Source organism: Antarctobacter albus (assembly GCF_900101505.1).
GTDB lineage: Bacteria > Pseudomonadota > Alphaproteobacteria > Rhodobacterales > Rhodobacteraceae > Antarctobacter > Antarctobacter albus.
In genome coordinates, this window is the sequence record NZ_FMZI01000006.1 from 222,643 (window position 1) to 279,183 (window position 56,541).

General features: G+C 66.4%; 52 protein-coding genes (2 of these 52 cut by a window edge). 30 read left to right on the top strand and 22 right to left on the bottom strand.

Going from position 1 to position 56,541, the window contains the following annotated elements; genetic code table 11:
* On the bottom strand, positions 1–35 hold the start of the coding sequence (locus tag BLQ71_RS12570) for a DUF5928 domain-containing protein (protein WP_074621961.1). The gene continues 1,540 nt to the left of window position 1, outside the view; 35 of the gene's 1,575 nt are visible here — the first part of the coding sequence; the start codon lies at positions 33–35; its stop codon lies off the left edge, out of view.
* 130 nt (positions 36–165) lie between these two features.
* On the opposite strand from BLQ71_RS12570, the gene BLQ71_RS12575 reads away from it, so the two are divergent.
* Positions 166–984 carry a sulfotransferase family protein gene (locus BLQ71_RS12575; protein ID WP_069210504.1) on the top strand — a complete coding sequence of 273 codons (819 nt, stop codon included), beginning with the start codon at positions 166–168 and terminating at the stop codon, positions 982–984.
* 17 nt (positions 985–1,001) lie between these two features.
* Here the strand turns inward: BLQ71_RS12575 and rpiB are convergent, their stop codons facing one another.
* Both rpiB and BLQ71_RS12585 read right to left on the bottom strand, forming a co-directional pair.
* Positions 1,002–1,451, bottom strand: a complete 450-nt coding sequence (gene rpiB, locus BLQ71_RS12580) for a ribose 5-phosphate isomerase B (protein WP_074621962.1) — start codon at positions 1,449–1,451, stop codon at positions 1,002–1,004.
* Between the two features lie 91 nt (positions 1,452–1,542).
* Entirely contained in the window at positions 1,543–2,121 is a 579-nt protein-coding gene (locus tag BLQ71_RS12585) for a DUF1285 domain-containing protein (RefSeq protein WP_069210502.1), read from the bottom strand.
* A gap of 69 nt (positions 2,122–2,190) precedes the next feature.
* Between BLQ71_RS12585 and BLQ71_RS12590 the strand changes: the two genes are divergently transcribed.
* From BLQ71_RS12590 to BLQ71_RS12605, 4 genes are read left to right on the top strand one after another with little or no spacing between them, the layout of a single operon-like run.
* Positions 2,191–3,210, top strand: a complete 1,020-nt coding sequence (locus BLQ71_RS12590) for an AAA family ATPase (RefSeq protein WP_069210501.1) — start codon at positions 2,191–2,193, stop codon at positions 3,208–3,210.
* Complete coding sequence (locus BLQ71_RS12595; protein ID WP_069210500.1) at positions 3,207–4,085, top strand: DUF58 domain-containing protein; 879 nt, start codon at positions 3,207–3,209, stop codon at positions 4,083–4,085. The genes BLQ71_RS12590 and BLQ71_RS12595 overlap by 4 nt, the downstream gene beginning before the upstream one ends.
* Positions 4,082–6,844, top strand: coding sequence for a DUF4159 domain-containing protein (locus BLQ71_RS12600; RefSeq protein ID WP_074621963.1), 2,763 nt, complete (start codon positions 4,082–4,084; stop codon positions 6,842–6,844). The genes BLQ71_RS12595 and BLQ71_RS12600 overlap by 4 nt, the downstream gene beginning before the upstream one ends.
* A 12-nt stretch (positions 6,845–6,856) precedes the next feature.
* Positions 6,857–8,896 carry a glutamine amidotransferase gene (locus BLQ71_RS12605; RefSeq protein WP_074621964.1) on the top strand — a complete coding sequence of 680 codons (2,040 nt, stop codon included), beginning with the start codon at positions 6,857–6,859 and terminating at the stop codon, positions 8,894–8,896.
* A gap of 33 nt (positions 8,897–8,929) precedes the next feature.
* Here the strand turns inward: BLQ71_RS12605 and BLQ71_RS12610 are convergent, their stop codons facing one another.
* From BLQ71_RS12610 to BLQ71_RS12620, 3 genes are all read right to left on the bottom strand, one after another.
* A complete protein-coding gene (locus BLQ71_RS12610) occupies positions 8,930–9,277 on the bottom strand; it encodes a hypothetical protein (RefSeq protein WP_074621965.1) in 348 nt (115 codons plus the stop codon).
* 79 nt (positions 9,278–9,356) lie between these two features.
* Complete coding sequence (locus BLQ71_RS12615) at positions 9,357–10,064, bottom strand: DUF599 domain-containing protein (protein WP_074621966.1); 708 nt, start codon at positions 10,062–10,064, stop codon at positions 9,357–9,359.
* The gene (locus tag BLQ71_RS12620; protein WP_074621967.1) at positions 10,064–10,474 is read right to left on the bottom strand and encodes a CopD family protein; all 411 of its coding nucleotides are present in this window, start codon (positions 10,472–10,474) and stop codon (positions 10,064–10,066) included. Before BLQ71_RS12620 ends, BLQ71_RS12615 begins: the two co-directional genes overlap by 1 nt.
* Positions 10,475–10,611: 137 nt before the next feature.
* On the opposite strand from BLQ71_RS12620, the gene BLQ71_RS12625 reads away from it, so the two are divergent.
* The 7 genes from BLQ71_RS12625 to BLQ71_RS12655 all read left to right on the top strand — a co-directional run bounded on the left by BLQ71_RS12625 (position 10,612) and on the right by BLQ71_RS12655 (position 17,375).
* Entirely contained in the window at positions 10,612–12,060 is a 1,449-nt protein-coding gene (locus BLQ71_RS12625; protein ID WP_074621968.1) for an FAD-linked oxidase C-terminal domain-containing protein, read from the top strand.
* Between the two features lie 63 nt (positions 12,061–12,123).
* Positions 12,124–13,254 (top strand): FAD-binding protein, encoded by a 1,131-nt coding sequence (locus tag BLQ71_RS12630; RefSeq protein ID WP_074621969.1) that lies wholly within the window; start codon positions 12,124–12,126, stop codon positions 13,252–13,254.
* Positions 13,254–13,592, top strand: coding sequence for a hypothetical protein (locus tag BLQ71_RS12635; RefSeq protein ID WP_074621970.1), 339 nt, complete (start codon positions 13,254–13,256; stop codon positions 13,590–13,592). Before BLQ71_RS12630 ends, BLQ71_RS12635 begins: the two co-directional genes overlap by 1 nt.
* Position 13,593: 1 nt before the next feature.
* The gene (glcF, locus tag BLQ71_RS12640) at positions 13,594–14,877 is read left to right on the top strand and encodes a glycolate oxidase subunit GlcF (protein WP_074621971.1); all 1,284 of its coding nucleotides are present in this window, start codon (positions 13,594–13,596) and stop codon (positions 14,875–14,877) included.
* An 86-nt stretch (positions 14,878–14,963) separates the two neighbouring features.
* Positions 14,964–15,752, top strand: a complete 789-nt coding sequence (locus tag BLQ71_RS12645) for a trypsin-like serine peptidase (protein WP_379862583.1) — start codon at positions 14,964–14,966, stop codon at positions 15,750–15,752.
* 135 nt (positions 15,753–15,887) lie between these two features.
* Positions 15,888–16,361, top strand: coding sequence for an Hsp20 family protein (locus BLQ71_RS12650; protein ID WP_043140388.1), 474 nt, complete (start codon positions 15,888–15,890; stop codon positions 16,359–16,361).
* Positions 16,362–16,376: 15 nt separating this feature from the next.
* Positions 16,377–17,375, top strand: coding sequence for a LysR family transcriptional regulator (locus BLQ71_RS12655; protein ID WP_367888666.1), 999 nt, complete (start codon positions 16,377–16,379; stop codon positions 17,373–17,375).
* Between the two features lie 87 nt (positions 17,376–17,462).
* Here the strand turns inward: BLQ71_RS12655 and BLQ71_RS12660 are convergent, their stop codons facing one another.
* From BLQ71_RS12660 to BLQ71_RS12680, 5 genes are all read right to left on the bottom strand, one after another.
* On the bottom strand, positions 17,463–18,620 hold the full coding sequence (locus BLQ71_RS12660) for a GMC family oxidoreductase (protein WP_198548540.1): 1,158 nt from the start codon (positions 18,618–18,620) through the stop codon (positions 17,463–17,465).
* 272 nt (positions 18,621–18,892) lie between these two features.
* Positions 18,893–21,061, bottom strand: a complete 2,169-nt coding sequence (locus BLQ71_RS12665; RefSeq protein WP_074621973.1) for an esterase-like activity of phytase family protein — start codon at positions 21,059–21,061, stop codon at positions 18,893–18,895.
* A 156-nt stretch (positions 21,062–21,217) separates the two neighbouring features.
* Positions 21,218–23,284, bottom strand: a complete 2,067-nt coding sequence (locus tag BLQ71_RS12670) for a vWA domain-containing protein (protein ID WP_074621974.1) — start codon at positions 23,282–23,284, stop codon at positions 21,218–21,220.
* Positions 23,281–23,811, bottom strand: coding sequence for an RNA polymerase sigma factor (locus BLQ71_RS12675; RefSeq protein WP_074622028.1), 531 nt, complete (start codon positions 23,809–23,811; stop codon positions 23,281–23,283). The genes BLQ71_RS12670 and BLQ71_RS12675 overlap by 4 nt, the downstream gene beginning before the upstream one ends.
* A gap of 217 nt (positions 23,812–24,028) precedes the next feature.
* Positions 24,029–24,814 carry a hormone-sensitive lipase gene (locus BLQ71_RS12680; protein ID WP_074622029.1) on the bottom strand — a complete coding sequence of 262 codons (786 nt, stop codon included), beginning with the start codon at positions 24,812–24,814 and terminating at the stop codon, positions 24,029–24,031.
* Between the two features lie 79 nt (positions 24,815–24,893).
* Between BLQ71_RS12680 and BLQ71_RS12685 the strand changes: the two genes are divergently transcribed.
* The 5 genes from BLQ71_RS12685 to BLQ71_RS12705 all read left to right on the top strand — a co-directional run bounded on the left by BLQ71_RS12685 (position 24,894) and on the right by BLQ71_RS12705 (position 30,530).
* Complete coding sequence (locus tag BLQ71_RS12685; RefSeq protein WP_074621975.1) at positions 24,894–26,360, top strand: NAD-dependent succinate-semialdehyde dehydrogenase; 1,467 nt, start codon at positions 24,894–24,896, stop codon at positions 26,358–26,360.
* Complete coding sequence (locus BLQ71_RS12690; protein WP_229754853.1) at positions 26,357–27,475, top strand: serine hydrolase domain-containing protein; 1,119 nt, start codon at positions 26,357–26,359, stop codon at positions 27,473–27,475. The genes BLQ71_RS12685 and BLQ71_RS12690 overlap by 4 nt, the downstream gene beginning before the upstream one ends.
* Positions 27,472–27,864 carry a hypothetical protein gene (locus BLQ71_RS12695; protein WP_069210484.1) on the top strand — a complete coding sequence of 131 codons (393 nt, stop codon included), beginning with the start codon at positions 27,472–27,474 and terminating at the stop codon, positions 27,862–27,864. Before BLQ71_RS12690 ends, BLQ71_RS12695 begins: the two co-directional genes overlap by 4 nt.
* A 72-nt stretch (positions 27,865–27,936) precedes the next feature.
* The gene (locus BLQ71_RS12700) at positions 27,937–29,040 is read left to right on the top strand and encodes a 5-methyltetrahydropteroyltriglutamate--homocysteine S-methyltransferase (RefSeq protein WP_074621977.1); all 1,104 of its coding nucleotides are present in this window, start codon (positions 27,937–27,939) and stop codon (positions 29,038–29,040) included.
* Positions 29,041–29,327: 287 nt separating this feature from the next.
* Positions 29,328–30,530 carry an aminopeptidase P family protein gene (locus BLQ71_RS12705; protein WP_043140369.1) on the top strand — a complete coding sequence of 401 codons (1,203 nt, stop codon included), beginning with the start codon at positions 29,328–29,330 and terminating at the stop codon, positions 30,528–30,530.
* Between the two features lie 124 nt (positions 30,531–30,654).
* Here BLQ71_RS12705 and BLQ71_RS12710 read toward each other — a convergent pair whose 3' ends face one another.
* The gene (locus tag BLQ71_RS12710) at positions 30,655–31,206 is read right to left on the bottom strand and encodes a hypothetical protein (protein WP_043140367.1); all 552 of its coding nucleotides are present in this window, start codon (positions 31,204–31,206) and stop codon (positions 30,655–30,657) included.
* A gap of 114 nt (positions 31,207–31,320) precedes the next feature.
* Between BLQ71_RS12710 and BLQ71_RS12715 the strand changes: the two genes are divergently transcribed.
* The 3 genes from BLQ71_RS12715 to BLQ71_RS12725 all read left to right on the top strand — a co-directional run bounded on the left by BLQ71_RS12715 (position 31,321) and on the right by BLQ71_RS12725 (position 32,648).
* Positions 31,321–31,653: a hypothetical protein gene (locus BLQ71_RS12715; RefSeq protein ID WP_133065696.1), complete on the top strand. Its 333-nt coding sequence runs from the start codon at positions 31,321–31,323 to the stop codon at positions 31,651–31,653.
* 96 nt (positions 31,654–31,749) lie between these two features.
* Positions 31,750–32,019 (top strand): hypothetical protein, encoded by a 270-nt coding sequence (locus BLQ71_RS12720; protein WP_043140363.1) that lies wholly within the window; start codon positions 31,750–31,752, stop codon positions 32,017–32,019.
* Between the two features lie 14 nt (positions 32,020–32,033).
* Complete coding sequence (locus BLQ71_RS12725) at positions 32,034–32,648, top strand: DUF1523 family protein (RefSeq protein ID WP_043140360.1); 615 nt, start codon at positions 32,034–32,036, stop codon at positions 32,646–32,648.
* A gap of 8 nt (positions 32,649–32,656) precedes the next feature.
* On the opposite strand, the gene BLQ71_RS12730 is transcribed toward BLQ71_RS12725, so the two are convergent.
* The 3 genes from BLQ71_RS12730 to BLQ71_RS12740 all read right to left on the bottom strand — a co-directional run bounded on the left by BLQ71_RS12730 (position 32,657) and on the right by BLQ71_RS12740 (position 37,214).
* Positions 32,657–33,529: a dimethyl sulfoxide reductase anchor subunit family protein gene (locus BLQ71_RS12730; protein WP_074621978.1), complete on the bottom strand. Its 873-nt coding sequence runs from the start codon at positions 33,527–33,529 to the stop codon at positions 32,657–32,659.
* A complete protein-coding gene (locus BLQ71_RS12735) occupies positions 33,530–34,279 on the bottom strand; it encodes a 4Fe-4S dicluster domain-containing protein (protein WP_074621979.1) in 750 nt (249 codons plus the stop codon).
* A 118-nt stretch (positions 34,280–34,397) separates the two neighbouring features.
* Positions 34,398–37,214 carry a molybdopterin oxidoreductase family protein gene (locus tag BLQ71_RS12740; RefSeq protein ID WP_074621980.1) on the bottom strand — a complete coding sequence of 939 codons (2,817 nt, stop codon included), beginning with the start codon at positions 37,212–37,214 and terminating at the stop codon, positions 34,398–34,400.
* Between the two features lie 230 nt (positions 37,215–37,444).
* Between BLQ71_RS12740 and BLQ71_RS12745 the strand changes: the two genes are divergently transcribed.
* A complete protein-coding gene (locus tag BLQ71_RS12745) occupies positions 37,445–38,296 on the top strand; it encodes a phosphate acyltransferase (RefSeq protein ID WP_074621981.1) in 852 nt (283 codons plus the stop codon).
* 4 nt (positions 38,297–38,300) lie between these two features.
* On the opposite strand, the gene BLQ71_RS12750 is transcribed toward BLQ71_RS12745, so the two are convergent.
* From BLQ71_RS12750 to BLQ71_RS12770, 5 genes are all read right to left on the bottom strand, one after another.
* Positions 38,301–39,455 (bottom strand): acetate/propionate family kinase, encoded by a 1,155-nt coding sequence (locus tag BLQ71_RS12750; protein WP_308421235.1) that lies wholly within the window; start codon positions 39,453–39,455, stop codon positions 38,301–38,303.
* On the bottom strand, positions 39,452–41,245 hold the full coding sequence (xsc, locus tag BLQ71_RS12755; RefSeq protein WP_074621982.1) for a sulfoacetaldehyde acetyltransferase: 1,794 nt from the start codon (positions 41,243–41,245) through the stop codon (positions 39,452–39,454). Before xsc ends, BLQ71_RS12750 begins: the two co-directional genes overlap by 4 nt.
* Before the next feature lie 206 nt (positions 41,246–41,451).
* The gene (locus tag BLQ71_RS12760; RefSeq protein WP_074621983.1) at positions 41,452–41,763 is read right to left on the bottom strand and encodes a hypothetical protein; all 312 of its coding nucleotides are present in this window, start codon (positions 41,761–41,763) and stop codon (positions 41,452–41,454) included.
* Between the two features lie 145 nt (positions 41,764–41,908).
* Entirely contained in the window at positions 41,909–42,727 is an 819-nt protein-coding gene (locus tag BLQ71_RS12765) for an SHOCT domain-containing protein (protein ID WP_074621984.1), read from the bottom strand.
* Positions 42,728–42,816: 89 nt separating this feature from the next.
* A complete protein-coding gene (locus tag BLQ71_RS12770; protein ID WP_074621985.1) occupies positions 42,817–44,007 on the bottom strand; it encodes a glycosyltransferase family 4 protein in 1,191 nt (396 codons plus the stop codon).
* Positions 44,008–44,209: 202 nt separating this feature from the next.
* On the opposite strand from BLQ71_RS12770, the gene BLQ71_RS12775 reads away from it, so the two are divergent.
* From BLQ71_RS12775 to BLQ71_RS12785, 3 genes are read left to right on the top strand one after another with little or no spacing between them, the layout of a single operon-like run.
* Entirely contained in the window at positions 44,210–45,613 is a 1,404-nt protein-coding gene (locus tag BLQ71_RS12775) for a hypothetical protein (protein WP_074621986.1), read from the top strand.
* Positions 45,614–45,624: 11 nt separating this feature from the next.
* Positions 45,625–46,911, top strand: coding sequence for a glycosyltransferase (locus BLQ71_RS12780; protein WP_074621987.1), 1,287 nt, complete (start codon positions 45,625–45,627; stop codon positions 46,909–46,911).
* Positions 46,908–47,417, top strand: coding sequence for a GNAT family N-acetyltransferase (locus BLQ71_RS12785; RefSeq protein WP_074621988.1), 510 nt, complete (start codon positions 46,908–46,910; stop codon positions 47,415–47,417). The genes BLQ71_RS12780 and BLQ71_RS12785 overlap by 4 nt, the downstream gene beginning before the upstream one ends.
* Positions 47,418–47,427: 10 nt before the next feature.
* Here BLQ71_RS12785 and BLQ71_RS12790 read toward each other — a convergent pair whose 3' ends face one another.
* Positions 47,428–47,919, bottom strand: a complete 492-nt coding sequence (locus BLQ71_RS12790; RefSeq protein ID WP_074621989.1) for a serine O-acetyltransferase — start codon at positions 47,917–47,919, stop codon at positions 47,428–47,430.
* Between the two features lie 156 nt (positions 47,920–48,075).
* On the opposite strand from BLQ71_RS12790, the gene BLQ71_RS12795 reads away from it, so the two are divergent.
* The 3 genes from BLQ71_RS12795 to BLQ71_RS12805 are packed head-to-tail and all read left to right on the top strand — an operon-like array spanning position 48,076 to position 52,438.
* Positions 48,076–50,127: an acyltransferase family protein gene (locus BLQ71_RS12795; protein ID WP_074621990.1), complete on the top strand. Its 2,052-nt coding sequence runs from the start codon at positions 48,076–48,078 to the stop codon at positions 50,125–50,127.
* The gene (locus tag BLQ71_RS12800; RefSeq protein ID WP_074621991.1) at positions 50,124–51,677 is read left to right on the top strand and encodes a GMC oxidoreductase; all 1,554 of its coding nucleotides are present in this window, start codon (positions 50,124–50,126) and stop codon (positions 51,675–51,677) included. The genes BLQ71_RS12795 and BLQ71_RS12800 overlap by 4 nt, the downstream gene beginning before the upstream one ends.
* Positions 51,674–52,438, top strand: a complete 765-nt coding sequence (locus tag BLQ71_RS12805) for an SDR family oxidoreductase (RefSeq protein ID WP_074621992.1) — start codon at positions 51,674–51,676, stop codon at positions 52,436–52,438. Before BLQ71_RS12800 ends, BLQ71_RS12805 begins: the two co-directional genes overlap by 4 nt.
* A gap of 36 nt (positions 52,439–52,474) precedes the next feature.
* On the opposite strand, the gene BLQ71_RS12810 is transcribed toward BLQ71_RS12805, so the two are convergent.
* Positions 52,475–53,239 carry a WecB/TagA/CpsF family glycosyltransferase gene (locus BLQ71_RS12810; protein WP_043140325.1) on the bottom strand — a complete coding sequence of 255 codons (765 nt, stop codon included), beginning with the start codon at positions 53,237–53,239 and terminating at the stop codon, positions 52,475–52,477.
* A gap of 191 nt (positions 53,240–53,430) precedes the next feature.
* Here BLQ71_RS12810 and BLQ71_RS12815 point away from each other — a divergent pair, with 191 nt between their 5' ends.
* The 3 genes in view from BLQ71_RS12815 to BLQ71_RS12825 are tightly spaced (each overlapping or abutting the next) and all read left to right on the top strand, a layout consistent with a single transcriptional unit that may run on beyond the window.
* The gene (locus BLQ71_RS12815; protein ID WP_083342235.1) at positions 53,431–54,597 is read left to right on the top strand and encodes a Gfo/Idh/MocA family protein; all 1,167 of its coding nucleotides are present in this window, start codon (positions 53,431–53,433) and stop codon (positions 54,595–54,597) included.
* A complete protein-coding gene (locus BLQ71_RS12820; protein WP_074621993.1) occupies positions 54,585–55,565 on the top strand; it encodes an NAD-dependent epimerase/dehydratase family protein in 981 nt (326 codons plus the stop codon). The genes BLQ71_RS12815 and BLQ71_RS12820 overlap by 13 nt, the downstream gene beginning before the upstream one ends.
* Positions 55,562–56,541, top strand: partial view of a glycosyltransferase family 4 protein gene (locus BLQ71_RS12825; protein ID WP_074621994.1) — the 5' portion only. The gene runs 250 nt beyond the window's last position; only the first 980 of its 1,230 coding nucleotides appear in the window; its start codon is at positions 55,562–55,564; the stop codon falls past the right edge of the window. Before BLQ71_RS12820 ends, BLQ71_RS12825 begins: the two co-directional genes overlap by 4 nt.

The window sequence follows — 56,541 nt, forward strand, 5'->3', positions numbered from 1 at the left end:
TTGTGACACAAAAGGATGAAGGCAATTTTCGCCATCCAGAGAACCAATCGCCCCAATTTCGCCCGATTGTTTATGTTGATAGAGGTGAATTTCTGTTGAATAAACCTGCTTTGCGCGGATTTTCCGCAGCCGACCGCCACAGCAGGCGACAAAGGGACAAGACTGATGGGGTTTCCCGGCACCTGGATGACCGAGAGCGAAAGCGTCCTGTACCGCGTCGTGCCCAAGTGCGCCTGCTCGACGATCGGGCAGATCCTCTACTATTCGGACCACGGCACATTCTTCGACGGTGACATCCACGACGCCAAGCAGGGCCTGCACAAATGGGCGCAGGACCACAGCCAGCCGATCATCAGTGCCAACGTGAAGACGCGCAATTCCTACGCTTTCACCTGCGTGCGGAACCCCTATACCCGCGTCCTGTCCAGCTTTTTCGACAAGATCTGCGGCATCCAGCGCAACGGCAAGCGCTATCGCGGCAACATGGTCCCGCTGTTGATGCAGAAATACGGGGTCGAGGTGGGCGACCCGGAAAACGGGTTCGACTTCGACCAGGTGCGCAGTTTCCGCCGTTTCCTGCTGTTCGCGCGCGACACGATCCGCTGGCGCCGCCCGATGGAACCGGACATTCACTGGTCGGCCATGTCAGGCCATGTCGGCACCTTCATCGTGAACGGCGGGCGCTATGACCGCATCATCTGGACGGAAAAGTTCAACGAGGGGATGCAGGACGTGCTGGACCATATCCGGACGCCCCACACGGTCGACCTGACCGCGATCCCCCGATTCAACGAATCCGAGGGCCACGGTCCGAAACGTGCGCATCCGGTCGAGGACTACTTCGACGATCTGTCGATGCACCTGGTCAAGGAGATCTATGGCCGGGACTTCGACCTGTTCAAATACGATTTCGACAACCCGGGCAACAAGATGCCCATCGGCGAAATCGACCTGGACGAGGTGCACGCCAAGCTGGGCGACTGAGCGCCCAGCGCTGCATTTCAGGCCTCGAGCGCCTTGATCATGTCGACGCGGGTGCCGTGGCGGCCGCCCTCGAATTCCGTTTCAAGGAAGGCGTCGACGATCTCCAGCGCCAGCCCTTCACCCACGATGCGGGCGCCCAGCGACAGGATCTGCGCGTCATTGTGGGCACGGATCATGCGGGCGGAAAACGGATCGGCGCAGACGCCGCAGCGGATGCCCGGCACCTTGTTCGCGGCCATCATGATGCCCTGCCCGGTCCCGCACAGGATGATGCCCAGGGCGCAGTCGCCCGAGGCCACCTTGCGCGCCGCGGCGACACCATGTTCGGGATAGTGGGTGCTTTCGGGCGTTGTCGGGCCGATGTCCACCGCCTCCCAGCCCTTCGCCTCGATGTGCCGGGCGATGGCCTGCCGCAGGTCGATGGCGGCGTGGTCGCTGGAAAGGACGATGCGTTTGGTGTCGGTCATGGCGTCTGTGTTCCGTTTCCGGGGAATATCCTAGGTTCGCGGCAGCCTCTAGCATGACCCTCGCCCGCTGTCCCGCCGAAAGACGCCGGTCTCAGCCCAGTTCCTCGGACGGAATGATCGGAAAGAACTGACCCGAGGACCAGACCCCGAACCAGCCGTCGTGATGTGCGCCCAGGTCCACCAGCCGGTAAAAGCTCTTGCGGTCGATCAGCGCCTCGAGGTTGGCCCGGACCAGGACGTAGGGCGATGGCTCGCCCGTCTCGGGATCGCGTTCCACCCGGATCGGGTGATCCGGACCGGCGGCGGCATGATCGCCCACATGGGTTTCGAAGGTCAGGACCTGCGACTCGCCCTCACCCTCCGCCTCGAAATCGACGGCCACGAAAGGCGCGTCATCGACGGTGATCCCCACTTTCTCGACCGGAGTGACCAGAAAATAATCATCCCCATCCTTGCGCAGGATCGAGGAAAACAGGCGCACCAGCTCGAATCTGCCGATGGGCGTGCCAAGGTAGAACCAGGTCCCGTCCCGCGCGATACGCATGTCGAGATCGCCGCAAAAGGGCGGATTCCACTTGTGCACGGGCGGCAGGCCCTTGCCTTTTCGGGCCTCTCTGGCCGAGGCGGCAAGGCCGTCGGCAGACGGGGTCACGAGATTTTGTCCGCTCATAGTTTTTGCCATTCCCTTCCCAGTCGATACATACTTACCCAAAGAGATAGTATGCAATGGAGAGATGACATGTCCGATCACGCAGGCGCGGCCGAGGATCTGGTCGCCGAGATCGAGGCGCTCGAAGACAAGCTGGCCGAGGCCAAGCGGTCGATCACGGCGCGCTTCATCGGGCAGGAACGGGTCGTCGACCTGACCCTGTCGTCGCTCCTGTGCGGGGGGCATGCGCTGCTGATCGGCCTGCCGGGCCTTGGCAAGACCCGGCTGGTGGAAACCCTGTCGACGGTCATGGGGCTCAATGGCAACCGCGTGCAGTTCACGCCCGACCTGATGCCCGCCGACATCCTCGGCTCCGAAGTGCTGGAGACCGGCGCCAACGGCGAGCGGACCTTCAAGTTCATCGAAGGCCCGATCTTCTGCCAGCTGCTGATGGCCGACGAGATCAACCGCGCCTCGCCCCGGACGCAGTCGGCGCTGTTGCAGGCGATGCAGGAAAAGCAGGTGACGGTCGCCGGGCAGACCCGCTCGCTCGAGGCACCGTTCCACGTCCTCGCCACGCAGAACCCGATCGAACAGGAAGGCACCTATCCGCTGCCCGAGGCGCAGCTTGACCGGTTCCTTGTCCAGATCGACGTGGCCTACCCGGATCGCGGCACGGAAAAGGACATCCTGTTGGCGACAACCGGCACCGAAGAGGCACAGTCGCACCAGGTCTTCACCGGCGAGGAGCTGATCGCCGCACAGACACTTCTGCGCCGGATGCCCGTGGGCGATGCGGTGGTCGAGATGATCCTGGACCTCGTGCGCGCCTTCCGCCCCTCTGATCCCTCCTCGCCCGAGCGGGTCAGGGACATCGTCGCCTGGGGCCCCGGCCCGCGTGCCGCGCAGGCGCTGATGCTGACGGTGCGCGCCCGTGCCCTGCTGCAGGGCCGCCTGGCGCCTTCGCCCGAGGATGTGCTGGACATGGCCAAGCCGGTTCTGGTGCACCGCATGGCGCTGACCTTCTCGGCGCGTGCGCGCGGTGAGGACCTTGGCGCGTTGATCGACGAAGTCGCTGCAGGGTTGCGCCGGACCGAGGCCGCGGCGTGACAGCCACCGTTGCCCATCTGCGCACCCGCGCCCAGGAAGAGGCCGGGCGTTTCCCGGCCCTGCTGGCGCGCGCCGAACATCTTGCCGGCACCGTCTTGCTGGGCGACCACGGCCGGCGGCGCGCCGGGCTTGGCGATGATTTCTGGCAATATCGCACGCTGCAACCCGGGGACAGCTATCGGTCCATCGACTGGCGCCGGTCGGCGCGCGGGGACGAGCAATTCGTGCGCGAGCGCGAATGGCAGATCGCGCAAAGCGTGCAGGTCTGGGTCGATCCCGGCGCCTCGATGCGCTTTTCCAGCCACAAGAACCTACCGACCAAGGCGGATCGCGCACGACTGGTGGCACTGGCTGCCTCTATCCTGCTGATCCGGGGCGGTGAACGCGTCGGCCTGACCGGCTGGCGCCTGCCGCCGCGCCGGGGCGACATGCAGACCCTGCGCCTGGCCGAGATGTTTTCCGAGGACGGCGAGGACGACTACGCCGAACCAGAGGCACGCGGCATGCTGCCGAATGCCAAGGCGCTGTTCGTGTCGGATTTCCTGGGCGACGTCGAACCGGTCGAGGCGGCGCTGACCAAGGCCGCGGACCGCGGCGTCCGCGGTGTCCTGTTGCAGGTGCTGGACCCGACGGAAGAGGCCTTTCCCTTTGACGGCCGCACGATCTTTGAAAGCATGAACCAGACCATGCGGCATGAAACGCTCAAGGCCGGCGACCTGCGCGAGACCTATCTGCAGCGGCTGGCCGAGCGCAAGGCGCGGCTGGACGCGATCTGTCGGCTGACCGGCTGGCAGCACTTTACCCATCACACGGACCAGACCGCGCAATCGGCCCTTCTCTGGGTCTATCGCGCGCTGGACGGGAGCCACGGATGACGCTTTTCGGCCTGATCGGTTTCACGACGCCCTGGCTCTTGCTGGGGCTGCTTGCCCTGCCCATCCTCTGGATCATCCTGCGGGCGGTGCCGCCTGCGCCGATCCGGCGGATGTTCCCGGGTGTTGTCCTGCTCCTGGGTCTCAAGGATGAGGAACAGGTGACGGACCGCACCCCCTGGTGGCTGTTGCTGCTGCGGATGCTGGCGGTGGCGGCGGTGATCGTGGGACTGTCCGGGCCGGTGCTGAACCCCGACAACGACACCGAGGCAGCGGGCGACGGGCCCTTGCTGGTGGTGATGGATGCCAGCTGGGCCTCTGCCGCCGACTGGCGCGGGCGGATGATCGCGCTGGATGGCTTGCTGGCCGAGGCGGGGCGCGATGCGCGGCCCGTGGCGGTGATGCGCCTGACCGATCCCGAACAGGTCCAATTCCTCAGCGCCGACGTGCTGCGCACGCGGCTGTCCGGCATCCTGCCCGAACCCTGGCAGCCCAGCGGTGACAACATCGCCCGCGCCATCGAACTGCTGCCCGAGGACGGCTTCGACACTTACTGGATGTCCGATGCCCTGGCCCGCGAAGGCCGCGAGGATCTGCTGGCCACGCTGGAAGCGCGTGGCCGCGTGACCGTCTTCGAGGCACCCCGCACGTTGTATGCGCTGGAACCGGCCCAGATCTCCGAGGGCAACCTGCTGATCACCGCGCGCCGCCTGCGCGAAGGCCCCGAGGCCGAGGTGGTGCTGGCGGGGCATGGCAAGGACCCGGCGGGCAACCCCGCCGTGCTGACCCGCAACACGCTGACCTTCGAGGCCGGGATGATGGAATCGATCACCGAGATCGCCCTGCCCGCCGAGTTGCGCGCCCGCATCGAACGGTTCGAGATCGAGGGCGCCCGCAGCGCCGGGGCCGTCACCCTGCCGGACGACAGCCTGCGCCGCCGCGAGGTCGCCCTGATCGCGGGCGCGACCGACCGCGAGGGGCTGGAGCTGCTGTCGCCGCTGCACTACCTGGAAAAGGCGCTGGAGCCGACCGCCGACCTGCTGGACGGCGCCCTGCTGGACATCCTGCCCGCCAACCCGGACGTCATCATCCTGGCCGACGTGGCCACCCTGTCGCCCGCCGAGGAAGAAGCCGTGCTGGAGTGGCTGGAGAAGGGCGGGATGCTGCTGCGCTTTGCCGGGCCAAAGCTGGCCGCCTCGGACATCAGCCGCGACCTTGAAGATCCCCTGATGCCCGTGCGCCTGCGCGCCGGGGGCCGTACCGTGGGCGGCGCGATGAGCTGGGGGGAACCCAAGGCGCTGGCGCCCTTCACCGAGGAAAGCCCGTTTTTCGGCTTGGAGATCCCCGACGATGTGACCGTGAACAGCCAGGTCATGGCGCAGCCAGATCCGACGCTGGCGGCGCGCGTGGTCGCGCAGCTGTCCGATGGCACGCCGCTGGTGACGCGCAAATCCGTGGGACAGGGCCAGGTGGTGCTGTTCCATGTCACCGCCAATGCCGAATGGTCATCGCTGCCGCTCTCCGGCCTCTTCGTGCAGATGCTGGAACGGCTGGCCGTGTCCTCTGCCGCAGCCCAGCCCGAGATCGAGGACATGGAGGGCACCGTCTGGCAGCCGATCCGCGTTCTGGATGCCTTTGGCCGCCCGCGCGAGGCCAGCACCCTGCCCGGCGTCGATGGCCCGGATCTTGTCGCCGCGCCCCTGGGGCCGGACCTGCGCCCCGGCGTCTACCAGGGCGAGGACCGCAGCCTGGCGCGCAACGTCGTCACCATCGACATGGAGCTGACCCCGATGATCTGGCCCGAACGCATCCCGGTCGAGGGCATCGTTCAACCGCAGGAGAAACCTCTGGCGGGCTGGCTGCTGGCCACCGCCATCGCGCTGCTGCTGGCGGATGTGATCGCCTCTCTGGCGCTTTCGGGGCGGCTGCGGGGCACGGTGTCCGCCGGGATCGTGCTGGGCGCGCTGATGCTGGCTCCGCAGCACGGGCAGGCTCAGACGGCAGAGGATCGCGCGGCCATCGCCGCCGCAACGGAAGTCGTTCTGGCCTATGTCCTGACCGGCGACAGCCGCATCGACGACCTGTCAGAGGCCGGGCTGCGCGGATTGTCCGACACGCTGTACTTTCGCACCTCGGTCGAACCGAACCCGCCGGTGGGCGTCGACCTGGAGTCCGACGAACTGGCCTTTTACCCGATGCTCTACTGGCCGATCACCGCCGATCAGCCGACCCCCTCGCGTGAGGCCTATGCCAAGCTGAACACCTACCTGCGCACCGGTGGCATGATCGTCTTTGACACTCGCGACGCGGATATCGCCGGCTTCGGCGCCGCGACTCCGCAGGGCCGCAAGCTGCAGCAACTGGCCGCGCCGTTGGACATTCCCCCACTGGAACCGGTGCCCGAGGACCACGTCCTGACCCGCACATTCTACCTGCTGCAGGATTTCCCCGGCCGTTACGCCGGCCGCGAGGTCTGGGTCGAGGCCGCTCCGCCGGACGCGGAACTGATCGAGGGCATGCCCTTTCGCGACCTCAACGACAACGTGACCCCGGTGGTCATTGGCGGCAACGACTGGGCCGCCGCCTGGGCGATGGATGGCAACGGCAACCCCCTGGTGCCGATCGGCAGCGGCTTTACCGGGGAACGCCAGCGCGAGATCGCCTATCGGTTCGGCGTGAACCTCGTGATGCACGTCCTGACCGGCAACTACAAATCCGACCAGGTCCATGTCCCCGCCCTGCTGGACCGCCTGGGCCAATAAGCGAGAGCAGAGATGAACGGACAGATTGTATTCGACCCGCTGCTCCCCTGGGCGGCGATTGCCATACTGGCGGCGCTGGCGCTGCTGGGCACGGGCCTGGCGCTGTGGCGCGGTCTGTCGGGCTGGGCGCTGCGTTTCCTTGCCGGTGTGATCCTCGTGGGCGCACTGGCGCAACCCTCCTACCAGGTCGAGGACCGCGCGCCGCTCTCGGACATCGTGCTGATGCTGGTGGACGAAACCGCCTCGCAGCAACTGGCCGAACGCGCGGACATCACCACCGAGGCCGCCGCGCGGCTGGAGGCCCAGCTTGACGCGCGCCCCAACACCGAGGTGCGCCGCATTCCGGTCCCGGATGGCGAAGGCGACGCCGGCACGCTGTTGATGACGGCCCTGTCCAATGCGCTGGCCGAGGAACCGCGCGGGCGCATCGCCGGTATCCTGCTGCTATCGGATGGCCGCCTGCACGACCTTGAACGCGCGCCTGACCTGCCCGCGCCCATGCACCTGCTGATGACCGGCAAGGAAAACGACTGGGACCGGCGCCTGGTCGTGCGCAACGCGCCGTCCTTTGCCATCCTGGGCGAGGAGGTCGAACTGACCTTGCGGATCGAGGACAACGGCGCCGCGCCCGGCGACACCCGCACCGATATCCTGATCTCGGTCGACGGCGACGAGGCGGACCGCTTTACCGTGCCGATCGGCGAGGACCTGACCCTGCCGATCACTCTGCCCCACGGCGGGCTGAACGTGATCGAGTTCACCGTGCCCGAGGCGGATGGAGAGCTGACCGACCGCAACAACAAGGCGCTGATCCAGATCAATGGCGTGCGCGACCGGCTGCGCGTGCTGCTGGTTTCGGGCGAACCGCACGCGGGCGGGCGCACCTGGCGCAACCTGCTGAAATCTGACTCCTCCGTCGACCTGGTGCATTTCACCATCCTGCGGCCGCCGGAAAAGCAGGACGGCGTGCCGGTCAACGAACTGTCGCTGATCGCCTTCCCGACGCGAGAGCTGTTCCTCGACAAGATCGACGATTTCGACCTGATCATCTTCGACCGCTACAAGAGGCGCGGCATCCTGCCCGCCATCTACCTCGACAACGTGCGCAACTACGTCGAAAAGGGCGGCGCCGTGCTGGTCGCCGCGGGGCCGGATTTCGCCTCGGCGGATTCGATCTACCGCTCGCCGCTGGCGGACATCCTGCCGGCGGAACCGACCGCGCGGGTGGTCGACCAGGGCTACAAGCCCGCCGTGACCGACCTGGGCCAGCGTCACCCGGTGACATCGGGCCTGTCCGGCGCGGATGACTGGGGCCGCTGGCTGCGCCAGATCGAGGTGCAGCCGATCAAGGGCGACGTGGTCATGTCCGGCGTGGACGACCGCCCCCTGCTGGTGCTGGACCGCGTGGGCGAGGGGCGCGTGGCGCTGCTGGCCTCGGACCAGGCCTGGCTGTGGAGCCGGGGCTACGAGGGCGGCGGGCCGCAACTGGACCTGCTGCGGCGGCTGGCGCACTGGATGATGAAGGAACCCGAACTGGAGGAAGAGGCGCTCTGGGCCGAACCTGCCGGGCAAAGCATGCGCATCGTGCGCCGCACCCTTAACGAGTTCGTGGGCGACGTGACCGTGACAACGCCCGATGGCGACGAGGTGCAGGTGCCGCTGGAAGAGGTCAGCCCGGGCCGTTACGAGGCGATCTACGACGGGCCTCAGATCGGTCTCTACCGGCTGGAGGAAAACGCGCTGTCGGCGGTGGTGGGGCTTGGCCCCTCGGCGCCACGCGAGTTTGTCCAGACCATCACATCCGGCGCAGCGCTGGCGCCGATCATCGACGAGATGCGCGGCGGCATCATGCGGCTGGAAGAGGGGCTGCCTTCGATCCGCGAGGTGCGTGCCGGGCGGCCTGCCGCCGGACGCGGCTGGATCGGGCTGACCCCGCGCGAGGCCTACGAGACGCTGGATGTCCGCCAGACCCCGCTGGCGCCGGAGTGGCTGGTTCTGCTGCTGGCTGCCGGGCTGATCGTCGGCGCCTGGATGCGCGAAGGGCGGAGTTGAAGCCGCTGGCAGGGCGGCGGGGTGACCCCCGCCCTACGGCAGCGAAAAGGGCACGGCTTCGGCAGACCAGCCGTCCACCGAACATTTCGCCCGGATCATGACTCGGGCCGCACCCTCGGGGAGAACGATGCCGGACTGCGAGCGCGTAAAGGGCTGTTCGTTCACATGCGGATGCAACAACTCCCGAGTCCCCAGGACCGTGCCGTCCGGCAGTTCCACGCGCCAGCCGTCGGCATAGTGATCCCAGCCGGTGTCCGGGTGAGAGAGCGTGACGGAAAACCGCCAGTTGTCGCCGCTGCGCCCTGCTTCGACGCGGTCAATCTGCGGCGGGTCGGCAAGCGCGGGGGCGGCGAAGAAAAGGAAGGCTGCGAGGTGTCTCATGCGTTCAGCCTAGCAGCCCTGCACCGCCCTGTGGATCACGAAGCGCGGAGGGCGGTCCCGGATCGGGGCCGGGATCGGGTCATTCCATGTTGTCGCTGTCTTCCAGCAGGACCTCGCGCGAGCCGGAGGCAAACTCGCGCCGCAGGATGACCGCAAGCGTGATCAGCGTGGCCAGGATCAGGGCCGCCGCCCCGATCAGCCAGGCCGCCGAGGCAATCCCGAAATAGACCGAGCGCAGCCCGCGATTGTAGCTGCGCGCGCCGGTGACATTGATTTCTCCCGCCTTGCGGGCGCGTGGATAGGCCGCCGGATGATCGGCCTCGTTCGGGACCGCCGCCATGAGGATCGAGGCATAGCCGAACAGCCGGTGTGACCAGACGAATTTCAGAAAGGCATTGGCGGCAAAGAACATCATCAGCATCAGCTTGATTTCCAGCACCACCACCGGATCGACCGAAGGCGCCAGGTCCTGCGCCACCCCGCGCAGCCGGTCGGCATTGCCGATCAGGGCGAACCCACCACCGATGGCGATCATGCTGGCCGAGGCGAAAAATGCCGTGCCCTGGCGCAGGCTGCCGACGATCTGCGAATCGAAGATGCGCGGATCGCGGGTGACAAAGACCTCCATCCAGGCCCGGCGATAGCCGGCCATCAGGACAGAGGTGGAGGGCCGCCCCCGTGGCGGATGCTCGATGAACCAGGTCGCGCCAGCCCAGGCCAGGACCAGCAGCGCCAGCGCGCCAGCATCCCAGAGGGTGAACCCGGCGCGCAGCGTCTCCCAGGTCATCAGAAGGGCTGCGCCACGACGACCCAGAGGATCGCGATGGTGCCGATCACGCTGACCTCGTTGAAGATGCGCAGGTACATGTCGCTTTCGGTGAAGATGCCCCGCTGTGCCCTACGCACCAGCCGCCCGGTCCAGAGGTAATGCGCCGCCAGCAGCACGACCAGCGTGGCCTTGAGGTGCAGCCAGGCGGGCCAGCCCAGCCAGGTCCCGTACCAGACGCCGGTGATGATGGCGATCACGCCCAGGCCAAAGGAAAACCGATAGAGCCGGAACGTCAGGTCGCCCAGCGGTCCGTTTTCGCCCAGCCGCGCGTGCTCACGCTTCCAGTAGATGATCGCGCGCGGCACGGCAAAGATGGAGGTCATCCAGCCCATGACGCAAAGAATATGAATGATCTTGACCCAACTCATGCGCGCACCTGACCCTGTGGCAGCGAAAATGGCAAGATGCCGCGCTGCCGACCCGTGATTCCCTGTGGCGCGCAGGGGTTTTTGGTTATATCTTCTTACCAATTGCCCCGATGCCGCTGTGCCCGAGGAGACCCGAAATGCAGATGCCAGAGCCGAACCCCGCCATCCTGGCCAAGAAGGCGCGGATCGTCGAGCGGTTGCGCAGCGTATTGCCCGCCGACGCGGTGATCGAGGACGAGATGGAGACGCGCGCCTATGAATGCGACGCGCTGACCGCCTACCGCTGTCCGCCGCTGGCCGCTGTGCTCCCCTCCTCGACCGAAGAGGTCGCCGCCGTGCTGAAGATCTGCCACGAGGAAGGCGTGCCCGTGGTGCCGCGGGGTTCGGGCACCTCGCTGGCGGGGGGCGCGCTGCCGACGGCGGATTCGGTGATCCTGGGCGTGGCGCGGATGAACGAGGTGCTGGAGGTGGATTACGCCGACCGCATCATCCGGGTGCAGACCGGGCGCACCAACCTGAGCGTGACCAGCGCGGTGGAGGAAGAGGATTTCTTTTACGCCCCCGACCCCTCGTCGCAGTTGGCCTGCGCGATTGCCGGGAATATCGCCATGAACTCGGGCGGGGCGCATTGCCTGAAATACGGCGTGACGACGAACAACCTGCTGGGCGTGACCCTGGTGCAGATGGACGGCACGGTGGTCGAGATCGGCGGGGCGCATCTGGATGCGGGCGGGCTGGACCTGCTGGGGCTGATCTGCGGCAGCGAGGGGCAGCTTGGCGTCGTGACCGAGGCGACTCTGCGCATCCTGCGCAAGCCCGAGGGCGCGCGGCCGGTGCTGATGGGATTCGACTCGAACGAGGTGGCGGGCGAATGCGTCAGTGACATCATCAAGGCGGGCGTCCTGCCGGTGGCGATCGAGTTCATGGACCGCCCCTGCATCCGTGCAACCGAGGATTTCGCCAAGGCGGGCTACCCGGACTGCGAGGCCCTGCTGATCGTCGAGGTCGAGGGCAGCGCGGCCGAGATCGACGAGCAGCTTGGCCTGATCCTGCAAATCGCCCGGCGCCACAACCCGGTGGAATTGCGCGAGGCGCAGAGCGCCGACGAGGCGGCCCGGATCTGGCTGGGCCGGAAATCCGCCTTTGGCGCGATGGGCAACATCAACGACTACATGTGCCTGGACGGCACGATTCCGGTCAATGAACTGCCCTACGTCCTGCGCCGCATCGGCGAGATGTCCAGGGAATTCGGCCTGGACGTCGCCAACGTGTTTCACGCCGGCGACGGCAACATGCACCCGCTGATCCTGTTCAACGCCAATGAACCGGGGCAGCTGGAGACCTGCGAGGCCTTCGGGGCGGAGATCCTGAAACTGTGTGTCGAGGTCGGCGGCTGCCTGACCGGCGAACATGGCGTGGGCATCGAGAAGCGCGACCTGATGGTGGACCAATACGATCCGATCGACCTGGAAGCGCAGATGGCGGTCAAGGACGTCTTTGACCCGGCCTGGCTGTTGAACCCGGCCAAGGTGTTTCCGCTGACCGCGTCGGAAAGACGGCGGAGCGTCGCGCTGGCGGCGGAGTGAGGGAGTGGGGCCAGCCCCACACCCCGGAGTATTTTTACCAAGAAGAAGCCAGGAGCGTGGCGCATGAGACCAGAGAGCGAAGCAGACCTGGCCGAGGTGATCGGAAGCGCCAGCGACCCCTTTCACATTCGCGGCGGCGGGACGCGGGCCGTGGGCGTGACCAGCGCGGCGGCGGTTCTGGAGACGGGTGGCCTGTCGGGTGTCTCGCTTTACGAGCCGGGCGCGCTGACGCTGGTGGCGCGCGCAGGCACGCCGCTGGCCGAGATCGAAGGCGCGCTGGCGGCGGAGGGGCAGCGCCTGGCCTTTGAGCCGATGGATCATCGCGGGCTGCTGGGGACGTCCGGCGAGCCGACGATTGGCGGCGTGGTGGCGGCCAATGTCAGCGGACCGCGCCGGGTGCAGGCGGGTGCGGCGCGGGATTTCCTGCTGGGTGTGCGGTTCGTCGATGGCGCCGGGCAGGTGGTCAAGAACGGCGGCCGCGTTATGAAGAATGTCACCGGCTATGATCTGGTCAAATTGATGTGCGGCAGCTGGGGCACCCTTGGAGTGCTGACCGAGGTCAGCCTCAAGGTGCTGCCGGTGCCGGAAACCGCCGCCTGCCTTATGATCGACGGGCTGGACGAGGCAGGCGCGCAGGAGGTGATGAGCCGGGCACTGACCTCGCCTTACGAGGTGACGGGCGCGGCCCATGCGCCGGGCGGGCCGGGCGAGCAGCCTTTGACCCTGTTGCGGTTGGAGGGATTTGCCGGGTCGGTCGCCTATCGCACCGGGCGGTTGCAGGAGATGCTCACGAACCTTTCCGTCCGGGTCGAGACGGACCCGGAGCGGGTTGCCGCGCTCTGGCGCTGGGTGCGGGACGTGGAGATCATGCAGGGCACCGGCGGCGATGTCTGGAAGTTCTCCGTCCGGCCCAGCGAGGCGCCGGGGCTGGTGGCCCGCTTGCGCGCGTCGCATCCGGTCGAACGCGTGCTGTACGACTGGGGTGGCGGGTTGATCTGGGTGGAAAGCGCACCCGGCACCGACCTGCGGCCCAAGGGGCTTCAAGGGCATGCGACGCTGATCCGCGCCTCGGAACAGACGCGGCTGGAGCTGCCGGTGTTCCAGCCGGAACCGACCGCCGTGGCGGCGCTGAGCGCGGGCATCCGTGCCCGGTTCGATCCGCGCGGCATGCTGAACCCGGGGATCATGGCCTGATGGCCAATCCGGCCCTGGTCCTCTTTGTCATGGGCTTTGTCGCGGCGCCCTTGCTGGGCGCGGTGCTGTTTCAACTGCCCAACACCCTGGGCGCGCTGATCGGGCTGGCGCTGGCGGTCTTCCTGGCCTCGGCACTGGCGCTGTACCTGCGGGAAAGGTCGGCCCTGGCCTCGCTGGCCGCGCTCTGGACCGGCTGGGTGCTGGCGGTGGTCATGGTGGCGCAGGCCCTGAGGCGACGGCTGCCCGGTGCGGCGAACAGCCGATGGACGAAACGCGGCGCGCTGCTGGCCTGCGCGCTCCCCTGGTTTGGCCTTGCCCTGGCCCAGATGATGGACTGACATGCAGACGAATTTCACCGAAGAGCAACTGAAGGACGCGGGCACCGCGCGCGCCAACCAGATCCTGCGCAGCTGCGTGCATTGCGGGTTCTGCACCGCGACTTGTCCCACCTACCAGGTGCTGGGCGACGAGTTGGACAGCCCGCGTGGCCGCATCTACCTGATCAAGGACATGCTGGAAAACGAGCGTGTACCGGACAAGAAGACCGTCAAGCACATCGACCGCTGCCTGTCCTGTCTGGCCTGCATGACGACCTGCCCGTCGGGTGTGCATTACATGCACCTGGTCGACCACGCGCGCGATTATATCGAGAAACACTATGACCGGCCCTGGCACGACAAGGCGCTGCGCTGGCTGCTGGCGCGCATCCTGCCCTACCCGGGCCGGTTCCGGCTGGCGCTGCTGGCGGCGAAGATCGGCAAGCCCCTGCGCGGGATTCTACCTGACGCGCGGCTGCGCGCCATGCTGGACATGGCGCCCGACAGGATCCCGCCAGTCAGCCGCAACGATGATCCGCAGAGTTTCGCGCCCAAGGCGGAAAGGCGGATGCGCGTGGCGCTGATGACCGGCTGCGCCCAGAAGGCGCTGAACACGGACATCAACGATGCCACAATCCGCCTGCTGACCCGGCTGGGCTGCGAGGTGGTAGTGGCGAAAGGTGCCGGCTGTTGCGGGGCGTTGACGCATCACATGGGAAAGACCGGCGAAAGCCACGCGACGGCGGCGAAGAACATCCGCGCCTGGACGGACGAGATGGACGGAGAGGGGCTGGACGCCATCGTCATCAACACCTCTGGCTGCGGCACAACGGTCAAGGATTACGGCCACATGTTCGCGCAGGATGCGCTGGCCGATGACGCGGCGCGGGTGGCGGGGATCGCCCTGGACATCAGCGAGCTGCTGACCCGGCTGGAAATCCCCGAGGGTGAGACAAAGGGCCTGCGGGTGGCCTATCACGCCGCCTGTTCTCTGCAGCATGGGCAAAAGGTCAAGACAGCGCCCAAGGACCTGCTGAAACGCGCGGGTTTCGAGGTGGTGGAACCGGCCGACAGCCACCTGTGCTGTGGCAGCGCGGGCACCTACAACCTGATGCAGCCCGAAATCTCGGCCAAGCTGAAAGACCGCAAGGTGCGCACGCTGGAGGCCAAGAAGCCGGAGGTCATCGCCGCCGGGAACATCGGCTGCATGATGCAGATCGGCAGCGGCACCGAGGTGCCCGTGGTGCATACTGTCGAACTGCTGGACTGGGCGACCGGGGGGCCGAAACCGCGATCGTTGACCTGACAAGAACAGTCTGTAATTGCGGCGTCTTTGCCTCAATTTTGCCCAGATGCCGTGCAAATTTATGTCCAAAAGTATAGGACGGTTCAGTGCGGCTCTTTTTGGTTTTCTCTCTCTGGCTGCTGGGCACCTCTGCGGGGGCCCAGGGTCTTTTCAGCATGGAAACGGCCGAGGACGGCCGCGGATGGGAGGCGGTCGGACGGATCGAGATCGCCGGCAGCGCCTTTTGCACAGGTGCGTTGATTGCGCCCCGGCTGGTGCTGACGGCGGCGCATTGCCTTTATGATCCCGATACCGGCAACCGCGTCTCGGTCGAGGATATGCAGTTCCTGGCCGGATGGCGCAACGGGCGAGCGGCGGCCTACCGGCTGGTGCGCAAGGCGGTGCCGCATCCGGATTTCGTCTATGGCGCACAGGCCAGCACGGACCGTGTTCGCCACGACCTTGCGCTGATCGAGTTGCAGCACCCGATCCGCAACACCACGATCACGCCCTTTGCCGTCGGCCCCGGCCCGTCCAAGGGCGAAGAGGTGGGCGTCGTTTCCTATGCCCGCGACCGGTCCGAGGCGCCGTCCTTGCAGGAAACCTGCGAGGTTCTGGCGCGGCAGGACGGGATGCTGGTGCTCTCCTGCGTGGTGGATTTCGGCGCCTCCGGTTCTCCGGTCTTCCGGTTGCAGGACGGGGTGGCACAGATCGTTTCCGTGGTCTCGTCCAAGGCGCAGGCCAACGGCAAACCCGTGGCCCTGGCCAGCGGGCTGGGCGCGCCGCTGGACGCGCTGAAGAGCGCGCTGGCCGCCAACCGCGACCCCGGCGCGGGGCTGGACCGTCTGGCAGCCGGGGACCGGCGCGAAACTGGGGCGCGGTTCGTCCGGCCCTGAGGGTCTTGAAACCGCTCCGAACGCTCCCCAATTTCAATGTCACCGGGACGCCTATGACAGGGTTCCGGTGCTTTCGACGCCTGTCCCATGAGGGAAGGCGCACCACAGACAGGTATCGCTCAAACGGAGGATTCCATGCGACATTTCGATTTTGCCCCGCTCTACCGTGCCACTGTCGGGTTCGACCAGATTGCCGACCTGATGGACCGCGTTCTGGCCAGCGACACCGCGCAGCCGGGCTATCCCCCCTACAACATCGAAAAGACCGCCGATGACGCTTACCGCATCTCGATTGCCGTGGCCGGTTTCGCCGACGAGGACCTGTCGGTCGAGGTGAAGGAACAGGCGCTGGTGGTCTCGGCCCGCAAGGCCGACAACGATGAAGGCAAGTCCTACCTGCATCGCGGCATCGCGACCCGTGCCTTTGAACGCCGGTTCCACTTGGCCGATCACGTCCGGGTTCAGGGTGCGACGCATGAAAACGGCATGCTGCACATCGACCTGAAACGCGAAATTCCCGAGGCCCTGAAACCGCGGCGCATTGCAATCGCCCGGCCGGACGCCCAAATGGTAGAGAAGGACGTCGTTGACGCAGAAGCCGTCAACTGATCCCAAGACCCTCGTGTGAGTAGTGCGCGCCCCGGACAATTCGTCCGGGGCGTTTTTCTGCGGGATCACTGCGCTATTGACAAGCGGGCCGCCATCGCCATGCATTCCTGCATGGATTGGCGCTCTGTCACCTTCGACTGGAACCGCGCACGGGCCTTTCTCGTCACCGCCGAGGAGGGCTCGCTTTCTGCTGCCGCACGGGCGCTAGGGATGACCCAGCCGACGCTGGGCCGGCAGGTGACGGCGCTGGAGGAAGAGCTGGGGCTGGTGCTGTTCGAACGGGTCGGGCGCGGCCTTGTGCTGACCCAGGCAGGCACGCAGCTGATGGGCCACGTCCGCGCGATGGGCGAGGCGGCGGTCGGCGTGTCGCTGGCCGCCTCTGGCCAGGCGCAGGCGGCTTCGGGTCATGTGGCCGTCACCGCGTCAGAGGTCTACTCCAGTTGGCTGATGCCGCGCATCGCGCGGCGGTTGCGCGACGTGGCGCCGGGGATCACGCTGGAGGTTGTCGCCTCGAACGAGATCCGCGACCTGCGCCGCCGCGAGGCCGATATCGCCATCCGCAACGCCCGCCCCGAGGAGCCGGACCTGATCGCCAAGCGGGTGGGCGAGGACGAGGGCACGTTCTACGGTTCCATCGACTACCTGGAGCGGCTGGGCCCGATCACCGATCCCGCCGACCTCGCCCGCGCGGAGTTCATCGGCTTTGCCGACAACACCCAGTTCATGGAAGCGCTGCAGAAACGCGGCATCCCGGTGACACCGGCACAGTTCCCGGTCCTGACCTCTTCGCACACGGTGCATTGGGAAATGGCGCGCATGGGCGTGGGGCTGGGCACCGTCCCCTGCGGGTTGGGCGACGCCGCGCCGGAGATGCGTCGCGTCCTGCCTGACGTGACCTTTCGCTTTCCGATCTGGCTGGTCGCGCACCGCGAGTTGCGGACCAGCCCGCGCGTGCGCATCGTCTGGGACCTGCTGGCAGAAGCCCTGCCGGAGTTGCTGTCCCATCCGGAGTGAGGGGGCGTTGCCCCCCGTCCCTTCGGTCCTCCCCCCAGGGGTATTTTTGCCAAGAAGAAACAGGGGCGGGGTGGGTTGCCCCGGCGCTCAGTCCAGCAGGATGTCGGCGGCGCGTTCGCCGATGATGACCGTGGGCGCCATGGTGTTGCCGGTGGTCACGCGTGGCATGATCGAGGCATCGGCGATGCTCAGCCCCTCGACCCCGTAGACAGACAGGTTGGCGTCGACCAAGGACATCTCGTCGGTGCCCATCTTGCAGGTGCAGCTTTTGTGGAAACAGGTGCCGGCGGCATTTTTCGCGAAGTCCTGCATCTCGGCGGGTGAAAGCGCGCCGGGCATGACCTCGCGTTTGACAAACTCTCTCATCGTATCGGAATTGCCGATCTCGCGGCAGAGCTCGATGCAGCGGACCACCGCCGTGAGATCGTCGGGATGCGACAGGAACTGCGCGTCCTCCCTGGCCTGGGCCATCGGGTCGTTCGACGTGAGGTAGACGCGGCCCCGGCTTTTGGGGGGACAAGGCCGGGCGACAGGGTCCATGCCTTGGCGGGGGGCATAGGACGGGCCTGTGACCTCGGTGGCGTAGGGCACCTCGATCTGGAAGGGCTGCATGTCCGGGCTGTCGAGCGCGCTGTCGCTCTTCCAGAAGAAGGTGGCCCCGGCCAGAGAGTTCCGGGGCGGCAGCGGCTCGTTGTATTCCCAGATGCAGCCCGCCAGCAGGACGTGATCCTGGAAGTTTTGGCCGACGCCGGGCAGGTCGACCGTGACCGGCACGCCGATCCGGTCGAGTTCTGCCTTGGGGCCGATGCCCGAAAGCACCAGCATCTTGGGCGTGTTGATCGCACCCGCAGCAAGGATCACGCGGGGCGCGCGGGCCGATTTCATCTGTACGTCCTGGACGAAGTTCACACCCTTGCAGGTCGTGCCCTCCATGATCAATGTCGTCGCCTCGGTCCCGGTCAGCAGCGTGACATTGCCCTGTTTCAGCACCGGGTAGAGATAGCTTTGCGGGATATTCACCCGCCGGCCCGCGACGGTGGCGCCGCCGGAACCGGAACCGACGACGATGTAGGCATAGCTGTCTCGCAGGTTCTGCGCGTTGTAAAGCTGGGTGATCGCGGCATCGCCGCCCTCTTGCGCCATCGCGCACACCGCGCTCAGCGAGGCCCCGGTGGCAAGGGCCAGTTGCATGAAACGGCGGCGGCCGATCCGGCCACGATAGAGCGTGGCTTCGAGCGCGTTCAAGATGTTACCCGCTGCGACCGGGTTGGACCCCTATGGAACATGTGCTTCCCTCCCGAAGATGCCGGTTTCCGGCGCTCAGATGCATTATCTTGCGTCATTGCCCTTGGGTTTGCGGGAGAGGTGGCAAAAGCCAAGGCTTCTCTGAACCCATATGCGCCAAAATTCTGCACGGAGTTTCGAACTGGAAGACCGGCAGGGAAACCCCGCCCTACGCATGTGAAAACGCCCCGCGGTCTCCCGCAGGGCGTTCGTGTTCCGGAAAGCCGGTGCCCTCAGAGCTTGAACATCCAGAAGAAGGTTTCGCCCGAGCTGTCGTCCACGCCGTCGTTGTCCGTCGAGACCCAGACCGTGCCGTCCGGGAAAATCGCCAGCCCCTCGACCTTGTCCACGATATAGCCGCCGTAGCTGGCGAGATCGGGGATCAGGTCGCGGACTTCTTCCTTGGTCACGACGGGCAAGTCGCCGCCCAGCGCGGCGGGTTGCATGTCGGCCATCGGGATGCGGTAGATCTTTTTCGTGACGGCATTGGCACCGATCTGGTTGTCACGCTCGATGACATACATGAAGTCGCCATGCGCCACGATCTCGGACAGGCCGACCCAGCCCTTGGCCGGCTCGGCCTTGGGGTAGAGCACGGCGCCCCATTCCTGGGTCTCGATGTTGTAGGAGACCAGTTTGACGTGGTTCTTGGGATCGTCCTTCCATTCACGCTGAACCGCCATCCAGAGCGTGTCGCCGACGCGGGTGATGCCCTCGAAGCCAAAGCGCTTTTCGACGGCGGTCAGCGCGGCGGGGATCATGATCTCGGCCGAGTTGGTCTTGATCAGACCGTCGGCGGTGACGTGGTAAATCGCATGCGGGATGCCGCGTTCGGTCCGGCCTTCGGAGGCAACCCAGAAACCGCCATGGCCATCCAGCGTGATACCTTCAAGGTCCAGCTTTTGCGCGGCGTCGCCATTGGCGCGATGCACGCGGATCACGTCAACGATGCGCGCCGGGGTCTGCGTGGTGTCGATCTTGAAGATCGAGGGCTGGAAGCCGTAGAAGCTGTCGTTCACCGCCCAGACGATGCCGTCCGCATCCGCCACCATGCCCGAGATCGCGCCCCAGCCGATCAGCTGCTCTGCGCCTTCGGAAGTCAGCGTCGGGTACATCGCTTCGGCGTCCTGGTACTGGAAGATCATGACATGCGCACGCACGCCGCCGTCTTCGATCAGGTCTTCCTCGTTGGCCGAGATCAGCAGGTTGCGGGACGGGATGGCGACATAACCCTCCGGGCCGATGCCCGAAGGCAGGATCTGTTTCAGAACCGGGTTGGCGAGGTCGGTGACGTCGTAGACACCCACGGCAGAGCCGCGCTCGGAACCGACAAAGACCATCGGCGTGCCGTCGAAAACGGCGGTTTCGATCGACTCGGGCTCGACGCCCTTGGCGTCGGACCGCTTGTCCGGGTAGTGGCCGATCTGAATCAGCGCGTGTTCGAAAGAAACACCGGATTCATAGACCACGTCGCCGGTTTTCGAGAAGATGGTCCAGCCGCGCGACCCGCCATCCATGTCGCCTTCGTTGGCGATCGCGAAATGATCGCTGTCGATCCACTTGACGGCGTCGGGCTCACGCTTGCGGCGCTTCTGCGACTTGTCGAAGTCGAGCGAGCCGCGCTCGTCCAGCGTGTCGATCCTGTCCAGATCGACGGCACCGGCGGAGAAATGGTTGATGATGGACCCATCGGCGCCCACGATCACGAGATAGTTGTTTTCCTGCAGCGTGACGATGGTCTCGCCGAGGTCATTGATGTCGACAAACTCGGGCTCGGGGTCTTCGGGGGCAATGTCGGCAAGGCCCGTCATCTCGACCCTGACCAGGTCATCACAGGAGAGTGCAGCGCCCTTGATCTCGCCAATCACCAGGAAACCGGCAGGCAGCTGGCCGACGCGGCCATCGCCCAGGTCCTCGTCCCGCTCGTTCTCGATCGCGATGGAGATGCGGGTGCCATCCTTGGACACCGCAACGGAATCCGGCTGGCCGCCGAGGTCGCAGGTGGCGGTGATGTCACCGGAGATGACGTCGATGATCGCCAGGTGACCCGAGGGATCGGTGAAGCTGGCCGAGGTGTTCACGCCGACGAAGGCCGTGCTGCCCACGATGCCGACGGCGGTCGGCTCACCGTCCAGCGCCACGTTGCCCAGCGGAGCCGGGTTGGCGGGATCGGTGATATCGACGCGACCGATCACGCCCAGCGGGCTGTCGGTATAGACCAGCGTCATGCCATCTGCGGTGGCGGCGATGATCTCTGCCGAAGACGTGCGGGCAAGGTCTTCGCCATCGGCCATGTTCAGGTAGGTGCCGAACGAGGCGATGCGGTTGAAATTCATGTCTGCCGTGGCGGCGCTGGCGGCAAGGGCCAGAACGCTCGTCAGGCAAAGGGCGCGGAAATGCATGGAGTCCCCCTGTTGATTGGTACCGGGGGCATAGGCGCCAAGAGGTAACAGGTGCGTGACGGTTTGGTGACGGAAAGATCATATGTCACCGGAGCAGGGATACCCCCGCGACAGGCACGGGGGCACGGAGGTCCCGGCGCAGGGCCGGGACGGGTTTCACTGTTGCAGGCTTTGCGCCAGGCGCATCAGCGTGATCGCCCCTTGCCGGTAGCCAAAGGCATCCTCGCCACGCGCGCCCTGCGCCAGCGCGATGGCGTCGCCCATGCTCCAGTCACCGATCAGGTCGGATCCGCGGAGGATCTGGCCGAACCCGGCGATGGCAAGCGCCCAGTCCGCCTCTGCCAGCGGCGCGGCATCGGCCATGATCGGTGTTTCGATCAGCTTGCTGGTGTCCTCGCCGGGCGCCTTGTAGCGCAGACGCAGGAAGCCCAGTTCGCCCGTATCATCCGCGACAGGCGCCGCATCCCCCGCCGCGTAGCGCAGCGGATCGGTCATGCGTGCCGGCGACCCGACCGGGGTGATCGCATAAAGCGCCGTCACCTGGTGGCCGGCGCCGATTTCGCCCGCGTCCACCTTGTCGTTGTTGAAATCTTCGCGTTTCAGTGCACGGGTCTCGTAGCCGATCAGGCGGTACTCGGCGACCAGCGCCGGGTTCCATTCGACCTGGATCTTGACGTCATCGGCGATCGGCACCAGCGCGCCGGTCAGCTGGTCCACCAGCACTTTCTGCGCCTCGGCCAGCGTATCGATATAGGAGGCGATGCCGTTGCCGGTCTGCGCCAGCGCCTGCATCGTCGCATCGTCCAGGTTGCCGCGGCCAAAGCCCAGCACCGATAGGTAGGTGCCCTCGTCGCGCTTGTCGGCGATGAAGTCCTTGAGGTCATCGGGATCGCTGATGCCGACGTTGAAATCGCCATCCGTGGCCAGGATCACCCGGCTGATCGCATCCTCATCGCCATCACGTGCCATCTGCGCGGCGGTGGCATAGGCCTGTTGCAGCCCCGCCTGCCCGGCGGTGCTGCCGCCCGCGTGCAGCGTGTCCAGCGCGGCCAGGATCGTCTCGCGCTCTGTCGCCTTGGTGGGTTCCAGCGCAAGGCCGGCACTGCCCGCGTAGGTGACGATGGCGATGGTGTCATTCTCGCCCAACTGGCCCAGCATCAGGCGAAAGCTCTGCTTGAGCAGCGGCAGCTTGTCGGCGCTGTTCATCGAACCGGAGGTGTCCACCAGGAACACCAGGTTCATCGGCGGCCGCGCCTCGGGCAGGATGCCTTGCAACCCGATGTGGACGATCTGCGTACCTTCGACCCAGGGACTGTTGCTGACACCCACATGGGTCGCAAAGGGCGCATCCCCCTCGGGGGCCGGGTAATCGTAGGAGAAATAGTTGACCATCTCCTCGATCCGCACCGCGTCCTTCGGCGGCAGCTGCCCCCGGTTCAGCGCATTTCGAATGAAGGCCCAAGAGGCCGTGTCGACGTCGATCGAGAAGGTCGAGACCGGCGATTCCGCCGTGACCTTGATCGGGTTGTCATCGGCCTCGGGGAAGGCCTCGGTATTCGGCTCGGGCTGTACGATCACCGGGTCCGGCAGCGGCGCGGGCGCGCTGTGCTTGAGGTTGAGCACCCCGGTTTCCAGGCTGATCCCACCCCCCGCCCCGGGCGAGGCAGGGGCGACGGTCCGGTTTCGCGCGGCGCCTGCGGGCGGTGCCGGAGGTTGCGGCGACGGGTCCGCCATCGGGCGGCCTTGGTTGACCGGACCGGACTGACGCACCGAGGGATCGAACTTTCGGCTGGTCGAGACGACCGGCGCATCGCGGGTCAAGACGTCCGCGGCCTCCGGAACCTCCTCGACCACCGGGGCAGGATCGGCCACGGGGGCGCTCTCGAGCACGGTCCGCGCACCCTCGCCCGGAATGAAGATATCCGGTTCCGGCGGCTGGCTGTCGCGCAGGACGGGGATCAGGGCCACCATCGCAACGGCGGCAATGGCGGTGGTGGCGGTCAGAAATCCACGGTTCGAAATATTGGCAAGCATCTGTCTGGCTCCTCTGAAAACGCCCCCCTCTCGGGTGGGTTCAGAGGTCTGACGCGCCAGCGCATCGCTTTCTTGGACACGGTCGAAGTTTTTCATCGCCAGGGCAATCGCCTCGGCACGCTTGTCGGGGTCGGCCCTGGGCAGGGCCGCGTCGAATGCGCGTTTCAGATCGTCCAGATCGTCGCTCATGCCTCGGCCTCCTGCATCGCCTTCAGTTTCTTCTTGGCCTCCGAGACCCGCCAACTGACGGTGCCCTCGGAAACCTCGAGGATCTGCGCCGCTTCCTTGTGGGTCACCCCGTCCAGAACCAGCGCAAGGGTTTCGCGCAGATCGACCGCAAGGCCCGACATGGCCTGCATCAGCCAATCCACGCGCTCTGCCGTCTCGGCCATCTCGGCCTGGCGCGCCAGTTCCCAGTCGCCCCAGCCATCGGCGGCCCGGGCGCGTGTGGCAGCGCGTCGGAACCTGTCCCGGGCGGCGTTCACCGTGATGCGATAAAGCCAGGTCGTCAGCTTCGCCTCGCCCCGAAAACTCTGCAGCTTGGTGGGCAGGGCCGCGCAGAGATCCTGCGCCAGGTCCTCGGCCTCGGTCCGGCTGCCGGAGAGTTTCACCGCGTAGCCATAGACCCGGTCGTAGACCCGTTCGACCAGCAGCGCAAAGGCCTGCCGGTCACCATCTGCCGCCGCTCGGGCAAGGGATTCGTCGCTGACATCCATGCGCATCACATGAGTGAGACGCAGGACGCGGCGCAATCCTTGGATACCTTACCCAAAATTTTTTAGCGTCGCACCCGGCGGGGATCCAGACAAGGGGGCGCTGCCCCCTCGCCTTTCAGGCTCACCCCCGGAGGTATTTGGACCAAGAAGAAACACAGGCGAGTCCTGCGCGCTTCTTCTTGGTCCAAATACCCCAAAACCCGCATATCAGCTGGCGCTACTGGTCGAGCAGCCGGACCACCATTCCGCTCTCGGGATCAGCCAGCGCGTCGATCACGTCGAAATGATGCCTGCCCTCGTCGATCACCAGGCCGCAGTCCCAGACCTGCGACAGTTTCCGTGCCTGGTCGAGAAAGGCGGGCCGTTCGTCTCCGCCCACCCAGACGGTAACCGGCATGGGCGGCGGCGGGGCGTAGATCGGGCTTTCGGCGCGGGCTTCGGCGTCGTCGATCTTGAGATCCGCGTTCATCGAGGTCCGCATCAGCGGACGCAGGTCCGAAAGCGGCGAGATCGGCATGACATGCGCCACCCGCGCCAGCAGCTCGGGCGCCAGCACCGCCCCCATGCGCGCCACCAGGTGCCCGCCCGCGGAATGCCCCGTCAGCCGGATCGGCCCCGGAACTTCGGCGGCGGCCACGGCAATCGCCTGTGCCACCTGCCGGGTGATGTCGGAAATCCGCACCCTGGGACAGAGATCGTAGGAGGGCATGGCGACCGCCCAGCCGCGCGTCCGCGCGCCTTCGGCGAGATGCGACCAGCTGGAGCGGTCGAAGCGCAGCCAGTAGCCGCCGTGGACAAAGACCACCAGGCCTTCGGGCGGCCGGTCCGGCAGGAAGAGGTCCAGCGCCTGGCGCGGCCCATGCCCGTACATCAGCCCCAGCCGCGCCTTGCCCGCAACCGCCAGCCGCTTGCGATAGGTCTCGGCCTCGGCAGCCCAGCGCGGCGGATAGGCCTCTGCCCCCGGGATATGAGCGGCGTTGGCATATGCGTCGTCGAGGTCCATGTCTTTCTCCATTTTGGGCCTATACTTCCCGCGCACAGGGTGGTCAGCCTGTGCCAGACCTGAACGGAGGATACTGAGAATGCGCGACGATGCCACCAATCTGAAGAGCCTTCTGTCCGATCCCGGCCTTCTGGAGGCCCGCGCCTATGTGAACGGCAGCTGGATCGAAGGGGATGCCACTTTCGACGTCACCAACCCGGCGCGCGGCGACGTGATCGCCGAGGTCGCCGACCTGAGCCGTGCGCAGGTGGGCGAGGCCATCGAGGCCGCTCATGCCGCGCAGAAGGACTGGGCGAAATGGACCGGCAAGGAACGCGCCGCCGTACTGCGCAAGTGGTTCGACCTGCTCATGGAAAACCAGCACGACCTTGGCCTGATCATGACCGCCGAACAAGGCAAGCCCCTGGCCGAGGCCAAGGGAGAGATCGCCTATGGCGCCGGGTTCATCGAGTTCTTTGGCGAAGAGGCCAAGCGCATCTACGGCGAGACCATCCCCGGCCACCAGCGCGACAAGCGCATCACCGTCCTGAAACAGCCCATCGGCGTCGCCGCTTCGATCACGCCGTGGAATTTCCCCAACGCGATGATCACCCGCAAGGCCGCGCCCGCCCTGGCCGCCGGCTGTGCCTTTGTCGGGCGGCCCGCCGCCGAAACGCCGCTGTCGGCCACTGCGCTGGCGGTGCTGGCGGATCGTGCGGGCATCCCGGCGGGCGTGTTCAACATCGTCACCTCGTCGCGGTCGTCCGACGTGGGCAAGGAGTTCTGCGAGAACCCTCGGGTCCGCAAGCTGACCTTTACCGGGTCGACCGAGGTGGGGCGCATCCTGATGAAACAGGCCGCCGACCAGGTTCTGAAATGCTCGATGGAGCTTGGCGGGAACGCGCCCTTCATCGTCTTCGACGATGCCGACTTGGACGCGGCGGTCGAGGGCGCGATCCTCTGCAAGTTCCGCAACAACGGCCAGACCTGCGTCTGCGCCAACCGGATCTACGTTCAGGACGGGGTCTATGACGCCTTTGCCGAGAAGCTGGCGGCAGCGGTTGCCAAACTGAAGGTCGGCGACGGTCTGGAGGAGGGCACCGACCTGGGTCCGCTGATCAACCAGGCCGCCGTCGACAAGGTGCGCGAACATATCGCCGATGTCACCAGCCACGGCGGCACCCTGTTGCAGGGCGGCGAGGTGCAGGACGGCACCTTCATCACCCCGGCGATCCTGACCGGCGTCACGCAGGACATGAAGGTCGCGCAGGAGGAAACATTCGGTCCGATGGCACCGCTGTTCCGGTTCAGGGACGAGGACGAGGTGATCGGGATGGCCAATGACACCATCTTTGGCCTCGCCTCCTATTTCTACGCCAAGGATCTCAGCCGCGTTTACAAGGTGGCCGAGGCGCTGGAATACGGCATCGTCGGCGTCAACACGGGCATCATCTCGACCGAGGTCGCGCCCTTTGGCGGGGTCAAGCAATCCGGCTTGGGCCGCGAGGGCAGCCACCACGGAATCGAGGATTACCTTGAGTTGAAATACATCTGCATGAGCGTGTGAGACACGCCGTCCATATCGCGCTTGCCGCGGTCACGGTGCTGGCGCTGGCGGGCGGGGGGCTGATGCTCTTTGCCCCGCAGGTGCCAACGCTCTGGCAAGAGGGATTTCCCCCGCCGGTCTGGACCGGCGAGGGCACCTTTGCCCTGGTGGACGGCCCCGACACTCCCCTGCCCAAGGGCGCGCCCCTGCCAGCACCGGCGGCGCAGCGTTTCGCCGACAGCGAAGGCCGGGCCTTGCTGGTGATGCGGGACGGGCAGCTTGTGCACGAGGTCTATGGCCCCGGCATCGGGCCCGAGACCCGCCTGAACTCCTACTCCCTGGTCAAGTCGCTGGTCGGCGCCCTGGTGCTGCGTGCCCATGCCGAAGGCCGGATCGACAGCCTGGATACCCCGCTGGCCGAGTTGATCGGGCCGGAGGCGCCCGCCGTCACCCTGCGAGAGGTTCTGGACATGACCTCTGGATTGTCGCTGGGGTACGAGCCGCCCAAGGCGGACAAGGAGGCGCCGCTGGACGACGCCGATTTCTCGCCCTTCGGACCGGTTGCGCGGCTGCATGGCTTCGGAATCGAGACGCTTTTGCCCCGACTGAGCCCGGGCCCGGACCTGCGCGGGAGCTTTCATTACCAGAGCGCCAATACCGCGCTGCTGGGATTGGTGGTCGAAAAGGTCCATGGTGCCCTGCTGCCGCAGGTGCTCAGCACCCAGATCTGGCAACCCTCAGGCGCGGCCCCGGCAGAATGGCGCAAAAACCCGAACAGCGGGCGCGTCTCGGCCTATTGCTGTCTTTATGCCACCCCGCGCGACTGGGCGAAGGTTGCACACTACCTGTTGCAGAACGGCACAGGGGCGCACCCGTTCCTGCCCGACACCTTGTGGCGCGACTGGATCCTGCCGGACCTCGCCCCCGCTGTGCGCCATGCCGGGGCCTATGACGGACACCTGCGCCACGACGTGCTGGACCGTCCCGACGAGGCCCTGCAAGGTCCCTTTGCCTACATGGCCGGACACGGCGGCCAGGTGGTCTATCTCCTGCCCGGCCGGGACGCGGTGGTAGTGCGGTTCGGCGCCCGCCCACAGCTGTTGCACACCACCCTCTACGAGTTGTTTCCCGAATGATCGGACCGCGTGATCCAAGGGTCTTTGCCCCCGATTTCCTCTCTCCGTCCGGTGGCCCCTCGGAGGCAGAGCTGAAGACATGGCGCCGGGCCGCGCAATCGGGCAAGGGCACGCCCTGGCTGGACGCCGCACGCGCCGATGCGCTGGCCCGCTACGCGCTGAAATTCGGCGAAGGCGTGCAGATGATGGAGGCCGTGGCGACCCGGTTCCGCGAACCGGTGCGCGAGGTCGGCTGGGAAATCATCGGCGCCGATGCCGACGGCGAGAACTGGCAGGATCACCGCGACCCGCAGCGCGCCTATGCCCTTATGCGGGCCAAGCTGCGCGCGGCCCGCGATGCCGGCGCGGTTCTGGAATACAAGCTCTGGCTGAAACCCGCCGGAACCTGACCCCCGCCTTCGCTGTTCCCAAGGGGACGGATTCCGGGCACTCTTTGCCCGGACACTCCGGGAGGACAGAGCATGACCGACAGACCCACACCCCCCTTCCGCGCCGATCACGTCGGCAGCCTCCTGCGCCCGCAGGCGGTGGCCGAGGCGCGCGCCCAAGGCCTCACCGGCGCCGAGCTGAAGGCCATCGAGGACGCGGAAATCCCCGCGCTGATCGCCATGCAGGAAGAGGTCGGCCTGAAGGCGGTGACCGACGGCGAGGCGCGGCGCGCCTTCTGGCACTATGATTTCATGGGAATGCTGACCAACTACGAGATCGAGGAAGACGAGGGCGAAGGCTTCAGCTTTCAAGGGGTCAAGACTCCCGGTGTCTTTCCGGCCGTGAACGGCCCGCTGGATTTCCCCGAGGATCACCCGATGCTGGACCATTTCCGCTTTGTCGCGGAGCACAGCACGGTCTGCCCCAAGATCTCGATCCCCGGGCCATCCTGCCTGCATTTCCGGCTGGACCCGGCGCGCGTGCGGCACAAACCCTACGAGGATCTCGAGGTGCTCTTCGCCGACATCACCCGCACCTACCAGAAGGCAGTCACGGCCTTTCACGCCGCCGGTTGCCGTTACCTGCAGATGGACGATATCTTTTTCGCCTATCTCTGCGATCCGAAACACCGGGCCGAAAAGGAAAAGGCCGGTCTGGACCCGGACTGGCTGATCGGGAAATACGCCGAGATGATGCGCAACGCGATCGCCGACCGGCCCACGGACATGGTGATCGGGATGCACATGTGCCGGGGCAACTTCCAGTCGACCCATGCCGCGACGGGCGCCTATGACCTCGCCGCCGAGGCGATCTTTTCCACCGGCGTCGACATCTTCTTCATGGAATACGACACCGACCGCGCCGGCGGACTGGAACCGCTGCGCCTGCTTCCCAGGGGCAAGCAGCGCGTCATGCCCGGGTTCATCACCACCAAGTCCGCCGAGCTGGAAACGGTGGACTGGGTGAAATCCAAGATCGAGGAAGCCTCGAAATACGCCGACATCGACCAGCTGGGGATCGCGCCGCAATGCGGATTTGCCTCGACCGAACACGGCAACGCGATCACCCCCGACGACCAGCGCCGCAAGCTGGAGCTGGTGGTGCGCTGTGCCGAGGAGATCTGGGGAGAGGTCTGACGCCCCCGAGGCAGGCCGCCTGTGTTTCTTTGGGCCACAAATACCTCCGGGGAGCGCGAGGGGCTGGCCCCTCGCATCCCACGGCAACCAGGTCGCCGGAGGCCTCTCATCCGAAAACGACATGGCTTTTGTCGCCGAGACACTTGAACATCCTGCCGCAACGCAGCATCCTGTCGACGGGCAGGCGATGGCGTCGCCACTTTTCAGCCCCTCAACCGTCCTGAACGCCGGGACCTTGCTTTGCCAGCGCGGTAGAGGAAGGCCCCGCCGCGCCTCAGGAGGGTTTCATGGAACGTCCCCAACACTATCGATTTCACCAGGGGCAGAAGTGCCTGCCGTTCGCGCCGGAGGAATACGAGGCCCGGCTTGCCGGTCTGCGCGCCGCACTGGCCGAGGCCGGGCTCGATGCCGCCATCTTCACCTCGATGCACAACATCGCCTACTACTCGGGCTTTCTCTACTGCAGCTTCGGGCGCCCCTACGGCCTTGTCGTGACGCAAACCGAAAGCGTGACGATCAGCGCCGGGATCGACGCCGCCCAGCCCTGGCGGCGCTGCCACGGCGACAACATCACCTATACCGACTGGGAGAGGAACAACTACTGGCGCGCCATCGCCTCGGTCACCGGCACCGGCAAGGCGCTGGGTTATGAAGGCGATCACATGACCCTGGCGCAAAAGGCGCTGATGGACAGCTTCCTTGCCCCCGCCAGCACCAGCGACATCGCCCCCGCCACCATGCGCCAGCGCATGCACAAATCACCGGCCGAAATCGCCCTGATCCGCCACGGCGCCCAGGTGGCCGATGTCGGCGGCTACGCCATCCGGGACGCGATCAGGCCGGGCACAAGAGAGATCGACGTGGCCATGGCGGGCCGCGATGCGATGGAGCTGGAGATCGCCAGGCGGTTCCCCGAGGCCGAGTACCGCGATACATGGGTCTGGTTCCAGTCCGGGATCAACACCGACGGGGCGCACAACCCGGTCACGGGTCGGGTGCTGGAACGCGGCGATATCCTCTCGCTCAACACCTTCCCGATGATCTCGGGCTATTACACCGCGCTGGAACGCACGCTTTTCGTGGGCGAGGTCGACACCGCCAGCCTCGAGGTCTGGGAGGCCAATGTCGGCGCGCATGAATACGGCATGAGCCTGCTCAAGCCGGGTGTCTCCTGCGCCGAGGTGACCCGCAAGATCAACGCCTTCTTCGCCGAGCGCGACCTTCTGCAGTACCGGACCTTCGGCTACGGCCACTCCTTCGGGGTGCTGTCGCACTACTACGGGCGCGAGGCGGGTCTGGAACTGCGCGAGGACATCGACACGGTGCTGGAACCGGGCATGGTCATCTCGATGGAACCGATGCTGACGATCCCCGAGGGTCAGCCCGGCGCCGGCGGATACCGCGAGCATGACATCCTGGTCGTCACCGAGGGCGGCGCCGAGAACATCACAGGCTACCCCTACGGACCCGGCTTCAACGTGGTGGGCTGAACCGCCCGCCATGCGCCCCCGTCCCGGGCTTGCCCCGGGACCTCACCGGGCCGGAAACCCGCGACAGATCAGGGGAGAGGCGGGGCGTCGCCCCGCCTTACCGCAGGCCGGATCAAAGGCCGGATCACAAACCGAACTGCGCCATCTCGTTGAAATCCATCATGTCCAGCAGCGGGCGGGTCTTGTCCGGGTCGCCGTCAGTCTGGACAAGGATTCGATTGGCGATCAGCGCCATCATCTGCCGGTCCTGGATGGCGAATTTCTGGCGCTGGATCCGCTCTGTCTTCATGCCCATCATCGCGGCATTGGCAATCATGCCCGACATGCTCATGACCATCGGGTTGTCGGCCATCAGCGTGATCTTGATCCGCTCGCCACCGGGATCGGTATAGGTCGCCTCGGCGCCGACGCCGCCGCCCATCATGGCCAGACCCTGGTTCATCTCGGTATTGACCTCGCGGGTCCAGCCATCCGGCGCATCGGGCAGGAAACTGCCCAGGCTGGCGGTCTTCATTTCCAACAGCTTGGCACGCGCCATGTCCAGTTCGTCGAGGGCATATTGAATGTCGCCATCCTCGTAGGCCTTGAGCGCCGATTCCATCAGGTCCGAAACATCGTCGGCCTGCGCGGGCAGGGCAAAGGCGGTCAGCATCAAAACGGCAAAAGTGCGGGTCACGGAAATACTCCCTGTCAATTCCTGGACACACCCTGACGCCCGACGCGCATTCCGGCAAGGTCGGGAATAACCTGCCCGTTGAATGCGCGGCGCTCCGCCCCCATCCTTGTCCACATGATCCTTCAACTTCTCCTGCCCGTTCTGGGCCTCATGCTTGTCACCGTGCTGGTCACCCGCGGGGTCGAGGCGATCCTACCCGAGAGCCTGGGCGCCCTGGCCGCGACAACCGTGATCTCGGCCTTGCTGGTCTGGCTGCTGACCTCGGCGGGATTTGCATTGCTCTACACCATCGAGGACGCGCGGGTCTGGGACCTGCTGGGGCAGGCCCCCAGCGCATCTCTGGGGTATTTTCTGCGGCTGGGCGCCAGCGCGGTGTTGATCTGGGGGCCCGTCCTGTTGCTTGTCGTCAGCACCGCACCGCGCCGCTGGAAAACGGCGGTCTGGTGACAGCCCGGGTCTTTTCCTGCTCTGACATCGCGTTTGCCCGCATTCACCGTTGATTTTTAACGCCACCCGTATCACCTCAATATCAGGAGGTTGGGTATGTTCGCACTGGCGCGGTTCCTGATCATGGCGGCGGTCGTGCTCACGGTGGTCTACGGGTCGCTGTGGTTCTACCTGCGCGCCCGGCGCCGCGAGTTGCTGGAAACCGACTGGGCCGCCGACCCGGCCGAGACCCGATCGCAAGAGGACTACGTGCGCGAGGCGCTGGAGGAATTCGACCGCAAGCGCCATCGGACCCTTGTGCTCCTGGTCTATGCCGTGCCCCTTTGCCTCGTGACCCTGATCGTGTATCTGACGAATTTCCACTGAAAGGCGCCGCGCGCATGAAATATGTGAAATGGACCCTGATCGTTCTGTTCTGGCTGCTCGTGGCGGGTTTCCTGCACTACACGCTGCCCCAGCATGACGTGGCGCGGATCACCGACACCTACGAAAAGCGCGAGAACCCCAGCGACAACCCCTGGTTCTGGTCGCAGGCCAATACCGGCAGCGCGCCGGGCGGGCCGCGCGACGTGTTTTTCATCCAGACGCGGCGGGCCAACAACGACATCATGGTCTACCGCAACGAGGACACCGGCTGGGGCTGGCCGCCCTATTTCAAGTTCGACACCTCGAACCTGCAGGCCGAGGCGGCGGACCTGCGGTCGACCGCCGAGAACCCGACATGGGTGGCGATCCGGCATTACGGCTGGCGCAACGAGTTCATCTCGATCTTTCCCAACGCCGTCTCGATCCGCGAGGTCGAAGGCCCCGACGTGCGCATCATTCCCTGGCTGAACATCATCATCCTGGTGACGCTGGCTGCGCTCTACTGGGCGCTGCGCGTGCGCTGGCTGCGGTTCTGGGAAAACCGGGTGGACCCGGTACTGGGCGCGGCCGGGGACAAGCTGGACGAGGGTGGCGATCGGGTGCGCGGCCTCTTCGGCCGATCAAAGTAGGCCCCGGGTCAGCGCTTGCCGTAATAGAGGCCGACAACGTGTTCCGCCTCGGCAAAGAACAACCAGCGCGAGACCAGCACGCCCGCCACATGGGCTAGAACCGCGACAGCCGCCAGCCAATGCCCGAAGGGCAGCAGAAGCAGGAGCGCGGGCAGGACCGCCATCAACCCCAGCGCAATCAGGCGCAGTTTTTGCGCGTGTTTGCGTGCCACGACAAAGACCATCTCGCGCAGCAGGTAGTTGCTGCCGGTGTGCGGCGGCTCGAAGGCGCGGACGCGGCCGATATGGCCCAACCCGGTCGCGCTTTCGATGGTGGTGCCCGAGGCGGCGAGCCTTTGGTCCCCGCCAAGCCACCAGCCCGCTTGCGCCAGAGCCGCCAGCCCGATCAGCACAAGGCCGGTGATCACCCGGCCCGACAGCAGGGCGCCGCCGCCCAGGGCGTAAAGCTGGAACAGAACCGGCGTCGACCAGTGATGCCAACGCGGCACGGTCTTGAGCTGGGTATAGATCATCGAGGTGGTAAAGACGGTGGCGAGGCACAGAAGCGCCCCCAGCCAGCCAAGCACATGGACCTGCACCCCGAAGAACACCAGAAGAGCCGCGTAGAGCCCCATGACGATCAGCGCCGCGCAGGCCGTCCATGCCTCACGCGAGAGCCAGCTTGACCGCCATTGCGTGAAAGCCTTGAGCGCCCGTTCCGGGCGGCCAAGGTGCAGCGTGGAGACCATCAGCCCGCCCCCCGCCAGCAGGTAGCCGATCAGGAAGAAGGCGAATCCGATCCAGCCGGTCGGCGCCTCCGGATCGACACCCAGCCAGAACAACAGGCCGAGGCCGAGGCCGGAAAAGGTCGTGAAGGCGATGATCGAGGGCGCCGGGTGCATTCAGAGTTTCTCCAGCGTCTTGTCGATCCAGGCGAGAAGGCCGCGCGGCTCCTCGGCCACCGGTTCGAGGAAGGGGGCCAACACGTCGACCTCGCCCTGCCAGCTGTCACGCGGACGCGGCGGCAGGTACTTGTTGACGGGCCTGGTGCCCTGTTCCGGCATCAGGTCCATGCCGCCGCGTTCCGCCACCAAGCGCGAGACATCGCTGTCCGGGTCGGAAAGATCGCCGAAGTGCCGCGCCCCCGCCGGGCAGGTGCGCACGCAGGCGGGGGTGCGGTCCTCCTCGGGGAGGTTTTCATTGTAGATGCGGTCCACGCAGAGCGTGCATTTCTTCATCACGCCCTCGGCGAGGTCCAATTCCCGCGCGCCATAGGGGCAGGCCCAGGCGCAGAGGCCGCAGCCGATGCAGTCGGATTCGTTGACCAGCACGATGCCGTCCTCGGTGCGCTTGTAACTGGCGCCGGTGGGGCAGACCGTGACGCAGGGCGCGTCCTGGCAGTGCAGGCAGGACTTGGGGAAATGTACCAGTTGCGCCGGGGCATTGTCGGGCTGGACCTCGTAGCTGTGCACGCGGTTGAGGAAGGTGCCAGAGGGATCGGCGCCGTAGGGGTCCTGGTCCGAGAGCGGCGCGCCGTAGTTCTCGGTGTTCCAGCCCTTGCAGGAGATCACGCAGGCATGACAGCCGACGCAGGTGTCGAGATCGATGACAAGCCCGAGGCTGCGGGTAGTCTGTTCCGGAAGGCAAGTCATCCGTGTCCCCCGTGATCCAGCGGCGCCGCTGACGCGGCACAGGTTTGTTGCGTGGGGGCTCTGCCCCCAGTCGCGCTGCGCGCGACTCCCCCGAGGTATTTTTGAAACCAAAGAAGCATCAGGTCTTGCTCTGCCAGGTCAGTTGGTCCGGCCCTTGGCCGACAGGAGAGGTGACCGCGTCGAAGGCGGGCCGGCTTTCTTCGGGGGGAGCCTCGGCCTTTTCGAGGCGCACGCGCAGGTCGAACCATGCGGCCTGGCCCGTGACCGGATCGGAGTTGGACCAGCGCAGCCCGTCGCCCTTGGGGGGCAGCAGCTCGTGGATCAGGTGGTTGAGCAGGAAGCCTTTCGTCGCCTCGGGAGCGCCGGGTTTCAGCGCCCACGCCCCCTTTCGCTTGCCGATGGCGTTCCAGGTCCAGATCGTGTTCGGGTTGAGCGCGGCCATTTCCATCACCGGAACGGTGATTTCCCCTTGCGGCGAGGTGACCCGCGCCCAGTCGCCATCCTGCAGCCCGTGTTCCTGCATCAGCCGGGAGGGCAGGTACATCGGATTGTGCCCGTGCACCTGCCGCAGCCACGCGTTCTGGCTGCCCCAGCTGTGGTACATGGCCATCGGGCGCTGGGTCAGGGCATGGACCGGGTATGTGTCGGGACTGCCCGCGTCGGGCGCATACCAGAGCGGCAGCGGGGTGAGTTTGCCCTTGATCTGGTCGCGCAGGTGGTCCGGCGGCTGCTGGTCGCCGTGGCCTTCGGCAGCGCGCTGGAAGCGGCGCAGGGGTTCGACGTAGAGCTGGAAGAGGTAGGGCGCGGCTGTATCGCAGAGTCCGGTCGTGACCGCCCAGTCCTGGTAGGCACGGTTCCAGGGTTTGAAATACTGCGCCTCTTCGGGGATGTGCAGCGTACAGAAGCCGCCGTTGGCGATGTAGCTGTCGATCTGCGCGGCGTTGGGGCTGCCGCGCCCGTGGGTCAGCCCGGTGTCGGACATGCGCCAGCCCGCCAGCGGGCCGACGCCCGGGCGCCGCTCGTGGTTCTGGATGTAATCCGCGTAGTCGGCGTATGTCGGGGCGCCGCCCTCGTCGATCATGCCCGGCAAGCCCAGCCGCGCGCCGAGGTCCAGGAGCACCGACTGAAAGCCGCGCACGTCCCGGTCCGGCTCCACCACCGGCCAGCGGATGGCATCCGCCGCGGCCTCCGGTTCCGAGATCGGGCGATCGAGCAGCGAGATGCAGTCGTGCCTTTCCAGGTAAGTCGTGTCGGGCAGGATCAGGTCGGCATAGGCGACCATCTCGGATGAGTATGCATCCGAGTAGATGATGCGCGGGATCTTGTAGTCGCCGTTTTCATCCGTGTCGGTCAGCATCTCCATGACACCGGCGGTGTTCATCGAGGAGTTCCACGCCATGTTCGCCATGTAGAGGAACAGCGTGTCGATCCGGTAGGGATCGCCTGCGTGGGCGTTGGAGATCACCATGTGCATCAGCCCATGCGCCGACAGCGGGTTTTCCCAGGTAAAGGCCTTGTCGATCCTCAGCGGCAAACCGTCATCCGACAGCGCCAGGTCCTCCGGCCCCTGCGGATAGCCGAGGTGGGGGCCGTTCAGCGGCTGGCCGGGCCTGGCCCGTGCGTGCGGGCGCGGGTGGGCCTCTGCGGGTTTCGGGTAGGGCGGTTTGAACCGCATCCCGCCGGGGGTCTCCACCGCACCCAGAAGGATTTGCAGGATGTGCAGGGCGCGGCAGGTCTGGAAGCCGTTGGCATGGGCCGAGATGCCGCGCATGGCGTGGATCGCCACCGGGCGGCCCACCATGCGGTCATGCCTGTCGCCCCGGAAATCCGTCCAGGGCCGGTCGATCACCACCGGATCGTCGAAGGCCGCGCGGGCCAGTTCGGCGGCCAGCGCGCGGATACGCTCGGGAGTCAGGCCGCAGCGGTCGGCCACCGCTTCGGGCGCATATTGCGGATCGAGGTAGTGTTCCGCGATGTGGTGCATGACCGAGGTATGGGTGACCCCCGCGCGCCGGACATGGCCGGTCAGGTCCGGCATGATGCCGGGCGTGTCCCAGGCCACCTGTTTGCCGGTGGCGCGGTCGATCACTTGCGGCTTGCCGTCCGCGTCGCGCAGGAACAGGCCGTGATCGGGCGACTTCGGATTGCACTCCAGCAGGACCGGCGCATTGGTGAACCGCGCCAGGTAGTCGAGGTCGATCCGCCCGGCCTTGAGCAAGCAATGCACCAGTGAGAGGATCAAGAGCCCGTCGGTGCCGGGCGTGATCCCGATCCAGTCGTCGGCGACGGCGTTGTAGCCCGAGCGGATCGGGTTCACCCCGATGACCTTGGCGCCGCGTTCCTTGAGCCGGCCAATCCCCATCTTGATCGGGTTGCTGTCGTGGTCTTCGGCCACGCCGAACAGCAGGAAAAGCTTGGCATGCTCCCAATCGGGTGCGCCGAACTCCCAGAAGGCGCCGCCCATCGTGTAGATGCCTGCCGTCGCCATGTTGACGGAACAGAAACCGCCATGCGCGGCGAAATTGGGCGTGCCATAGGCCTGCGCCCACCAGCCGGTAAAGCTCTGGCTCTGGTCGCGCCCGGTGAAGAAGGCCAGCTTTTCGGGCGCGGTTTCGCGCAGGGGTTTCAACCAGCCGACCGCGGTGTCCAGCGCCTCGTCCCAGCTGATTTCCTCGAACCGGCCCGAGCCACGCGGGCCGACACGCTTCAGCGGCGCGCGCAGGCGGGAAGGCGCGTTGTGCTGCATGATCCCGGCGCTACCCTTGGCACAGAGCACACCCTTGTTGACCGGGTGATCGCGGTTGCCTTCGATATAGGCAACCTTGCCGTCCTTCATGTGCACGTTGATGCCGCAGCGGCAGGCGCACATGTAGCAGGTGGTCTTGCGGACTTCGTCCGAGACCCTCGGCGATGTCTCAACCCGAGGCTGTGCCATGTCCCCTCCCTCTGACGCCGTCTGACGGGCGCGCAAGTTGATGCATCATTCGTATATCAATTCTGCCGCTCTGCAAGCACGCGCAACCGGGTTCTATATTTTCTCGCCTAAGCGGATGATTTTCCCGAAATCCGCCGCCTGCCAAGGCCTGCATTCCCTCCGAGACGCGTTGATCTTTGCCCTTGCCGCACGCCAAACTCACCAAGGCAAACGGGCGGAGGACAACCGGCATGACATTCCTGGAACGGGCCTTTGACCGGGCGCGGGAGCGGCGGGTGCGTGTCGTCTTTCCCGAGCTCGAGGAACCGCGCGTGGCAGCGGCCTGTGACAGGCTGCGCGCCGAGGGGCTGGCGGACCCCATCGGCCTGATCCCGACGAGTGACGCCATGATCGCCACGCTGGTCGAGGCGCGCGGCATGAAGGAAAGCCTGGCTCGCCGGATGCTGGACCGCCCACTGTACCGCGCCGCCGCGATGGTCGCCGCCGGTGAGGCCGAGGCGATGGTGGCAGGCGCCGATGCGCCGACGCGGCGGGTGATCGAGGCGGCCTCGATCGCCATCGGCCTGGCCGAAGGCGTCAGCCTGCCGTCTTCCTTCTTTGCCATGCTGATGCCGGACGGGCGTACCCTGATCTTTGCCGATTGCGCGGTGAACCTGTCGCCGGATGCCGAAGGGCTGGCCGCCATCGCACGGGCGTCCGAACGCACCGCACAGGCGCTGCTGGGAGAGGCGCGGGTGGCGCTCTTGTCCTTTTCCACCGGCGCCAGCGGCGCGGGTGACAGCGTGGACAAGGTGCGTGCGGCGGCAGAGATGACGGGTTTCGCGGGGCCGGTGCAGGCGGATGCGGCGCTGAACCCCCGGATCGCAACGAAGAAGGGCATGGGGACAGGGGATGCCAACGTACTGGTCTTTCCCGATCTCGACTCTGGCAACATCGGGTACAAGCTGGTGCAGGAACTGGCGGGCGCGCAGGCGCTGGGGCCGATCCTGCAGGGCTTTCGCAAACCGGTCTGCGACCTGTCGCGCGGCGCCACGGCAGAGGACATCGTGGCGGCTACGGCGGTGACGCTGGCGCTGGACTGACCCCTCATGCCTGCACCAGGTCCAGCGCCGCGCGCGCGATGACCCGTTCCTCTTCGGCGGGCAGTACCCAAGCGGTGACGGCTGACCCATCGCCATGCAGGCGCGGGGCCTTGCGCGCGTTCTTGTCCGCCTCATAGGAAACCCCCGCCCAGCCCAGACCGTCGAGGATCTCGGCCCGGATCCGTGCGGAATTCTCGCCGATGCCGCCGGTAAAGACGACGGCGTCCAGCCCCTGCATCGCCGCGATCAGGCTGCCGCCGTGGCGCCGCGCCCAGTAAGTGAAATGCGCGATGGCAAAGGCGGCGTCGGAGGCATCGCTTTCCTCCAGCGCGCGCATGTCCGAGGTCCCGCCCGACAGTCCCGCCAGCCCGGCCCGGTTGTTCAGCAGGTCGCGCGCGCCCTCCACCCCGCGTTCCCCGGCCAGCCGCAGGACGGCGTTCGGGTCGATGCTGCCGGACCGCGTGCCCATCGTCAGCCCATCGGTGGGGGAATAGCCCATCGTCGTTGCCACACTGCGCCCGCGCAGGATCGCACAGGCCGAGGCACCGTTGCCCAGGTGAAAGGCCAGCACACGTTCCGGCAGGACGCCGGCCAGCGCCTCCAGCCGCGTGACGATCCCCGCGTAGCTGAGACCGTGGAACCCGTAGCGCCGGATACCGGCCTCGGCACAGTCGGGCGGCAGCGCATAGCGCTGCGCGACCTCGGGGCAGCTGGCGTGAAAGCCGGTGTCGAAACAGGCCACCTGCGGCAGGTCGGGCGCCTGCGCGGCCAGGGCCTCTATCGCCGCAAGGTTATGCGGGTTGTGCAGGGGCGCCAGCGGTGCGCAACGGTCAATCTCTGCGCGCACCTCGGGAGTCACAAGCAGGGGGTCGGCCAGGTTCGGCCCGCCATGCACGACGCGGTGCCCGGTCACCCGCAAAGAGGTCAGCGCAACGCCCTGCGCCTCCAGCGCGTCCAGCACCACCGACAAAGCGGCGCCGTGATCCGGCGCCGTCACCGGCTGGCGCAGGACGCCCATGCGCAGCACCGCCTGCTGGCCGATCCCGTCCACACCGCCGCGCAGCACCTCGTGCAGCGCCGCGTCGAAGACCACGCATTTGATCGAGGACGACCCGACGTTCAGGACAAGAACGTCCCCTCGCGCCGGGTCACCCATCATTCCGCCGCTTTGGCCGGGGTCTGCGGGCGCATGTCGGCGGGGTCGATCCCCGCCACCACCACCGGTTTCTTCATCGCGTCGCGGCGGAAGGGCTCGCCCAGTTCCTGGTTGATCATCGCCTCGATCAGCGTGGTCACACCGTTTTCCATCTGGTCGGTGATCGCCTGGTTCAGCGCGGCGGTCAGCTCGTCCATCGTGCGGGCGATGACGCCTTTCAGACCGCAAGCCGAGGCGATGCCGGCATAGCTGACGCCCTCGTCCAGTTCGGTGCCGACGAAATTGTCGTCGTACCACAGGGTCGAGTTCCGCTTTTCCGCGCCCCACTGATAGTTGCGGAACACGACCTGCGTGATCGCCGGCCATTCGCCGCGCCCTATGGCCGTCAACTCGGTGACCGAGATGCCAAAGGCGCCATCGCCCGCAAAACCCACCACAGGCACGTCCGGGCAGCCGATCTTGGCGCCGATGATCGAGGGCAGGCCATAGCCGCAGGGGCCGAACAGCCCCGGCGCAAGGTACTTCCGCCCCTCGTCGAAGGACGGGTAAGCGTTGCCGATGGCGCAGTTGTTGCCGATGTCCGAGGAAATGATCGCCTCGCGCGGCAAGGCGCTCTGGATCGCGCGCCAGGCCATGCGGGGGCTCATCCAGTCGGGTTTGTCGTCGCGGGCGCGCTGGTTCCAACTGGTGCCCGGATCGTCGTCCTCGTGGGTCATCTCGGTCAGTTGCTGCGCCCAGCGCGATTTCGTCTCGGCGATCTTGGCGCGACGCTCTGCCCGGCCTTCGTCACCCGCCGTATCGGCCAGCTTGTCCAGAATGCCGCGCGCCACCTTGGCCGCGTCGCCAATGATCCCCACGCTGACCTTCTTGGTCAGGCCGATGCGGTCGGGGTTGATGTCGACCTGGATCACCTTGGCGTCCTTGGGCCAATAGTCCATGCCGTAGCCCGGCAGGGTCGAGAACGGGTTCAGCCGCGTGCCCAGCGCCAGCACCACGTCCGCCTCCTTGATCAGTTCCATCCCTGCCTTGGAGCCATTGTAGCCCAGCGGCCCGGCGAACAGCGGATGCCCGCCCGGGAAGGCGTCATTATGCTGGTAGCCGACGCAGACCGGCGCCTCCAGCCGCTCGGCCAGCGCCATGCTGGCGGCGATACCGCCCTCGGACAGGACCACGCCGGCGCCGTTCAGGATCACCGGGTTCTTTGCCTCCGACAGCAACGCGGCGGCGGCGGCGACCGAGTTTTCGCCCCCCGAGGAGCGTTCAAAGAGGATCGGCTCGGGGATCTCGATGTCGACGACCTGCGTCCAGTAGTCACGCGGCACGTTGATCTGCGCCGGCGCGCTGGCCAGCTTGGCCTTGGCGATGACGCGGGTCAGCACCTCGGCGATGCGGGACGGGTCGCGGACCTCTTCCTGGTAGGCGACCATGTCCTCGAACAGTTTCATCTGTTCGACTTCCTGGAACCCGCCCTGCCCGATGGTCTTGTTCGCGGCCTGGGGTGTCACCAGCAACAGCGGCGTATGGTTCCAGTAGGCGGTTTTCACGGCGGTGACGAAATTGGTGATGCCCGGCCCGTTCTGAGCGATCATCATGCTCATCTTGCCGGAGGCGCGGGTATAGCCGTCGGCCATGAACCCGCCAGAGCCTTCGTGCGCGCAGTCCCAGAACATGATGCCCGCGCGGGGAAAGAGGTCGGAAATCGGCATGAAGGCCGAGCCGATGATCCCGAAGGCATGTTCGATCCCGTGACGCTGAAGCACCTTCACGAAGGCTTCTTCGGTGGTCATTTTCATAGGCCGCGCTCCCAAGGCAAAGGCGCCGGCAGAAGGTGCCGGCGTTTGCGGGCCAATCTACTGGCGGGATGGAGCGCCGAATAGGGCCAGTTAGAGGGGCGGATTAAGTCCAGACTGCGCTGGCCGTGGGGGTGATACGAGGTCCGTGATGGATGTGTCGGCAACGACCGGCTTGCGGACGAAGCGGACCTGTCTCCCTGTCCCGGTCAGTGCTCCGAGGATTGGTCATTGCTCACAGACAGAAAATGGGTGAGCGCGCCACCCACTCCAACGAATGTCGCCAAGGCGGCACTGATGGTGAACAGCTTTGCGTATGCCTCTGTAAAAGCCGACATGACCGTCTCCGGCCCTGTCTTAGCCTGTACCCACATGTAAATGGCAATGGCCCAAAGCGGCACAAGAACCGAGGATGATAGGGACACGAACAGAAAAATGTTGGGATTGGACCGGTTGATGGCACAAAATGCGAATACCAAAGCCGACGGTCCAAGAATCAAGAGCGGTGCGAGCAGAAGCATTCGTTCCTCATCCAACACTTGCTGGATGTTCTCACCGCGATCGCGTCTTGGCTTTGATGCCGATCAATGCTTGTGGCTGTGCAGAAATGAATGAGTATCTGTGATGTCGGCGAAGCCCTGGAAGCGGACTTCGCGGCACCTTTCCTCACAACCGCGACAGCAACTCCGCCTTCTTCGCGGCAAATTCGTCCTCGCTGAGGATGCCCATGTCGCGCAGGCTGCCCAGCTTTTCCAGCGCGGCAAAGATCTGGTCGGAATCACCGCCCTGCTGAACCGGCGCGGGGGCCGGATCGGGCTGGGAAACAGGCTCTGGCTGCATGCGCGCCGGCTCTGGCTGGGCAAAGGACGGCTCGGGCGCCGAACCGGTCCCCGAAACCACCGGAAGCTGGTTCAGGTAGACCGTCCCGTACTGGCTGGTGAAGGTCCAGCTGGCATCGCCTGACTGCTGCTGCCCGACGCCGCCGATCAGGTGGTCGCCGGTGTCATAGACCGTCACCTGCCCGTTCAGGTTCACCGCCAGCCGCCGCGACTGCGGAAAGATCGCGTAGCTGAGGTTGTTCTGCGAGCCCTGCGACGAGGGCTGGCCCAGGTCCGACGGCCACCAGGAGCCGAAACTGCCGCCCGAGAATGTCATCGAGGCACCGCCCTGCTGCTGGCCCTGCCAGCTGCCCTGCGGCTGCGGCGCGGGCTGGTAGAAGGCGCCCTGGTAATAGGCATTGGCGATCTCGCCGCAGAGATTGTTCACCGTGTTCTGCAACCCGGTGTTGAACATGTCACCGACCATCGTCATGCCGCCGGACTGCCATTGGCCCATGCCGCCCAGCTCCGGCACGTTGAACTGCGCCTGCATCCCGCCGCCACGGCTGACCGCATCCATCATCGACAGGACGGCGTCGGGACTTAGCCCATAGGCCTGGCTGAGGCGGGATTGCACGGCCAAGCCGTGATCTGTGAGGGGGGACATGATGTGCTCCGGCCGCATCGGGCTTTGGGAAAGACTCGGGGTGTGAGGTAGCACATGCCGCGCCGCAGCACCAGCGGCGGCCCAGAGTGTCAGGCGCTCCGGGCCGCGCGGGCATCGCGTTTGCGGGCCACCGCCTCGTGCAACAGCGTCGCGGTCCGACGCCCCCAGGCATCCCAGTTGAGCCGCGCCTCGTACTCGGCCCGCGCCGCGCGGCTGAGCCGGGCATAGCTGTCGGGCGCATCCAGATAGGACAGGATGTTGCCCGCGAAATCCGCGGCCTCTGCCCCCGGCGGCAAGGCATGGCCGGTGATCCCGTCACGAACCGGCACGCCCCCGACCCGCAGGCAGAGGGCTGGCAGGCCGTGGGCTGCGGCCTCGCAAAAGGCAAACCCGTAGGATTCAAAGGACGGCATGACCATGAAATGCGCCTCTGCCAGCGCGCGGTCAAAGATCGCCTGTTCCTCGGGCACCGCCTTGTTCAGCTGAGGGTGCACGGTGACGAAATGGTTGGAATTGTTCTCTGGCGGGACGCAGCCGATCACGATCAGTTGCGCGTCCACACCCGCATCCCGCAGCGCCATCATCGTGTCAAAGGCCACCGGCCCACCCTTAGCCACCCAGTCACGCCCGATCACCAGCAGGCGCACGGGCTCTCCCCGGCGCAGGCTGCGCGGGGCGGGCGGCGGCGGGTCGGCTATATTGCCGCCCCAGGGCACCAGGCGGCTGCGGTCCGGCGCGATGCCATAGCGGGTTTCCACTGCCTTCTGCAGCCATTCCGACGGCCACAGCAGAAGGTCGGCCCGCGCCAGCGCCGCGCGTTCCTGCCGTTCGACCCAGTCATCCAGGAAGCGGCCCAGCTTGAAGACCCGTTCATGCGCCTGCCCGACCTCGGATTCGCGGTAGACCGTCTGCGTCGCGTCCGAGGTGAAGGCCGCGACCATGTCCGAAGGCACCCGTACCCCCGCCAGCGCGTGCAGTGCATAGGCCCCGAAGAGCACGTCATAGCCCCCCCGACGCAGCTCCGCCTCGATCGGGCGCGCGATCACATGGCGCAAGGCATAATGTGCGCGCCAGCGCGCGCGCAGGTTCACCCGTTCCGGCATGGCATGGATCAGGCGGCGCAGGGGTTCTGCCCCCGCCCAGGTCTGCGGCAACACCGTGACCTCGCCCGCATGGGTCCGCAACGCATCGAAAATACGCGCATTTCCGCCGGAATACAGGTTCCGGTCCAATGGGGACATATCGCACAGGTAGGCGATGCGGAGGGTGTCGCGGGCCATGAGCTCCTTCCTGGCGCGGGCGTTGACAAGACAATGATAGAAGAAACTGGCGTTTTTACGACCGTTCCGCGCCAATTTGGGTACAGGGCCCGAATTGTGTCGGATTTCACTGTTTTGCTGCATTGCAGCCGCGACTTTGCCCCAGCCCACCGCTAGGTCACAATGAGACCCAGCGCATCCCGCGCCCAAACGCAAAGCGACCATGCCCAACCAGATCGCCTTCCTTGCACTGGCGGCAAGCCCGATCTTCGTGGCCGTGATGATGTCGCGGCTGCGCCTCGATCGTGCGATCATCTGGTCGCTGATGCTGTGTTACCTGTTCCTGCCGGAACCGCCCGCGGTCTTCGACTTTCCGATGATGCCGCCCCTGGACAAGCACAATATCCCGGCGCTGATGGCTTTTGCCCTGACCCTGTGGCGCAAGGACACGGGCGGCCCCCTGTTGCCGCGGTCGGGTCTTGGCAAGGTGCTTTTGCTGACCTTCGTCTTCTCACCCGTGATGACGGTGCTCAACAACGGAGAGCCGGTCTATTTCGGCATCATCGGCCTGCCCGCGCTGGGGCTCAAGGATGCGGCGGCACTGGTGCTGGAACAATTCCTGATGGTGCTGCCCTTCCTTCTGGGCCGCCAGCACCTGGCCTCTGGCGGGGCGATGCGGGAACTCTTGCGCGCGCTGGTCGTGGGCGGTCTGATCTACACGCCGCTGATGCTGCTGGAAATGCGCGTCTCGCCCCAGCTCAACAACTGGGTATATGGCTATTTCCAACATTTCTTTGCCCAGACCATCCGCTTTGGCGGCTATCGCCCCATCGTGTTCCTCTACCACGGCATCTGGGTCGCCTTCTTCCTGATGACCTCTGTCGTCTCGGCCTGGGCGCTGTGGCGCTGGCACGAGGGCGCGGGAAAGATCAAGGCGCTGGCCGTTGCGGGCTACCTGACCCTGGTCCTGGTCATGGCCAAGTCGCTGGGGGCACTGATCTTCATGGTTCTGCTGGTGCCGCTTGTGGTCCTGCTGACGCCCCGGACGCAACTGCGCATCGCGCTGCTGATCGGCGCGGTCGCCCTGGCCTACCCGATCCTGAAGGGCGCCGACCTGGTGCCGCAGGAACAGATGCTGGCCCAGGCGGAAAAGATCGACCCGGACCGGGCCGGATCGCTGCGCTTCCGTTTCCAGAACGAGGACACGCTGCTGGAACGCGCCTATATAAAGCCGGTCTTCGGCTGGGGCAGCTGGGGGCGCAATCACATCCTGGATCCATTCAGCGGCGCCATCCTGACCGTGACCGACGGGTTCTGGATCGTCTCGATCGGCACCTATGGCTGGGTCGGGTTCCTGGCGCAATTCGGCCTGTTGCTCTGGCCACTGGTGCTGATCTGGCGCGCGATGTCCAGGCAGCGTGCGGATGCCGTATCCCCCTTTGTCGGGCCGCTTTCGCTGATGCTGGCGATCAACGTGGCCGACATGATCCCCAATGCAACGCTCACGCCGCTGACCTGGCTGATCGCCGGCGCGCTGACCGGCTACGCCGAGCGCCTGCGTGAAGCCACCCCAAGGCGGCACCAGGCCGCCAGCGCCGCCCCCCTGCGGCGCCGCACGGCGATGTAGAAAGGTCCAAAATGCCCCAAAGACCCCGCGTCCTGCTGGTCGCCGACGAATGCAACCCGGAATGGCCGTCGCTGCCCATCGTCGGCTACAAGTACGCGCTGGAGATCGGAAAGCTGGCGGATGTGACCGTGGCCACCCATGTCCGCAACCGCGAGAACATCGAGAAGGACGGGCCGCCCGTGCCCGTGGTCTATATCGACAACGAGTGGATCGCCTCTCCCATGTACCGGCTGGCCAGGCTGATCCGCGGCGGCGAAGAGGTCGGCTGGTCGACCTCGATGATCTTCAACTACCTGCCTTACCTCGCCTTCGAACGGGGCGTCTGGAAACACTTCCGCGATGACCTGAAGGCCGGACGTTTCGACATCGTGCACCGCATCACGCCGATGTCGCCCACCCTGCCCAGCTGGCTGGCGCACAAGGTGCGACAGCCTTTCGTGATCGGGCCCCTGAACGGCAACCTCGACTGGCCGCGCGCCTTCGCGGCCGAACAGGCGCGCGAAAAGGAGGGCCTGCGCAAGCTGCGGAATTTCTACAAGTACCTGCCCTACGCGCGCAGCACCTACGACGATGCCGCCGCCGTGCTCTGCGCCTTCTCCCATACCCGTGCCGACCTGCCCCGGGTCGAGGATGCGCGCATCGTCTCCTTCCCCGAGATCGGCTTTGACCCTGCCATCTTTCACGCCAATGGCGCCGCGCCTGCGGGCAGCCGTGGCGATGGGCGGCTGGACTTTCTCTATGCGGGCCGCCTTGTTCCCTACAAGTTGCCCGAACTGCCGATCCGCGCCTTTGTCGCCTCCGAAGCGCTGCGCCGCCATCACTTGCATGTGGTCGGCGACGGGCCGGAACGCGCGAGGATGGAGGCGCTGATTGCTGAGCACGGGCTGCAGGACTGCATCACGATGCATGGCCGCAAGAGCCAGGGAGAGGTGGCCGAGATGATGCGCCAGTCCGACGCCTTCGTCTTTCCCTCGATCCGAGAGCTGGGTGCAGGTGTGGTGATCGAGGCGATGGCCTGCGGCTGCCAGGTGATCGTGGCGAATTACGGCGCCCCCGGCGACCTGGCCGATCATGGCCGGGGCGCCCGAGTCGAAATGGGCAGCTTCGACCGCATGGTCGAGGGATTCCGCCTGGAAATGGAAGCCTGCGCCGAGGTGCCGGGCAACATGGCCGTCACCGCAGCCCGCGCGAAATCCTACGCCGACGGCTATTTCCCCTGGGCGAAGAAGGGCGAAAAGACCATCGACGTCTACTGCGCCCTGCTCGACGGGCGCCCGCTCGACGGGCTGGGCTATTGACCGGGTTCGCCACCGAGCGGTTGCGTGTCACGCCCTGGGAGGCGGCGCTCAACGACCCGGCCAGCCGCCCGGCGCTTGAAAAACGCCTCGCCCAGATCCTCACACGGCCCGTCCTGCGGCCTCTGCCGCCTTCGGTTCAACTGGACGAGACAGAAGAGCGGATCGCCAACTGGATCGCAGCGCGCCGTGCCGTGTCGGACGTCTGGTTGGTCGAGACCGACGGGATCCTGATCGGCCTGCTCATGCTGTTTTCCGATCCCGAAGGCGACGAGGACTGCGCGCACCTCGGCTATCTCTTCGCCGAAGAGGCCTGGGGCAAAGGCTATGCAACCGAACTGGTACAGGGCCTCGCGGCACATCTCGACGGAACCGCCCGGATCACGCTTCTCGCCGGCGTCGACCGTGCTAACCCCGCATCCGCCCGCGTGTTGGAAAAATCCGGCTTTCGGCCGGATCCCGAGACGACCAGCGCCGACACCCTGCGCTTTCGCCGTTCGCCCCCCTGACCTCGTCCGCTCAATCCGGCCCGGAGATCACCTTTGCCGGAACCCCCGCCACGGTTGCCCCGGCGGGCACATCCCGTGTTACCACCGCGTTGGCACCGATCACCGCGTGATCGCCCACGGTCAGAGGCCCGATCAGCTTGGCCCCCGCACCCACGTCGACGTGACCCCCCAGAACCACCGGCCCCGCCAGCGTCACCTGGTGAAAGATCATGCAGTTCACGCCGATCCGCGCCTCCGGGTGCACGATGATCCCCGTCGGATGGGTCAGGCGCAGCCCGCCGCCGATCTCGGTCGTCAGGTGCAGCTCGCTCTGGCACATCAGCGACCAGAACCAGTGGTTGAGCACCCAGTATCGCGCCACCACCCGTCCCAGCGGGCCGCGTCCGCGCCAGGCCTGGTAACGGCGGACCGCGCGGATCATCTTCTTGCCCGGCTCCCAGAACCGCTCGATCCGCTCGCGCGACCAGTCCGGCACCTGGGCCGAGATCAGATTTTCCGCCATTCCGGTATCCAACACCCGCTATCCGCCATATTCCTGCCCTGAAATGCGGTATCCTAAGGGGTATGGCAACACTCTGACCGCAGAGTGCGCAAAACCCGGAGAATCCGGAAGGACGAAGATGACGCTCCCGCCCCTTGGCCGAGGACACCCGCAGCCATGAGCGCGCCTGCGCATATGCCTCTCCCTTACCGGGGGGACATCGACGGGCTGCGCGCTCTCGCCGTGCTGGCCGTGGTGCTCTACCACTTCGGCCTGCCGCTCTCGGGCGGCTTCGTGGGCGTCGATATCTTCTTTGTCATCTCGGGGTTTCTGATCGGCGGCATCCTCTGGCGCGAATACGATTCGACGGGCCGCATCAGCCTGCCGAGTTTCTACATCCGCCGTTTCCGCCGCCTTGCCCCCGCCTTTTTCGCCATGCTGCTGGTCACCACCGCGCTGGGCTGGATCCTGCTGCTGCCGTTCGAGTTCCGCGAATACGGCAAGGCGGTGATCGCCTCCACGGTCTACCTGTCGAACGTCCTGTTCTTCAGACAGGCAGGCTATTTCGACACCGCGTCAGAGGACAAGCCGCTCCTGCACACATGGTCGCTCGCGGTCGAGGAGCAATTCTACATCTTTCTGCCGCTGACCATTGTCCTTCTGGCGCGCTGGCGCTGGGGGGTGATCGGCGTGCTGATGGCCTGCTGGGCTGTGTCGCTGGCCGCCTGCGTGCTGGTCACGCCGCTGTCGCACACGGCCACCTTCTACCTCTTCCCGTTCCGCGCCTGGGAGCTGCTGTCCGGCGTCCTGCTGGCGATCTGGGGGCATGAAACCCGCGCGACTTGGCGTGGGCACCCGGCGCTGCCCTCGGTCGGGCTGGTCATGGTGCTGGCCTCGATCTGCTTCATTCCGGCGGGGCCGCTATTTCCCGGCGTGCTGGCAATTCCGCCGGTGCTGGGAACCGTGCTGCTTTTGTCGTCAGGCACCGGGGCCTGTGCGGTCAATCGGCTGCTGACCCATCCCTGGATGCGGATGATCGGGCTGATTTCCTATTCGCTCTACCTCTGGCACTGGCCGGTCTACACGCTGGCCACGTCGCTGCGGGGGGATATGGGCCTGCCGGAATCGCTGGCGTGGATGGCGCTGTCCTTCGGTCTCGCCTGGCTGTCCTGGCGCTTTGTCGAACAGCCCGTGCGCCATGCCCGCGCGCTGTCCGGGCGCGCTGTCTTCGGGGGCGTTGCGCTGGCCTCCACCGCCGCGCTGGCGCTGGGGGCCATGCTGTTCAAAGGCGACGGGTTGCCTGCCCGGTTCGGGCCAGAGGCACGGGTGCATATCGCCGCCTCGGGCGACTTCCTCCAGGACTGGAGCCGCTGCTCCATACCCGATGACGGCCCGCTCGACGGGCTGGAGGTCTGCCCGATCGGGCCGGCGGGCGCGCCACGCCTGCTGGTCTGGGGCGACAGCCACGTACGCGCCATGAAAGAGGGGCTGGACGTCGCCGCGCATGAGGCAGAGGTGCCCGGTATCCTCCTCTGGCGCGCCGGCTGCGCGCCCCTGTTCGGGCTGCGCAAGGTCGAAAGCGCCGCCACCGCCGCGCAGGACATGGCCTGCACCCAGGCCAACACCCAGATCCGCCAGGCCCTGCCCGCCCTCGACAACCTTGACTCCGTCCTGCTCATCGGACGGTGGGCCTATTATGCCACCGGACAGGGCGTCGGCCTGAACGCGCATGACAGGATCGCGCTGCACCCCACGGACCGGCCCGTCTCTACCAAGGTGACACAGCCGCAGCTGCTGGCAGAGGCCGCGCGCGACACGGTGGCAGAGCTGCGCCGCCATGTGTCCCGCGTCCATGTCCTGCGCCAGCCGCCGGAAATCCCGCTTTACAACAGCCGTCTCGCGGCGCGTGAGGCCGCCCATGCGGGTCTGCCCCTGGCCGCGCCCGCGCGGACAGAGACCAGCGTTCCGGCGGCGGCCATCGTCCTGCGGGCCACCCTGTCCGATGCCCCTTGGCTGCCGCTGGCAGAGCAGAGAGTGATTACCTTCCTCGACACCTGGCCACAGTTCTGCACGGATGGCACCTGTTCCGCCGTGCAAGGCGGGCAGGGCCAGTATTTCGACAACAACCACCTGACCAATTCCGCCGCGATCCGGATCCGCACGGTCCTGCAGCCGGTCTTTCGGCCGCTGATCCCCGAGGTCTCGATGCAAGGGGCCTCGGACGGATGACCTCTCTGTTCGAGACCGACTGGGATGCCATCGTCATCGGCGCGGGCATGGGCGGCGGCACGCTGGGCCGTGCCCTGGCAGAGGCCGGGCAAAAGGTGCTGTTCGTCGAGAAGGGCGCGGAGGGCCTGCGCAGCGAGCGCAACGGCCTGACAGAGGTCTTTGTCCCCGAGGCCCGCGCCGCGCGCGGTCTGTGGCCCGATCCCCTGCATGTCTCGCTGGACGGGGTGGAAACGCAGTTCTTTGCCCCTCTGGGCAGCGGTCCCGGCGGCAGCTCGGTCTTTTACGCAGCCACGCTGGAACGGCCTGAACGGCACGATCTGGACGACCTTCCGGGACAGCCCCATCCCACCGGCGGCTGGCCGGTGGGTTTTGACGAAATGGCCCCCTGGTACGACCGCGCCGCGCGGCAATTCCGGGTGCACGGCACACCCGACCCGCTGTCGCCCGAGACGCCGATGCCGCTGGACGCCCCGCCGTCCCTGCACGCGGCAGAGGCCGCCTTGACAGACAGCCTGCGCGCCGCGGGACTGCATCCCTACCGCACCCATACCGGCATCGCCCGGGTCGAGGGCTGTGAGAACTGCCTGGGCAAAAAGTGCCCGAAGCTGTGCAAGATGGACGGACGCTCTGCCGGGGTGGAACCTGCGCTGGCGACAGGGAATGCGCATCTGTTGTCCGGCGTCGCGGTCACGCACCTGATGAGTGATGGCACGAGGATCACCGGCGCCGAGATCCACATCGACGGCGAGACGCGGACGCTCAGCGCCAGGCGCTATATCCTTGCCGCCGGCGCCCTGCATTCGCCCCGGCTGCTGCTGGCTTCGGCCTCTGAGGCCGCGCCAAGGGGCCTTGCCAATTCCTCGGGCCTTGTCGGGTGTAACCTGATGCTGCATGTCGACGAACGCTTTGCGCTCTGGCCGAAACGCGGGGTGCCGGACAGCGGCGCGACCAAGTCGATTTCGTTCCGCGACTTCTATCACCGCGAGGACATGCGGCTGGGCGCGGTCCAGGCGATGGGCATCCGCGCCTCCTATGGCGAGATGGTGCATTTCCTCAACCGGATGTTCGACCTGCGCGGCCAGCCGCGCCTGCGCGCCCTGTCGCGTCCCCTGGCCGCCGTCGCCAAGACCATGCTGGGCCATGCGCATCTCTTTGTCGGGCTGATGGAGGATTTTCCCTACGCCCATAACCGGGTGCTTTTCGATCCGGCGAGCCCCGACAAACTGGCCGTGACCTATACGCTGTCGGATGAGTTGCGCAGCCGCCGCCGCGCCTTTCGCAAGGCGCTGCGCAGGGGCTTGCGCGGGCACCGGCACCTGTTCCTGTCGATGACGCCAGAACTGAACTGGGGCCACCCCTGCGGCACCCTGCGCTTCGGGCATGATCCGGCCAGCTCCGTCACCCGCGCCGATGGCCGTGCGCATGACCTGCAAAACCTCTGGGTTGCGGATGCCGGTTTCATGCCCACCTCGATGGGAGTGAACCCCAGCCTGACCATCGCCGCCAACGCGTTGCGCGTGGCTAGCCACATCCTGGAGGATCAGCGATGACCCGGATCACGCCGGCAGACGGGTTTGCCATTGTCACCGGCGCGGGGTCCGGTCTGGGCCGGGCCCTGGCCCGCCAGCTTTGCGACACGGGCTTTACCGTGGTCGGCACCGGGCGCCGGGCCGCGGCGCTGGAGGAAACCGGCGCCACCTGCGCAGGCCGGTTCACAGCGCTGCCGATGGACGTGTCGAATTTTTCGGCGGTTCGGCAGGGCTTTGCCGAGGTCACAGCCCGCTACGGGGCGCTGGCCCTGCTGATCAACAACGCCGCCGTCTACCCCAGGCGCGATGTTTTCGACGAAACGCCAGAGCTGTTCTGGCAAAGCTTGGCGATCAATCTAGGCGGGGTCTACGCCTGCTCCTGGGCCGCCTTGCAGGACATGGCGCCGCGCGGGACAGGGCGCATCCTGAACGTTGCCAGCTATGCCGACATCGCGCCCCTGCCCGCCTCGGCGGCCTATTCCGTGTCGAAGGGCGCGCAAAGGGTGCTGACCCGCGCCCTGATCGCCGATCTGTTCGACCGCTTTCCCGGTATCGTCCTCACCGACTGGTTGCCCGGGGCGCTGGCCACCGGCATGGGCATCCCCGATGGGCTACCGCCGGAGACAGCCGCGCAATGGGGGGTGAAACTGGCACTGATGCGGGATGAAGCCTTGAACGGCGCCGTGTTTGAGCGAGACATGGAACTGCTGCCGCCGCGCGGACTCAAGACGAAATTGAAAGACACGCTGATGATGCGACGCCCACGGCCCCGCAGGCTCTGACGCCGTAGGGTGGGTGATTGCACCCACCGCCCCCGGTCATGCCTTGCGGTCGCGGAACCGCAACAGCATGGAGCGCACCGCCAGACCCGGCAGCACCAGGGCACATTTCGCATAGCGTCCGGCCAGCCGCCCGGGGCTGAGCATCATCCGCCACAGCCATTCCATCGCGATCCGGCGCACCCATTTCGGCGCCCGCTGCTGGGTGCCGGCAAAGAAATCCAGCCCTGCCCCGATCGAGGCAAAGCCCACCTCCGGCGCCACCCGGCGCCCGGTGGCGGCAAAGCTTTCCTGTTTGGGCGCTCCCAGCGCGATGAAACACAGCCGCGCGCCGGACTCAGCGATCCGGTGCAACATCTCCTCGGCCTCCGGGCCCGCCGGGTCGAATCCCATCGGCGGCGCGATCCGGCATACGACCTCGAGGTCGCGCACCTCGCGTTCGAGGTATTCCGCCGCCGCCGCCAACACGGGTTCGGACGACCCGAACAGCGCCACGGTTACCCCCTGCGCCGCCGCGATCTGGGCCAGCGGCAGAATCGCCTCGGAGCCGGGGATCAGCGACACGGGCCGCCCCGCCAGCCGCGACAGCCAGACGATCGGATACCCGTCGGCCACGACGAAATCCTGTGCCGCGTAGATGGTGCGGAAACTGTCCGAACCGCGCAACTTGACGATGTGATCGAGGTTGATCGTGGCCAGCGCAAAACCGGCGCGGCGGGCAAACCGCTCGCGCACCCGCGCCTCGAGCACGGCCCATGTCGGCACGTTCACGACAACCGTGTCATCGCCAAATCGGAATTCCATAACGGCACCCTGTTCCCCCGACCGCAGCAATAGCCTGTTCCCGTGACAGGCGCAGTGACCTTTCCACAATACATTCCCTTTTTTCGACATCACTGGTGCCGCACTGCCGCAATTTCCCGGTGCACGTCGAAATATGGCCATGTTTAGGTGTTTTATCTTCGCACCAACACAGGCGGGCCAAGGGTGGCACAGTGAAGTCGAGCAGGGCAGAGTCGGGCGCCGGTCAGGGCGCGCAGGCCGGGCAGGTCGTTCTGCTGGGCTGTGGCTTTGTCGCCGATCTCTACATGCGCTCGCTGGCCGCGATGCCGGAGATAACCGTCGCCGGGGTCTGGGATCAGGATGCCGACCGCCTGCGCGCCTTCTGTGATTTCTGGGGATTGCCGGCCCGCGCCAGCCTGGCGGACCTTCTGGACCGTGCGCCCGGGGCGCTGGTCCTGAACCTCACCAATCCCCATGCCCATTTCGACACCTCGCGCGCCTGCCTTCAGGCGGGACGCCATGTCTATTCCGAAAAACCGCTGGCCATGACGCTGGAACAGGCCAAGGAACTGCACGCGCTGGCCGGGGAAAACGGGCTGATGCTGGCCTCTGCGCCCTGTTCCGCGCTGGGAGAGGCGGCCCAGACCCTGGGACATGCCCTGCGCACCGGCATCGCTGGCACGCCCCGCGCCATCTACGCCGAACTCGACGACGGGTTCATCCCGCAAGCCGCCTATCGCAAGTGGCTGTCGGACTCCGGCGCCCCCTGGCCCTATGAGGATGAATTCCGCACCGGCTGCACTATGGAGCACGCAGGTTATTACCTGACCTGGCTGATTTCCTGGTTCGGGCCGGTGCGCACCGTGGTCGCCGCCTCTGCCGAGACCATCCCTGACAAGGAAGGCACAGGCCCCTTCGCGCCGGACCTCTCGGTGGCGATGCTGTTCTTTGACAAGGGGCCCGTCACGCGGTTGACCTGTTCCATCACTGCGCCGCACGATCACCGTATCCGCATCGTCGGCGACAAGGGCGTGCTGTCATGCGCCGCCGCCTGGGACAACGCGGCCAAGGTGACATTCGCGCGTCGGCTGACCCTGCGACGGCGGTTGATGGAACATCCCTTTCCCCGCACCCTGCGCCTGCCGCAGCCGACCCATCCCAAGGTCAAGCGATGGGGGGCCGCGGCGATGAACTTCATGCTGGGTCCGGCCGAGGTGCTGGAGGCACTTCATCAGGGGCGCCCCTGCCGCATGTCGAACGATTTTGCCCTGCACCTGACAGAGGTCACGCTGGCGATCCAGAACGCCGGAGAGACGAGCGGTGCCCAGTCCATGACAACCACCTGCACAGCGATGGAGCCGATGCCTTGGGCCAGTTGACGATAGCCATCACCGGGGCGGGCGGTTTTCTGGGCCGCGCCTGCGTGGCCGAGGCCCGGCGCCGGGGCCTGCCGGTCCTTGCGCTCTATCGCAACAGCCTGCCCGGGGATTGGGCCGGGGACGCGGGGATCACACCACTGCAACTGGACCTGACCGCCCCCGATGCCGCAGACCGCCTGCGCGCAGCCCTACCCGAGGACTGCGCCATCATCCACGCGGCGGCCCATCTGGGCGATAATCTGGCGGCAGTCGCCCGCGACACGCTGAGCGCCACCCGCACCCTGCGCGACGCATGGCGCGACAGTGACGCACGCCTCGTGCTGATCTCATCCCTTGCCGTCTATGATACCGACGCGCTGGCGCCCGGTGACGCGGTCAGCGAATCCACGCCGCTGATCCCCCTGCCCGATACGCCGGAACAGGCCCGCGACGCCTATGCCGGCTCCAAGCGCCTGCAAGAGGCACTGTTCCTCGACGATCTTCAGGACGGCTGGATCCTGCGGCCCGGCGCGCTTTGGGGACCGGGGCGGACCTGGCACGCGCTGCAGGGGTTCCGGGCCTCCAAGCTCTTTGTCACCATCGGGTCGCATGGCGAGCTGCCTTTGGCCCATGTGGACCTCTGCGCGCAAATCGCCGTCGAGGCTGCGCGCACGCCCACCCCCGGCCCCGGCATCGTCAATGTCTTTGACGACGATCGCCCCACCCGCGCGCGGTTCCTGCGCGCGCACAGGCGCTGTTTCGGCTGGCCACGCCTGAACGTGACGGTTCCCTACGGGGCCTGGCTTGCACTGGTGCGCCTGTTGAAACCAATCTCAGGCAACCTGCCCGGCCTCTTTCGCGAGAACATCCTGCGGGCACGGCTCATGCCGCTGCGCTATCCCAACACGCGGATGCGCAGCGCCTTTCCGGGTGAGGATATCGACACCTTCGAGGGCCTGATGACCCGCGCGGCGGAGGATCGTGGATGAGCCTGCCGAAACTGGCCTACCTGACCGGTGAATACCCCCGCGCGTCCGATACCTTCATCCAGCGCGAGGTCGCCGCCCTGCGCGCACTTGGCCATGAGGTCGAGACCTGTTCGATCCGCACCACCGGGGCCGAACACCTCGTCGGCCCGGAACAGCGCGCGGAACACGCCCGGACCTACAAGGTGCTGGACGCGGCAAGAAACCCGCTGACCCTGCTGCGCGCCCATCTGCGCTGGATGCGCCAACCGGGCCGTTACCTGGGCGCGCTGAAGCTGGCCTGGCGGACGGCGCCCAAGGGTGTGAAAGGCCGGCTCTACAACCTGATCTATTTCCTCGAGGCGGGGGTGCTGGCCGCACATCTGGCCGATCAGGGTGTCGACCACCTGCACAATCATATCGCCAAGGCCTCCTGCACGGTGGCCATGCTCGCCTCGGAAATGTCGGGCATTCCCTACAGTTTCACCATCCACGGGCCGGACATCTTCTTCGAGCCGCACCACTGGCGCATCGACGAAAAGGCGGCCCGCGCCACCTTTGTCGCCTGCATCTCGGAATACTGCCGGTCACAGCTGATGTGCTTTGCCGACCAGGCGCATTGGGACCGCTTTCACATCGTGCATTGCGGTGTCGATCCCGACCGGTATTCCCCTGCACCCCACGCGGGCGAGGGCACGCATCTGCTGTTCGTCGGCCGGCTGGCCGGGGTCAAGGGCGTTCCGATCCTGGTCGAGGCGCTGCGCCGGCTTGCCCCCGACACGCCCGGACTGCGTGTGACGATCATCGGAGACGGCCCCGACCGCGCCGCGCTGGAAGCGCAAGCGCAGGGGCTGCCCGTCACTTTCACCGGCTACCAGTCGCAATCCGAGGTCGCGGAAGCACTGTCGACGGCGGATCTCTTTGTCCTGCCCAGTTTCGCCGAAGGCGTGCCTGTGGTCCTGATGGAGGCGATGGCCTCTCACGTTCCGGTCATCACCAC

Bases quoted from the DNA above. Each gene is read 5' to 3' on its own strand.
- BLQ71_RS12575 (WP_069210504.1), top strand. From the start codon at position 166: ATGGGGTTTCCCGGCACCTGGATGACCGAGAGCGAAAGCGTCCTGTAC.
- rpiB (WP_074621962.1), bottom strand. From the start codon at position 1,451: ATGACCGACACCAAACGCATCGTCCTTTCCAGCGACCACGCCGCCATC.
- BLQ71_RS12585 (WP_069210502.1), bottom strand. From the start codon at position 2,121: ATGAGCGGACAAAATCTCGTGACCCCGTCTGCCGACGGCCTTGCCGCC.
- BLQ71_RS12590 (WP_069210501.1), top strand. From the start codon at position 2,191: ATGTCCGATCACGCAGGCGCGGCCGAGGATCTGGTCGCCGAGATCGAG.
- BLQ71_RS12600 (WP_074621963.1), top strand. From the start codon at position 4,082: ATGACGCTTTTCGGCCTGATCGGTTTCACGACGCCCTGGCTCTTGCTG.
- BLQ71_RS12605 (WP_074621964.1), top strand. From the start codon at position 6,857: ATGAACGGACAGATTGTATTCGACCCGCTGCTCCCCTGGGCGGCGATT.
- BLQ71_RS12610 (WP_074621965.1), bottom strand. From the start codon at position 9,277: ATGAGACACCTCGCAGCCTTCCTTTTCTTCGCCGCCCCCGCGCTTGCC.
- BLQ71_RS12615 (WP_074621966.1), bottom strand. From the start codon at position 10,064: ATGACCTGGGAGACGCTGCGCGCCGGGTTCACCCTCTGGGATGCTGGC.
- BLQ71_RS12620 (WP_074621967.1), bottom strand. From the start codon at position 10,474: ATGAGTTGGGTCAAGATCATTCATATTCTTTGCGTCATGGGCTGGATG.
- BLQ71_RS12625 (WP_074621968.1), top strand. From the start codon at position 10,612: ATGCAGATGCCAGAGCCGAACCCCGCCATCCTGGCCAAGAAGGCGCGG.
- BLQ71_RS12630 (WP_074621969.1), top strand. From the start codon at position 12,124: ATGAGACCAGAGAGCGAAGCAGACCTGGCCGAGGTGATCGGAAGCGCC.
- BLQ71_RS12635 (WP_074621970.1), top strand. From the start codon at position 13,254: ATGGCCAATCCGGCCCTGGTCCTCTTTGTCATGGGCTTTGTCGCGGCG.
- glcF (WP_074621971.1), top strand. From the start codon at position 13,594: ATGCAGACGAATTTCACCGAAGAGCAACTGAAGGACGCGGGCACCGCG.
- BLQ71_RS12650 (WP_043140388.1), top strand. From the start codon at position 15,888: ATGCGACATTTCGATTTTGCCCCGCTCTACCGTGCCACTGTCGGGTTC.
- BLQ71_RS12665 (WP_074621973.1), bottom strand. From the start codon at position 21,061: ATGCATTTCCGCGCCCTTTGCCTGACGAGCGTTCTGGCCCTTGCCGCC.
- BLQ71_RS12670 (WP_074621974.1), bottom strand. From the start codon at position 23,284: ATGAGCGACGATCTGGACGATCTGAAACGCGCATTCGACGCGGCCCTG.
- BLQ71_RS12675 (WP_074622028.1), bottom strand. From the start codon at position 23,811: ATGGATGTCAGCGACGAATCCCTTGCCCGAGCGGCGGCAGATGGTGAC.
- BLQ71_RS12680 (WP_074622029.1), bottom strand. From the start codon at position 24,814: ATGGACCTCGACGACGCATATGCCAACGCCGCTCATATCCCGGGGGCA.
- BLQ71_RS12685 (WP_074621975.1), top strand. From the start codon at position 24,894: ATGCGCGACGATGCCACCAATCTGAAGAGCCTTCTGTCCGATCCCGGC.
- BLQ71_RS12695 (WP_069210484.1), top strand. From the start codon at position 27,472: ATGATCGGACCGCGTGATCCAAGGGTCTTTGCCCCCGATTTCCTCTCT.
- BLQ71_RS12700 (WP_074621977.1), top strand. From the start codon at position 27,937: ATGACCGACAGACCCACACCCCCCTTCCGCGCCGATCACGTCGGCAGC.
- BLQ71_RS12705 (WP_043140369.1), top strand. From the start codon at position 29,328: ATGGAACGTCCCCAACACTATCGATTTCACCAGGGGCAGAAGTGCCTG.
- BLQ71_RS12715 (WP_133065696.1), top strand. From the start codon at position 31,321: ATGATCCTTCAACTTCTCCTGCCCGTTCTGGGCCTCATGCTTGTCACC.
- BLQ71_RS12720 (WP_043140363.1), top strand. From the start codon at position 31,750: ATGTTCGCACTGGCGCGGTTCCTGATCATGGCGGCGGTCGTGCTCACG.
- BLQ71_RS12725 (WP_043140360.1), top strand. From the start codon at position 32,034: ATGAAATATGTGAAATGGACCCTGATCGTTCTGTTCTGGCTGCTCGTG.
- BLQ71_RS12730 (WP_074621978.1), bottom strand. From the start codon at position 33,529: ATGCACCCGGCGCCCTCGATCATCGCCTTCACGACCTTTTCCGGCCTC.
- BLQ71_RS12735 (WP_074621979.1), bottom strand. From the start codon at position 34,279: ATGACTTGCCTTCCGGAACAGACTACCCGCAGCCTCGGGCTTGTCATC.
- BLQ71_RS12740 (WP_074621980.1), bottom strand. From the start codon at position 37,214: ATGGCACAGCCTCGGGTTGAGACATCGCCGAGGGTCTCGGACGAAGTC.
- BLQ71_RS12745 (WP_074621981.1), top strand. From the start codon at position 37,445: ATGACATTCCTGGAACGGGCCTTTGACCGGGCGCGGGAGCGGCGGGTG.
- BLQ71_RS12750 (WP_308421235.1), bottom strand. From the start codon at position 39,455: ATGATGGGTGACCCGGCGCGAGGGGACGTTCTTGTCCTGAACGTCGGG.
- xsc (WP_074621982.1), bottom strand. From the start codon at position 41,245: ATGAAAATGACCACCGAAGAAGCCTTCGTGAAGGTGCTTCAGCGTCAC.
- BLQ71_RS12760 (WP_074621983.1), bottom strand. From the start codon at position 41,763: ATGCTTCTGCTCGCACCGCTCTTGATTCTTGGACCGTCGGCTTTGGTA.
- BLQ71_RS12765 (WP_074621984.1), bottom strand. From the start codon at position 42,727: ATGTCCCCCCTCACAGATCACGGCTTGGCCGTGCAATCCCGCCTCAGC.
- BLQ71_RS12770 (WP_074621985.1), bottom strand. From the start codon at position 44,007: ATGGCCCGCGACACCCTCCGCATCGCCTACCTGTGCGATATGTCCCCA.
- BLQ71_RS12775 (WP_074621986.1), top strand. From the start codon at position 44,210: ATGCCCAACCAGATCGCCTTCCTTGCACTGGCGGCAAGCCCGATCTTC.
- BLQ71_RS12780 (WP_074621987.1), top strand. From the start codon at position 45,625: ATGCCCCAAAGACCCCGCGTCCTGCTGGTCGCCGACGAATGCAACCCG.
- BLQ71_RS12790 (WP_074621989.1), bottom strand. From the start codon at position 47,919: ATGGCGGAAAATCTGATCTCGGCCCAGGTGCCGGACTGGTCGCGCGAG.
- BLQ71_RS12795 (WP_074621990.1), top strand. From the start codon at position 48,076: ATGAGCGCGCCTGCGCATATGCCTCTCCCTTACCGGGGGGACATCGAC.
- BLQ71_RS12800 (WP_074621991.1), top strand. From the start codon at position 50,124: ATGACCTCTCTGTTCGAGACCGACTGGGATGCCATCGTCATCGGCGCG.
- BLQ71_RS12805 (WP_074621992.1), top strand. From the start codon at position 51,674: ATGACCCGGATCACGCCGGCAGACGGGTTTGCCATTGTCACCGGCGCG.
- BLQ71_RS12810 (WP_043140325.1), bottom strand. From the start codon at position 53,239: ATGGAATTCCGATTTGGCGATGACACGGTTGTCGTGAACGTGCCGACA.